This window comes from Kitasatospora sp. NPDC032150 (assembly GCF_055579945.1).
In genome coordinates this window covers 17,766-70,835 of the sequence record NZ_JBVIMH010000038.1, presented here as the reverse complement: position 1 = coordinate 70,835, position 53,070 = coordinate 17,766, and the positions used below count along the sequence as shown (strand labels likewise).

Below are 53,070 nucleotides of genomic sequence, written 5' to 3'. Positions count from 1 at the left end.
ACGCCCGGTTACATTCCGAACCCGGAAGCTAAGCCTCACAGCGCCGATGGTACTGCAGGGGGGACCCTGTGGGAGAGTAGGACGCCGCCGAACAAATTTTGATAGCCGTAGCCCCCAGTCATTCTTTGACTGGGGGCTACGGCTTTTTATTTTCTCTATTTTCGTAACGATGGCTGGGGGTGGTGCTAGGTCCACCCCAAAGTCGGGCCCAGGGGCCAGTGCACCGGCAGGGAGGCCTGGTGAGACTGATACCCGAAGCGCACAGAACGAGCGGAGGGGTCCGGATGGCGAGTCAGAGCATGCCGACGGTCGTCAGGTGGACGGGCGTGGGGCGGGAGCGGGCAGGGGAGGGGCTGCATGCGCAGCTTCGATGTCTGCAACTGGTGTTTCAGGCCGGGGTGGTGTCGTTCGCGCTGCTGATTTGGGCAGTGCTTTCACTTCGCGGGATGTTCGCGGAGTCGGCCGACACGCGGGCCGACCTGCCGATCGCCTTCCTGGCCCTGCTTGCTTGGCCGGTGGGGCTGGTGTGGGTCAGCAGGCTGAACACCCGCTGGTCGCGGTACCGGGCGGAGTCGTGGTTCGGCATGCGAATTCCGCAACGCTATGTGGCGACCCCGAGCCCGACGCAGGACGAGCGGGGCCACTGGTGGACGGGACATTCCTACCACCGGGACAGGAGGACGGCCGAGTTGGCCCTCTCTGTACGAACGGTGGCGACGGATCCGCAGACCTGGCGTGACTTCAAGTGGCTGCCAGCGAATGCGGCGGCGGCCCTGGTCCTGACAGTGCCCTGCCTGGGGTTGCTGTTGGTCGGGGTGATCACGGCTATTGTCCAATTGGCGGCCGCTTACGGCGACTTCAACCCATCAACCGTCTATTCGCTCCAGGCTGTCCTGGGGGACATGGCAGTCGCCGCGGTGGGTCTGGCTGCCGCGGCCGGCGGTCTGCTGGCAGCACCGCATGCGATTCGGCTGTACGGGCCGTGGATGCAGCGGATGCTCGATCCGGAGTCGACGAACGGCTGGGACAAGGCCAGGCTGACCAGGCGGGTGGAGCACCTCACCACCTCGCGGGCCGATGCGGTTGGCAGCCAGGCGGCGGAGCTTCGCAGGATCGAGCGGGATCTGCACGACGGGGCGCAGGCACGACTGGTGGCGATCGGGATGACGCTCGGCACGATCGAGCACCTGATGGAGACGGACCCGGTGGCCGCACGGCAGTTGCTGGCGGATGCCCGCCAGGCCTCGGCCAAGGCCTTGCAGGAGCTACGCGATCTGGTGCGCGGTATCCATCCGCCGGTGCTGGCGGAGCGTGGGCTCGGCGACGCGGTGCGGGCGCTTGCCCTGGACAGCGCGCAGAACACGGAGGTGACGGTGAGTCTGCCGGCCCGGCCGGAGGCGTCGGTCGAAGCCACGGCGTACTTCTGCGTCAGTGAGCTGATGGCCAATGCGGCCAAGCACTCCGGCGCTCAGCAGGTCTGGGTGGACATCCTGTTCCGGGCCGGTCACCTGCGGATCACTGTGACGGATGATGGGTACGGCGGAGTTGATCCGGGGCGTGGAAGCGGGCTGCGCGGAATCGAGAAGCGGTTGGGTACCTTCGACGGAGTCATGTCGCTCAGCAGCCCGCCGGGCGGTCCAACCACGATCACCATGGAGTTGCCGTGCGTGTTGTCCTCGCAGAGGACCTCTACCTCCTCCGAGAAGGCCTGACCCGGCTGCTGGAGGCGCATGGCTTCACGATCGCGGCGGCGGTCGAGACGGGACCGGAGTTGCTGGCGGCTCTGCTCGAACACCGGCCTGACGTCGCGGTGGTGGACGTCAGGCTGCCGCCGACGCTCACTGACGAGGGGCTCCAGGCGGCGCTGACCGCCCGACGGCAGATACCCGGCCTGCCCGTACTGGTCCTCTCGCAGCACGTCCAACAACTCTACGCACGCGAGCTGTTGGCGGACGGCTCCGGTGGGATCGGGTACCTGCTGAAGGACCGGGTGTTCAATGCCGGTCAGTTCATCGATGCTGTCCGGCGGGTGGCGGCCGGGGGTACGGCGATGGACCCGGATGTGATCGCCAAGTTGCTGCAGAGCCGGGCCCGTTCGGAGCCGCTCCAGCGACTTTCGCCGAGGGAGCGGGAGGTGCTGGAGTTGATGGCGGAAGGCTGTTCCAACTCCGCGATTTCGGCCAGGTTGAGCATCAGTGACGGCGCGGTGGCCAAGCACATTGCCAATATCTTCACGAAGTTGGAACTGGCCCCTGCGGATGACGCCAATCGCCGTGTCCTGGCGGTCTTGGCACACCTCAACGGTGCTCCTTCGTAGGCGCTCAAATCCTGGTCCGAGCAGAGGCAGGCCGTGGTCGGAACGCGCTTCCGAGTAGTATCCGGTTGGCCGAGACGGTCGGTCGTGCGGCGATCCCGTACCCGTGCAGTGATCCCGTACCCGATGATGAGTGTGGATCCGGCAGCGACAGTCACGCACGGCAGCAGCCGAGTCCCAGGGGTTGATTAACGAATGGCACGTCCATCCCTTACCCGCGCCCACCGTGCTCTGCTCGGCGTGGTCGCGGCCGGCGCCTGCGTGATCTCGGGCATCGGGTTTGCGGGTTCGTACAACGCGGTGCGCGAGCTGGCGATGGAGAAAGGCTTCGGCGCGTTCGCGTATGCCTTTCCGATCGGCGTGGATGCCGGGATCGTCGTCCTGCTGGCGCTCGATCTGGTGCTGACCTGGCTCCGAATACCCTTCCCGCTCCTACGTCAGACCGCCTGGCTGCTGACCGGTGCCACCATCGCCTTCAACGCGGCGGCCTCCTGGGGTGACGCGCTCGGGATGGCGATGCACGCGGTCATCCCGGTGCTGTTCGTGGTGGTGGTCGAGGCGTCCCGGCACGCCGTCGGTCGGATCGCGGCGATCACTGCGGACCGGCACATGGAGTCGGTCCGGCTGATGCGCTGGGTGCTCTCTCCAGTACCGACCTTCCGCCTCTGGCGGCGGATGAAGCTCTGGGAGCTGCGTTCGTACGACGAGACCGTCCGACTGGAGCAGAACCGACTGGTGTACCGGGCACAGCTTCGGTTCCGTTACGGGCGCGGCTGGCGGCGTTCGGCACCTTTCCAAGCGCTGCTGCCGCTGAAGCTGGCGAAGTACGGTGTCCCGCTCGACCCGAGCATTCTGGACCGGATCGACGGCCCGCTCGGCCCGGCCAAGTCGGCGGCCCAGTCCGGGGCTGCCCCCCAGCCGGTCCAGACCGCGCACGCCGGTGTCGGACAGCTCGAGGCAGGGCACCCGGCCACCGCATACGCCGATCCCGCGGAGGCGCAAGCACAGGCGCAGGCGGCTGCGGTTCAGGCGGCCGTCGCCCGGGCCACGGGTGCGTTCGCAGGTACGGCGGCAGCGGCTGCCCAGGTCGCGGAGGGACAGGAACCCCCGGTGCCAGGCGCAGCGGTGTCGGCGGCGGTTGCGGTGCCCACCCTGGCGAAGCTCGCAGCCGTGCGGTTGCGCGACGCCAATGACCCGGCGGGCGAGGAGGCGGTCCCGGCCCCGGTTCAGTCTGAGCTGAACGTCTGGGCCGCGCGCGTCGTCCCGACGAATGCGAAGCAGGGCGGGGCGGCCAACGGGGCGAGGATGCCCGGGCAGACGTCGCCGTGGTTCAAGCCCCCGCGTGACCCTCGGCCGGCGCCCCAGGAGACGGATCCGGTGGTCGAGGTGCCGCTGGCAGCCGTGGCGGGAGTCGGCTCGGGAGCCGCCGCGGCGGCGGTTCGGCCGACTGCCGCGCAGCCGGCCGGCCCGCAGCACCCGGTTGCCAACGGCCCTGTTGCCCAGGGCACACCGGGGCCGCGGGGGCCGCGACCGGTCCGGCTGGAGCAGCTGGTGCCCGATGCCGTCACCGAGACCGGTCTGCCCGTGACCGTGCCCTCAGACCAGCCGACTTCCCTTCAGGCGCCGATGACTGACGCCCAGTCGGTCGCGCGCGCGACCGGAGCGGCGGCCGAGATGACCAAGGCGGCAGGGGCCGAAGCGATGTCCGACACCGCGCCCGAGACCCCACCCGTGACCGAGCAGGAGGAGCAGGACCGCCGTCCCGCGGCCACGCCGCTCGACCTCGATGTCTGCTTCGAGGCACTGATCGGCTACATCGACCAGTACGGCCACCACCCGCAGCCGAAGCGGTTCGCGCAGTACCTGTCCGACGAGTTCGGGCTGGTCGGCTCGCGCCCGGACGGTTCGGTCAACCAGGCCGAGGTCGACAGGATCTGGCACCAGCTCCAGGACCGGTACGTCGCCTCCGGCCGGGACTGAGGAAGGGCGTCGTGACGGTTGTCGCAGCGGCCGCCACGCAGGCCGGCGCGAGAACCGGAGCAGACGCACCCCGAAGGCCGGGACGAAACCACCGGCGGGGCCCGGGACGAAACCACCGGCGGGGCCGGTCGCGTGACGGCGGCATCACACAGCAGGCCCGCGATCGACGGCGGCCGCGCACCACGCGCGGCCGCCGTCCGGCTTTCCGGCGGCCGTTGACGCCCGCGTGCCCTGCCACTACCTTCACGTCAACAAAATGTTGAACGTCTGCAGGTGGAGGAGCGCCGATGTCGCAGCCCGAGGTGGACGGCAGCAAGTCTGGGGGTGCTTCGTTCTCGACCGCCGCCCGAGCCGCCGTGGAGGCCCTGCTCGCGCCGGTCGACGCCGAGCTGGCCCGCCGCTACCCGGGTGAGCCGAGCACTCGACAGCCGGTCCACACGGTGTACGTGCCGGCCGACGCCTTCGCCGCCGACACCGTGCGGACCTGGGGCCGTGAGGCGCTGCTGGCCTTTGACACCCACGCCGCCACCCCGGCCGAGCTGGCCGCCGCGCTCGGTGTCCCCGCCGACGAGCTGCTCGCCGACGTGCACGGCCGGGTACGCGCCAAGTTGGAGCGCGAGCCGATCGAGGACCTGCGGATCGACTTCGAGGACGGGTACGGCCCGCGTCCCGATGCGGAGGAGGACGCAGCCGCCGTCCGGGCCGCGCGGCTGGTCGCCGCCGTCGTCGCGGACGAGACCGTGCCGCCGTACATCGGGATCCGGGCCAAGTCGATGGAGGCGGCGGTCCGGGACCGGGGCATCCGCACCCTGGAACTCTTCCTCGCCACGCTGCTCGCCGAGGGCGGTCTGCCGAAGGGACTGGTGCTCACCCTGCCCAAGGTGACGTACGCGGAACAGGTCACCGCGCTGGTGCGCCTGCTGGACGACTTCGAGCGGCGGACCGGGCTCCCGGCGAAGCGGATCGGCTTCGAGGTCCAGATCGAGACCACCCAGGCCATCGTGGGCTCGGACGGCCGGGCCACCGTCGCCCGGATGATCGACGCGGCCGAGGGACGGGCCACCGGCCTGCACTACGGCACTTTCGACTACAGCGCCGCATGTGGGGTCGGTGCCGCGTACCAGAGCATGGACCACCCGGTGGCCGACCATGCGAAGGCCGTGATGCAGGTTGCTGCCGCCGGTACTGGGGTGCGTCTGTCGGACGGTTCCACCAATGTGATCCCTGCCGGTTCGACGGAGCAGGTGCACGCGGCCTGGAAGCTGCACCACGACCTGGTCCGGCGCTCGCTGGCCCGCGCCTACTACCAGGGCTGGGACATGCACCCGGCCCACCTGCCGACCCGCTACGCCGCCGTGTACGCCTTCTACCGAGAGGGTCTGGCAGCCGCAGCCGCCCGGATCGCGGCGTACGTCGCGAAGACCGGCGGTGACGTGATGGACGAGCCCGCCACGGCCAGGGCGCTCAGCGGCTACGTGCTGCGCGGCCTGGACTGCGGAGCGGTGGACCTGGCGGAGGTCGCCGAGCTGACGGGCCTCGACCGCGAGCAGTTGGACCGGCTCGCGGGGCGCTGACCTCCGGGGCGGCGCAGGGGGTGGGTCCGTCCGCCCGTCCTGCGGCCGTTCCCGCCCGTTCGCTTCCGCGACTGGCCCGCTCGGTTCCGCGGCCGTCCCGTCCGACGGCACCCCGGACCGGTCCCGCCCGGTAGCGTCCAGGACCGGTCCCGCCCGGTAGCGTCCAGGACCGGTGCCGCCCGGTGGTTAAGCTGGCGGGGTCGACCAGAGAGCCGCCGGCTCTCCGCCCTTTCCAGCCACGGAGATCCACCCCGCCATGTCGGAGCCGAGCCCGAAGCCGTACCTGACCATCCGGCACTCCGGCACCCATGAGATCGAGATCAAGAAGTCCCGGTTCATCTGCCACCTCGCTCGGGTCACCGACGAGGACGAGGCGCAGGCTTTCATCGCCGGTATCCGGAAGCAGTACTGGGACGCCCGGCACAACTGCACGGCATTCGTGGTGGGCGGCGAGCAGCCGCGCGAGCGGTCCAGCGACGACGGCGAGCCAGGCGGTACGGCCGGGGTGCCGATGCTGGAGGTCCTGCGCAGACGTGGGCTGACCGACACGGTCGCCGTGGTGACGCGGTACTTCGGCGGGATCAAACTCGGCGCGGGTGGCCTGGTGCGGGCGTACGGGAGCGCGGTTTCCGAGGCGATCGACTCGGTCGGGCTGCTTGAGCGCCGTCCGGTGCTGCTGCTCGCGGTGGCGGTGGACCACACCCGGGCGGGCCGACTGGAGAACGATCTGCGGGCGGCTGGTTACGTGGTGCGCGACCTTGCTTACGAGGCGGCCGGGGTGCGGATCGAGGTCGGAGTGCCCGAGCCTGAGCTGACGGCGTTTCACGCCTGGCTCGCGGAGGTGACCGGGGGCGTAGCCGAGGCGGTGGAGTCCGGGCGGACATTCGTCGAAGTCCCGGTCTGAGAACGGGGTCCCGGACAGCCGCCCGGGACCGCCATCGAATCCGCCGCCCGGGCAGCGGATTCGAAGCGGGCGCCCTGGTCGGAGGCCGCAGCCCCGGGATCCCGCTCCGGCGTGCGGCTTGGCCTGCTCCTTTGTGCGGCCCGGTGTCGGCCCGCGCCGTCGCCCCCGAACCCGCTTCCCGGTGGGGGGCTTGAGCACGGATGACCCCGGGCGCTCGCACTTTCCGGTCTTGTGACGTGCGCACGAAGACCGCATGACACTCGAACGAATTAACAATGCCAGGAGTTGGAACTTCCGCTACCGGCGATGGCGTTGCCCAGAGCAAGGATCCGCTCCCCGGCGCCGGGCCCGGCGGATTCCGTAGACCGAATCATCGATGGAGGATTTCAGACCCCACCACCGCACCACTGGAGGTACCGCGCATGACTCCGGAGCACACCCCGTCCAAGGGCCAAACGTCCGATCCGCCCGGCCAGTTCGGCCATGCCGTGCCCTATCGGATGACGGTAACCACTCCTCGGCCATACCAGGAGACGGTCGCCCTGGCGGACCAGCAGTTGGCGGCCTGGCTGAAGGAGGAAGGCTGCGAGGAGCCCCCGCCGAGGGCGGAAGCGCCCTGGGTGGTCGACCCGCCGTCGTCCACCGAACGCCTCCGCCTTGGTGAACGGGTCCTGCTGGACCGGGACTTCGGCCCGCTACGGGCTCCCGCGTCCGTCCGGGCCGTCCGGGCCGACCGGGCACTCCTGGCGGATCCGCCACACTCTGCCGTCCTCCCGCCGCACAGGGCGGCGCCGGAGCCACCCGAGCCCCCGGGGGAGAGCCCGACCATCGGCCACTACGCCCGTCGCCGCCTCCGTACCCCTGCTCCGCACGGCACGCACCAACTGACCCTCACCATAGCCACCGCCACTCCGTTCACTGCTGCCACCACATCCGACTCCGAGGACCTGGGTACCCCCCGAACCTGGGTCCGCCTGGAGGCCGAGCACCTGGCCTCCGGCCCCGGGGTGAGGACGGTGGGCCGGGCCCAGATCCCCGAGCTGGCCCGCAGGCTTCTTCCGCTGCTCGATGCGACGGACGGACCGGCCATCGTCGGTCCGTCGGCCCGGCTGATCACCCCGGCCGGCCTCGACGCCCTGATCGACGAGCTGTGCGACCCCGAGCGCCGCCTCCCCACCGTGGTCGCCAGCATCCCCTCCGGCGTCCCGGTCGACGACTGGTTCGTCGGTACGGTCGAGCCACTGATGCGCCAACTGACCGGTCTGGCCGTGTCCTACGTGCTGGATCACGCGGCCCTCCCGCTGTTCAACGTCGCGTTGGAGTACCACAAGGTGTACGGCGGTGCGGTCCGCACCTATCTGCCCGAGGTCGACCCGGCGTCCCGAGGGGACGGTAGCCGCCACCCGGTGTTGGCCCGGCAGCGCATCGAGGAGGACATCCGGCGCGCGGCCGCACTGCTCGCCCGTGAGCCCCGCAGGCTGGCTGCAGAGCTTCCCCCGGTGCCCCTGCTGCGTGTGGTGCCGCCGCTGCAGGTCCCCATCGAGGCGAAGAAGGCCGCCCGCCCGGAGTCTGCCGTGCCGGCTCAGCAGACCCGCGACACTCGGCAGGCACAACAGGCACAACAGGCACAACAGGCACAAATACAGCAGCCACCACAGTCGCAGCAGCTACGACAGCCGCCGCAGCCCCGCCGCTCCGGCCCGGCCGAGTCGCCCGCAGCGGCCGAGGTAGTGGCCCACCACTGCGCCGAGGAGCTGCAACTGCAGCTGTTCGGCCGCAGCCCGCACAGCCACCAGCGGTGGGAGCACTCGAGCGAGGCCGAGGAGCAGTACGGCGCACTCCGGCGGGCGGCGGTGCAGGCGCGGGTGGTGACGCCGGGCGGGAGGCTGTGCGCGGTCACCGCCCCGGACCAGCTCGTCCGGGTGCGGGCTGCGGACCTGGAGGTCGGCCGGTACCTGGACGCGGCACCCGCCACTTTCAGTGAACTCGTGGGACGATTCGGGGAGTTCTCGCTGGTGGAGTTCACCGGGGACCAGAAGGAGGCGCTAGCGTTGGACGGCCAGTCCGACGGGGCCGGTTGGGCGCGACTCGCCTGGTACGGGCTGACGGCCCTTCAGGAGTACGCGGCGGCGGCCGTGCGCGGTGAGGCCCATGGCGACTTCAAACAGTGGTGCGAGCACACGCCGCCCGGCTGCCACCGCTTTCCGCCGCGCAAGGCGGTGCGCGGGGAGTCGCGCACGGTCGAGAGCCACACCAAGTGGAAGCGCGAGCGGATGCTCCCCGTGCCGGAGTGCGTGGACACCTCCAGGCGCGCGTTCATGGGCGCGCATCTGCGGATCGGCGGCGGCCGGACGGCTCCCCGACTGCACTATCTGGACGACTGTTCGGGCAGCGGTCGGATTTACGTCGGCTACATCGGACTCCACCTCACCAACACCAGGACGAACTGAGGCCGCGGCAGCGGCCCGGCGACGCCATGGCTCCGGCCGGATCCGTCCGGCCGGCTCCGGTTGGTGCAACCGGACACCTGTCCAGATAGGAGGCCGGTACCCCACCAACTGAAGAGCTTGGCTGACCCGAGCGCCCGAACGGTGGACAATGCTGCCCAGGGGCCGTCACCACGCGGCCCCCGGCCGGCACCAGCCGACCCGACACAGGAACCGCCGCTGGGCAGGCAGCGCCGACCGGCACGTCCGGGCGGCGGGCAGCGCGGCGGGTCAAGGGGCGTGGGCAGGCCCGGGCGCACGAGCATGGGGGAACGACGGTCGATGCGGAACTCACCCGAGGGCCAGCCGGACGGTAGTGCCACGGTCCTCCAACCCGGCTTCCTGGCCTCGGTCTTCCGCGATCTGGGAGCAGACGTGCCCGAACACGAGGCTTCACCGGAGGAGGAGGCGGTGGCCGCGCACGCCCGCGCAGCCGCCCTGACCCACCACCGGACGCTCACCGTCCAGGCCGAGCACGAGCGCCTCGCCGACCTGCTGCGCCGAGCAGCGCTCCCGGTCTCCGCCATGGACTTCGAGAGCCAGCTGCGCAGTTACGAGCCACGCCCTTTCCAGTCCGGGGAGTTGGACGAGGCCGACGACACCGAGCCGCGCTGGGGGGACTACGTCCCGGCCGAGCCGCCCGCCACCGGCCCGGACGAGCCTCCGTCCCGCCGTCTGCTGGACTCCGGCTATCAGCGTGAACTGGCTCAGGCCCGGCTGCGCCACCAGCGCGATCTGCGCGAGTGGCGCGCCCGTCGGGCCGAGGCCGCCGACTCCGGCGCGTTGGCGGCCAGGGTGGCGCACGAGCAGGCCGAGCAGGCACGAGCGCGGGCCGTCCGCGAGTACAACGAGACGCTGGAGGAGTGCCGTCGGGCCTACCGGCTGGCCGAACCGGCCGCCGTGGAGTCGCTGTTGGAGCGGGCCCTCGCCGCGGCCGAGGGCGCCACCCAGGACCTGCCCGCACCCTGCCGGGCGGTGTTCCGGCCGCTCACCCGGACCGCAGTGCTGGACCTCGACCTGCCTCCGCTGGACCGGGTGCCCTCGCTGTCGGGCTACCGGCTGACCTCGGCCGGCGAGATCGAGCCGGTGCCCCGTCCGTCGGCCGACCGGGCGGCGGACTACCTGCGGCTGGCCGCCCGCCTCGCGCTGCGCGCGCTCCAAGCGGCGGACGCGGTGGACACCGACGAGATACTGGCCGGAGTGGTCCTCAACGGTTGGCTGCGCAAGACGCCCACCGGTGAGCCGCTCTGCCTGCTGAGCGTCGACGCCGACCGCGACGCCCTGGCCCGTACCCGGCTGCTCCCGCCGGACCCGGCCGGTGCGGAGCCGGAGCAGGCGGTGGAGCACGGCTACGGCGCCGGATACGGCGAGGGCGTCTACGCGGATGCCGAGCAGGACGAGGCGCTGGTCCGGCTGCGTGACCTGGCTGCCGCGGTCAGTCCCGCTCCGTATGCGCTCGCCGCGGTCGATCCCATTGGCTGCGCCGGTTCCGCCGTGCCTTCGACGGACGAGCTCTCGCCGAACGAATTCGCCTACCTAGTGCGTGAGTTGTTCACCCGGGGCGGGTTGGCCGACTGGAGCATACGGCTGCGCGGCGCGGGTGGGCTGGTCGCCACCGGGGAGGGTGCACCGGGCAGCGCACTGCCCGGTCGCTGGGTGGTCTGGGCCTCCCGGGGGTCGGAACCGGTGGCGGCGGAGGAGCTCAGGACGCTGGTGGAGGCGGTCCGGGAGGAGGGAGCCGACCGCGGCCTGCGGCTCACCAGCGGCCGCTTCTCCGAGGCGGCGCTCGACCTCGCAGGCACCGCGCCGTACCAGCAGATCCACCTGGTGGACGGCGACGGCGTACGGGAGTTGGCCCAGACGCACCTCGGACTGCCGCTCACGTAAGGCAGGCGGGCCGGTGGCCTCGGGGCGGAGCTCGGCGAGCCGGCCGCGTACCCGGCCGATCGCGGATGGCCCGGGAGCCGTCGGGGGGCGGCCACCGTGCGCAGTCACCCTGACGGGTTCTCCGACGCGCCGGGGTGCGCGGACGACGGCAGGCTTGGCGCAGGGTCCGGCGCGACCGGGCCCGGCCGGGCCGGCTTCGCCCGTGGGCAGCGGTCAGCGCAGCCGCCCGGCCATCACGAACGGCAGCCCGGCCGGGCCACCGCCGGACTGCCCTCGATCCCGGGGAAGTGAACGGGATGATCGCCGTACTCGTCGCTGCCGGCGCCTTCCTGACGACCCTGATCGGCGGCATGGTCGCCCAGCGGACCGGCGACCGACGGCATCTGGTGCTCGGCTTCGCGGCCGGCCTGATGCTCGGGGTGGTGGCCTTCGACCTGCTGCCCGAGGCGCTGAACTCCACGCCCCAGGAGCTCCACGGGGTACCGCAGGCGCTGCTGATGTTCGCTGCCGGCTTCCTGGCGATCCACGTCGTGGAGCGCGCGGTGGCCATCCACCGGGGGCACGAGGGGGAGTACGCGGCCCACACCCATGGGCAGGGCCACGCGCACGGCGCCCGCCAGGGCGTCGGACTCGCGGCCGCCGGTGCGCTGGTCGGGCACAGTCTGCTGGACGGTTTCGCGATCGGTGCCGCGTTCCAGGCCGGCGGCTCGGTGGGTACGGCGGTGGCCGTCGCGGTGGTGGCCCACGACTTCGCGGACGGCTTCAACACCTACACCGTCACCAGGATGTACGGGAACAACCGGGTGCGGGCGGTGGCGCTGCTCGCCGCGGACGCGCTGGCGCCGGTCACCGGGGCCGCCATCACGCTGCTGTTCGCCATCCCGGAGCACACGCTCGGCCTCTACCTGGGTTTCTTCGCCGGGTTCCTGCTCTACCTGGCGACCTCGGACATCCTCCCGGAGGCGCACAGCCCGCACCCCTCGCGCACGACCCTGCTCTGCACGCTGCTGGGCGTGGGCTTCATGTGGCTGGTCGTCGGCTACGCGGACTGACCGCCGTCGGGGCGTCGGTCCGGCCCGGGCGGCCCGCCGTCACCGTGTCGCCCAGTGGTCGCGCATCGCCGCCAGCGCGGCGGTGATCGCCGGCCGCCGGGAGGTCTGGGTCCGCCAGAGGACGAAGACCCGCCGGGCGGGTTCGGGGACGACCGGACGGGCCACCACCTCGGGCGGCAGCGGCCCGCGGCCGAGGCGCGGCACCAGTCCCACCCCCAGCCCGGCCGCGATCAGCGCGATCTGCGTCTCGAACTCGCCGACCTGGTAGCGCACATCGGGTTCGTCGCCCGCCTCGCGCATGGTCCGAACCAGCCAGTCGTGGCAGATGTTCCCGGGCGGCACGCTGATCCAGCGTTGCCCGAGTAGCCGGGAGACCGGCACCACGGCCAGCCCGGCCAGCGCGTGGCCGGTGTGCAGCAGCAGGTCCACCGGGTCGTCGCCGAGGTCCATCCGGGAGAGCCCCTCGTGGACCGGGAGCGGCATCGTCGGCCAGTCCTGGACCAGTGCCAGGTCCACCTCGCCACGGGCCACCAAGTCCGCCGCCGGGTACGGATCGGCCTCCAGAAGGCGTACGTCCAGGTCGGGGCAGCTCGCGCGCAACTCGGCGAGTGCGCCCGGGAGCAGGCCGCGCGCGCCGGTCGCGAAGGCCGCGACCATCAGCCGCCCGAAGGGCCGACCGCGTTGCTCCTCCAGCGTCACCTCAGCCTGTTCGACCAGGGCGAGGACCTGCTCGGCGGTTCCGGCCAGCCGCCGGGCGGCGTCGGTGAGGACCACGCCCCGGCCCTGGCGCTCCAGCAGGGTGGTCCGGGTCTCCCGTTCCAGCTTGGCGATCTGTTGGGAGACCGCCGAGGGTGTGAAGCCGAGTGCGGCGGCCGCGCCGCCCACCGAGCCGTGCACCGCGACCGCGTGCAGGGCTCGGAGCCTTCCTAGATCCAGCATGCGGTGATGTTAGAGCGCGAGGCCCCGGTCGCGGGCCGGCCGTCGAAGCAGACCGGCCGGGGGCGCACCGCCACCGCCGGGCGCCGTCCGACGACCGGTGCGCCGTCGGTGACCGCGGTCAGCGGGCTGAACCCCCAAGCGGCGCCGCCTCATGCGCCGCTTCGGCGGTCCGCAGCGCCTGGAGCAGGGCGTCCTGGTCGCTCGGGCTGATCGGGGCGAAGTACTCCTGGGCGACCTCGTGCCTGACCTGGTGGATCCGTTCCAGGGCCGTGCGGCCGTCGGCGGTGAGCAGCACGCGGACCGCGCGCCGGTCGGTCGGGTCCGGGATGCGCTCGACCAGGCCGGACTCCTCCAGCGCGTCCACCACCGTGGTGGCCGAGCGCGGGGCGATGTGGAGGTGGTCGGCGAGCTCGCTCAGCCGCATCGTCTCGCGGCCCTCGCAACCCGGGGCGTGGGCCAGCACCCGGAGCGCGCGAGCCTGGGCGGGGGTGATGCCGTACGGCTCCAGCCGGGTCATGGTCCGCCGCCGGATCCGCTTCATCGCCCGGGTCAGCGTGTCGGCGAGCTCCGCCGCAGTGTCGACGGGCGAGGTGGTCATGGCGGGCTCCCGGTTCGGGGTGTGCCCCCGGCCCTGGGCCGGGGAGGGTGAGGTCAGGGTATCGGGCCGTACGGGGGATACGGCCCCAATAACATCTTGAGCCAGGCTCAGTATCTGGGTTAGCGTGGCTCCGGGTAAGGGCACCCTCACCTTTACCGTGAAGATCCCCGCGAGGATCCCCGGGCCGTGTGCCCCGGCGGATCCCCCGATCCCTGGAGTGCGCATGTCCCGTTCTGAAGCCCGGGTCGCCACCGACCGTCCGGCACGCTACGGCAAGCAGCTGGCGGCCCACATCGGGCGCAGGGCCGAGGCCGAGTGGTCCGAGGAGACCGGCCGCGGTCGGTTGGTCTTCGCCGCCGGTACCGCCACCCTGGTGGCCGAGCCGGATGCGCTGCTGCTCACCGTCGAGGGCGCGGCCGAGAGCCTGCCCGGCCTGGAGGACGTGGTCGGGCGCCACCTGGTGCGCTTCGGCGCCCGCGACGAGCTTGTGGTGGAGTGGCGCCGCGACAACGGCGAGCCCGGCCTGGTCCACCGCAACGCGGACGCGTCCGGCGAGTAGGCGCCGGGCGGGGGCCCGGTGCGCCCTGGAACGGCTGGTGCCCGGTGCGGAGGGCTCCCGCGGCACCGGGCCCGGGGCCGCGGGTCAGCGGAGTCCGGCCCAGCGGTTCAGGCTCCACAGCACCACGCCGGCCAAGCACCAGCTGGCGGCCACGTCCAGCAGCCAGTGGAAGTCGCTCCACACCAGGCCGGCGCCGACCCCCAGGCAGAGCAGCGCGGTCGCCGTGTGCAGCCACCGCCGGGCCGCCACCGCCACAGTGTGGCCGAGCAGCAGGGCGCCGACCCCGTAGGCGATCGCCGAGGTGGCGGTGTGCCCGGACGGGTACCAGCCCCACTGGTCGGGTGTGAGCGGCAGTCCGAGCGGCCCCGGCCGGGCGAACCAGCTCTTCGCCGGCACGACCAGTGCCGGGATCAGCGCGGCGGCCAGTGCGGCCGTGGGCAGCGGCAGCCACCAGCGCCGTACGCCGGTGCGCCACTCCCGCCAGGCGGCCAGTCCGGCCAGGCCGAGCAGTGCCGGGATGGCCGGCACGGAGTTGCCCAGGTCGGCCAGCAGGACGCCGAAGCGGTCCAGGGCGGGGCTGTGCAGCCGGTGGTGCAGCCCGTGGACGGTCCGCTGGGCGGTGGTGTCCAGGCCGAGCAGTGGGCCGTGGACAGCGACCTGCCAGGAGACCACGGTCAGCGCCAGCATGAGTGTCAGGGGCACGACAGGACGAGAAAGCCGCCCCGGAGCAGGGGGGAGAGCTCCGGGGCGGCTGAGGTGATCGCCGTTCCGTGCGCCCCGGGGGGTGTGGGCCGGACGGTCGGTCGATCGGTCTTTGGGGCCGGCCGCCCCGGGTGGGGCGGCGGGTGGTGTCGCGAAGGGTTGCAGCTCGCTGTCCATCTGTCATGACAGTACGTCAAAGCCGTTGTGCGGCCGAGGAGATCCGCCGGTTCCGCACAGCATCTTCACCAGTCTTGGAGCAACCTCCACGGCTGGACGACTGTCTGCGGCGCCGCGGTCATCCGCGGTCGAACGACGGAACGGGCCCGGTCCACAGGATCGGGCCCGTTCCGTCGAGGAGCCGGCGGGGCCGGATGCCCCGGGATCAGGCGCCGGTGAAGGCACCGCCGATCGAGAACGCGCCCTCGAGGATGTCCAGACCCTCGGTGAGCAGGTGCTCCGGCATCACCAGCGGCGGCAGGAAGCGCAGCACGTTGCCGTAGGTGCCGGCGGTCAGTACGACCAGGCCCTCGGCGTGGCAGGCCTTGGCGATCGCGGCGGTGGCCTCCGGGTTGGCGTCCTTGGTGCCCGGCTTCACCAGCTCGATGGCGATCATCGCGCCGCGGCCGCGGACCTCGCCGATGATGTCGAACTTCTCCTGCATCGCCCGCAGGCGGCCCAGCATGATCTCGCCGATCCGCTGCGCCTTGCCGTTGAGGTCCTGCTCCTTCATGGTCTCGATGGCGCCCAGCGCGGCGGCACAGGCCACCGGGTTGCCGCCGTAGGTGCCGCCCAGGCCGCCCGCGTGCGCGGCGTCCATGATCTCCGCGCGGCCGGTCACGGCGGCCAGCGGCAGACCACCGGCGATGCCCTTGGCGGTGGTGATCAGGTCAGGGACGATGCCCTCGTCCTCGCAGGCGAACCACTGGCCGGTGCGGCAGAAGCCGGTCTGGATCTCGTCGGCGACGAAGACGATGCCGTTCGCCTCGGCGAACTCGACGATCTTCGGCAGGAAGCCCTTGGCCGGCTCGATGAAGCCGCCCTCGCCCTGGATCGGCTCGATGATGATCGCCGCGACGTTCTCTGCGCCGATCTGCTTGTTGATCATGTCGATCGCCTGGGCGGCGGCCTCGGCGGCACAGTTCTCGGCACCGGTCAGCCAGCGGTAGGGGTAGGCGACCGGAACGCGGTAGATCTCCGGGGCGAACGGACCGAAGCCCTGCTTGTACGGCATGTTCTTCGCCGTCAGGCCCATGGTCAGGTTGGTGCGGCCGTGGTAGCCGTGGTCGAAGACCACGACGGCGGTGCGCTTGGTGTACGCGCGGGCGATCTTCACCGCGTTCTCGACGGCCTCGGCGCCGGAGTTGAACAGCGCGGTGCGCTTCTCGTGGTCACCCGGGGTCAGCTCGTTGAGCTGCTCGGCCACGGCGACGTAGCCCTCGTACGGGGTCACCATGAAACAGGTGTGGGTGAAGGCGGCCAGCTGCTCGCTCGCCTTGGCGACGACGGCCTCGGCGCTGTTGCCGACGTTGGTCACGGCGATGCCGGAACCGAAGTCGATCAGCGAGTTGCCGTCTACGTCCTCCAGCACACCGCCACCTGCGCGGGTGACGTACACCGGCAGGGTGGTGCCGACACCGGCGGCCACCGCGCCCAGCTTGCGAGCCTGCAGCTCCTGGGACTTCGGGCCGGGGATAGCGGTGACCAGGCGGCGCTCCTGCGGGAGCGGCGTTGCAGCACTCATGCTGTTCTCCATTTTTCTCAAGGCGCGGTCCTCGCAGGCTAAGGCCGTGTCATGGGCTCAGGCATGCGCCACTCGGTAGCAGTGCGCCTTCCGACTTGTCCTGTGCGGCCAGCGTGCGTGAAGCGGCGGGTGCGAGGCTCCGCTCCACTACATTGAGCGCGGGAGTGTCGCCGGTTCGGCGGCATGGGTATGGCACAGCCGGGTGGGCACAGGGAGCGGGGCCGGGGACATGGGACTGGACGGCACTCAGGGGAAGCGGACGGCACCGGCGGACCGGGCCCCGGTCGCCCTCCCGCAGCAGCGCAGCCAGCCCTTCGACCTGACCGCCTGGGTCAGCGAACCCAGGCCCGAGGCGGCACCCGGCGTCTACCGCCACGGCTACCGCCCCGTCGACCCGGACCGGGCCAGGGACGCCCAGGTCCCCGCCGGACCGCTGCTGCTGCGCGCCGTGCTCAACCTGCTGGTCGCCTGGTTCGCTTATGTCTACGGCGTCGAGCTCGTCCTCCGTCTCGCCGGACTGCTCGGCCTGCTGAACGGGCTCGACCAGACCACCGCCCTGGTCGCCCTGGTCGCGGTGAACGCCGCCGTGGTCGCGGCCGTGGTCAGGCTCTTCGGCCGGATGGGCCGCTGGCCCGAGGTCTGGCGCCGCTACGTCGCCCCGCTGCTCGCCCGCACCGTTACCCACGAGCAGCCCGATCCGGCCGAGGCCGCGCAGCCCACCGGACCGACCGATCCCTGGCAACGGCTGCGCCACCGCGCCCCGGTGGCGGCCCGTCGGCTCGACGCCGAGGCGGTCGGCGACGTCGACTACGTCCGGATCCAGCGTGCCTGGGAGGCCGTCCTCGGCGACGACGAGCTGCTCTCCGCCTTCGCCGAGGAGGTCGCCGCCCGCGGCGGCGCCGCCTGCGCACACCCCTCCGAGGCCCGTGACCTGCTCGGGCGCGGCGCCGTACACGACCTGCTCACCCGTCAGCTGCGGCTCGGTACCGCCCAGGACGTGATCAAGAACCCGGTGGCCCACCGCAGCGCCGGACTCGCCCTCGACCCGGCCGTCCTCGGCACCTCGCTGCTCGCCGTCGGACCGGCCGGCACCGGCAAGACCGCCAGACTGGCCCGCCCGGTCGCCGAGGCGCTCTGCCTCCAGGCCCTGGCCGGGACGGCCTGCGCGGTGGTGGTCGGCGCGGCCGACGCCGACCTGGGGCCCGACGAGTGGTACGACGTGGTGATCGCCCCCGGCGACCCCGGTGCGGCGTACGGTCTCGACCTGTTCGGTGCCGCTGGCGAGGTGGAGGAGGCCGCCGCCCGGCTGGCCGACGCGCTGCTCCCCGACGAGCTGTCGGCCCGTGCCGAGAACGCCAGGACCGCCTTGCAGCAGATCGTCGGCCCCTTCCACGCCGCTTACCGCCGCTACCCGGGCGTGCGGGAACTGCGCGCCCTGCTCGGTGGTGACCCCGACTGCTTCGCGGCGCTGGAGAAGGCGCTGCGCGAGGCCGGGCAGCTCGACCGGCACCAGTCCGACCTGCAGCACCGGATGCGCCAGCACGGCCGGGCCGACGACCCGGGCACGCTGCTCGCCGACCGGCTGGCGCTGCTCGACCGGCCGGCTTTCGCGGAGTGCTTCCCCGGGCCCCGGCCCGGCAAGCCGGCCTTCGCCATGCGGGTCCTGGACCACCCGCTGCGGGTCCGGGTCAAGCTGCCCGAGCGCAGCCACCCCGAGGCGGCGCGGATGCTCTCCCGGCTGGTGGTGGCGCAGTTCGTCCAGGCCGCCGGGGTACGGCGGGAGCAGGCGCTGTTCGCGGGCCTGGTGGTGGACGACGCCTCCGCGGCGCTGGACGCCCACACCGTGCGCGGCCTGCAGCGGATGCGCACTGCCAACGCGGGGGCGGTGCTTCTGCTGCGCACCCTGGTCGACCTGCCCGAGGCGCTGCGCACGCCGCTGTTCGGGGCGGTCGGCTGCCGGATGGCCTTCCCCGGGATCGCACCCTGGGACGGGAAGCTCTTCTCCGAGGCCTGGGGCACGCACCTGGTCGCCGAGACCTCGGTGACCCACACCCCGGACACCTCCGGCGGGCTGCTCCGCCGCTCCGGCCGGTTCATCCGCAAGGCGCTCTCCGGGACGGCCGCCCAAACCCAGAGCGTCACCACCCGCGACGTGGAGCGCCACCGCTGGTCCCCGTCCGAGCTCGCTCACGCGCTGCCCACCGGTCATGCGGTGATCTCGCTGACCACGGTGGCGGGCGAGCAGGTGCCGCCGCTGCTGGTGGACCTGCGCGGCTGAGCCGCTACGGCCGCGCCGGGCCAGGGGGTTGACGGTCCGATGGTCCGGGTGGACTCCGCTGCGGTGGATTCGGCCTTGCGGCTTGTCCGAGGCGTACATAATGGAGGCAGATCCTCCCTCGCCTGATCGCAATGACGCGCCCGGGTCGAAACCACCGAAGGTTGGCATGCCCCCCACACTCGCCTCCGTCGTCCGCAACACCTCGCTCCACCTGACCGTCCTGGCCGGCGCGGACCACCTGGAACGGCAGGTCCGCTGGGTGCACACCAGCGAGCTGGACGACCCCACACCGTTCCTCGAGGGTGGCGAGCTGCTGCTCACCACCGGCATCAAGCTCGGCAAGGCCGCCGCACAACTGCAGGCGTACGTGCACCGGCTGGCCGACGCGGGCGTAGTGGGACTGGGCCTGGGGGTGGGCCTCTCGCACACCGAGGTGCCGCAGGCGCTGGTGGACGCGGCGGCGCAGCGCGGCCTGCCGCTGCTGCGGGTCCCGGAGGCGACCCCGTTCATCGCGATCAGCAAGACCGTCTCGGCCGCGCTGGCCGCCGAGCAGTACGAGGCGGTGACCACCAGCTTCGAGGCCCAGGAGGAGCTGACCCGGGCCGCGCTGGGCAAGGACGGCGCCACCGCCGTGGTGCGCCGGCTGGCGGCCCGGTTGGGCGGCTGGGCGGCGCTGTACGACGGCTCGGGCGCGCTGTCCGCGGTGGCACCGGACTGGGCTGCCCGCCGGGCCGGCCGGCTCGCCGCCGAGGTGGACCGGCTGCGCCGTAGACCGGCCCCGTCCAGTGCCGCGCTGCAGGGCCGCGCCCCGGGGATCGACACCGCCGACGAGGACTACGTGGTGGTCCAGTCGCTGGGAGCGGACCGCCGGCCCCGCGGCTTCCTGGCGGTCGGCACCGAGGATCGGATCACCCCGACCGAGCGGTACGTCCTCAACGCCGCCGTCGCCCTGCTCACCCTCACCCTGGAGCGCTCGCGCGAGCTGCGGCAGGCCGAGGAGCGGATGGGTGCGGCGCTGTTGGGCATGGTGTTGGCGGGTGAGGTCGACACGGCGCGGCAGGTCGCGACGGGCCTGTTCGGCGGGCTGCCGGAGGGCACCGTCAGGGTGCTGGTGGCCGGTACGTCGACGGGGGCCGGGCCGGAGGCCGCCGAGACGCTGGGCGAGCTGGGCGAGCGAGCCGAACAGGCCGGCGGCCGGGTCGGGGAGCGGCTGCTGGTCTCCCGGGAGAACGGGGCGCACGGCCCGCGGCTGACGGTGCTGGCGCTGGACAACGGCGCGGCGCACCGCGCCTGCCTGGGCGCGGTGGAGGAGCACGACGGCCTGGCGTTGGGAGTGTCGGCGCCGTCCGGTCTGGAGGAGGCCGGGACGGCCTTCGCCCAGGCGGAGCGGGCGCTGGCGGTGGCGCTGCGCGGCGGCCGACGCTCGGTGGACCACGAGGAGGTCGGCGCGGGTTCGCTGCTGCCGCTGCTGGGTGAGCAGGCCGTGACGGCCTTCGCCGAGGGCCTGCTCCGTCCGCTGCGGGAGCACGACCGTACGGCACGGGGCGATCTGGTCGCCTCGCTGCGGGCCTGGCTCTCCCGGCACGGGCAGTGGGACGCGGCGGCCGCCGACCTCGGGGTGCACCGGCACACGCTGCGTTACCGCATGCGCCGGGTCGAGGAGCTGCTGGGCCGTTCGCTGGACGACACAGATGTCCGTATGGAGCTCTGGCTGGCCCTGCGGGCGGGCGAGGAGTAGGCGGGAGCGGTCGAGGGGCCCGCGCACCGGAGGTTCGCCGTCATGTACTGGCGTTCGGACTGACTGGGACGATGTGTCCAATCCGGTTTGCCGTTCGGGACCCATACCCTCGGTTCTGGCTCCATGGCCGTGGGGCACAGAGGTTGACGAGGGAGAGGGCCGGTACGACTGTGACCACCACCCATGAGTTCTGGCTGGCCGGCCGCCGGGCGTCCGGCGACGGGGACTTCGAGGTCCGGCATTCGTTTGACGGCAGCCTGGTCGGCAAGGTCAGCGTCCCCACCGACGCGCAGGTCGAGGAGGCCGTGGCCGCCGCCACCGCCGCCCTGCCGGTCTTCGCCGCGACCCCGGCGCACGTCCGTGCCGCCGCGTTGGACCACGTGTCCAAGCGCCTGGCCGAGCGCACCGAGGAGATCGCCCAGCTGATCACCGCCGAGAACGGCAAGCCGATCAAGTGGGCCCGTGGCGAGGTCGGCCGTGCCGTCTCGGTGTTCCGCTGGGCCGCCGAGGAGGCCCGCCGGACCAACGGCGAGACCATGCGGCTGGACACCGACCCGGGTGGTGCGGGCCGTTTCGCACTGATCCGCCGCTTCCCGCGCGGTGTGGTGCTGGGTATCGCCCCGTTCAACTTCCCGCTGAACCTGGTCGCCCACAAGGTCGCCCCGGCGATCGCCGTCGGCGCCCCGATCGTCCTCAAGCCGGCCCCGGCCACTCCGCTGTCCGCGCTGCTGCTGGGCGAGATCCTGGCCGAGACCGACCTGCCGGCAGGCTCCTGGAGCGTGCTGCCGGTGCCGAACGAGAAGATGCCCGCCCTGGTCCAGGACGAGCGGCTGCCGGTCATCTCGTTCACCGGCTCCGACAAGGTCGGCTACCAGATCATGGACTCGGTGCCGCGCAAGCACGTCACCCTGGAGCTCGGCGGCAACGCGGCCGCGGTCGTGCTGGCGGACTACTCCTCCGAGGCCGACCTGGACTGGGCGGCCACCCGGATCGCGATGTTCTCCAACTACCAGGGCGGCCAGTCCTGCATCTCGGTGCAGCGCGTGATCGCCGACGCCTCGGTCTACGACGCGCTGGTGGAGAAGGTCGTGGCGAAGGTCCAGGCCCAGGTGACCGGTGACCCGAAGGACGACGCCGTGGACGTCGGTCCGCTGGTGGACGAGAACGCCGCCAAGCGGGTCGAGTCCTGGGTCGAGGACGCCGTCGCCAAGGGCGCCAAGGTGCTCACCGGCGGCACGCGCGACGGAGCGACCTACGCCCCGACCGTGCTGGCCGACCTGCCCACCGACGCGATCCTGGCCCGCGCCGAGGCCTTCGGCCCCGTGCTCTCGCTGCACAAGGTGGACGGCGTGGACGAGGCCTTCGCCGCCGTCAACGACTCCGCGTTCGGCCTGCAGGCGGGGGTCTTCACCCACGACCTGCAGACCGCCTTCCGGGCCCAGCGCGAGCTGGAGGTGGGCGGCGTGATCATCGGCGACGCCCCGTCCTTCCGTGCCGACCAGATGCCGTACGGCGGGGTCAAGGACTCCGGTGTCGGCCGCGAGGGCATCAAGTACGCCATGGACGACTTCACCTACGAGAAGGTCATGGTCCTCACCGGCCTGGACCTCTGAGAAGCCCTGCGGACAGCCCGCCACCGCGGTGCGGCGGCGGGCTGTCCCTCTGTCCGGGCGGCCCGTCGGCCGGGCGCCCGCGGGACAGGACACAATGGACCGCATGAACTCGCTCGCTCACCCGCAGCTGCACTTCACCCCGGTCGTGAAGGACCCCTCCGGACCCCGGGAGCTGGTGATCCTCGGCTCCACCGGCTCGATCGGCACCCAGGCCATCGACGTGGTGCTGCGCAACCCCGACCGGTTCAGGGTGGTCGCCCTCTTGGCAGCCGGCGGACGGGTGGAGCTGCTCGCCGAGCAGGCGATCCGGCTCGGCGTGCACACCGTGGCCGTCGCCCGCGAGGACGCCGTGCCCGCGCTGCGCGAGGCGCTGGCCGCCAAGGCCCAGGGCCGCCCGCTGCCGGAGATCCTGGCCGGACCGGACGCGGCCACCGAGCTGGCGGCCGTCGAGTGCCACTCGGTGCTGAACGGGATCACCGGGTCGATCGGGCTGCGCCCCACCCTGGCCGCGCTACGGGCCGGGCGGGTGCTGGTGCTGGCCAACAAGGAGTCGCTGATCGTCGGCGGGCCGCTGGTGAAGGCGCTGGCCAAGCCGGGCCAGATCGTGCCGGTGGACTCCGAGCACACCGCGATCTTCCAGGCGCTGGCCGGCGGCAGCCGGGCTGAGGTCCGCAAGCTGGTGGTCACCGCCAGCGGCGGCCCGTTCCGCGGCCGGACCCGGGAGCAGCTGGCCGCCGTCACCCCGAAGGACGCGCTGGCCCACCCGACCTGGGCGATGGGCCCAGTGATCACCATCAACTCGGCCACCCTGGTGAACAAGGGCCTTGAGGTGATCGAGGCGCACCTGCTGTACGACGTCCCGTTCGACCGGATCGAGGTCGTGGTCCATCCGCAGTCCATCGTGCACTCGATGGTGGAGTTCACGGACGGCTCAACGCTGGCCCAGGCCAGCCCGCCGGACATGCGGATGCCGATCTCGCTCGGCCTCGGTTGGCCGGACCGGGTGCCGGACGCCGCCCCCGGGTGCGACTGGACCAAGGCCGCCAGCTGGGAGTTCTTCCCGCTCGACAACGAGGCGTTCCCGGCGGTGGAGCTCGCCCGTGAGGTGGGTACGCTCGGCGGGACGGCTCCGGCCGTCTTCAACGCCGCCAACGAGGAGTGCGTCGAGGCCTTCCTGAACGGTCGCCTCGCCTTCACCGGGATCGTGGACACGGTGGCCAAGGTGGTCGCCGAGCACGGCACCCCGGCGCCGGGAACTTCCCTCACGGTCGAGGACGTCCTCCACGCGGAGGACTGGGCCCGCGCCCGGGCCACCGAACTGGCGGCAGGCTGAACACCACGGACGGCGGGCGGAGCGGCATGACGGAGGACGGGCAGTGACAACAGCGGCGATGTGGGTGCTCGGCATTCTGCTCTTCCTGGTCGGGCTGCTCTTCTCGATCGCCTGGCACGAGCTGGGCCACCTCTCCACGGCCAAGCTCTTCGGCATCCGGGTGCCGCAGTACATGGTCGGCTTCGGGCGGACCGTCTGGTCGCGCCGCAAGGGTGAGACCGAGTACGGCATCAAGGCGATCCCGCTCGGCGGGTACATCCGGATGATCGGGATGTTCCCGCCGGGGCCGGACGGCCGGATAACCCAACGGAGCAGCTCTCCCTGGCGCTCGATGATCGAGGACGCCCGGGAGGCGTCCTACGAGGAGCTCCAGCCCGGCGACGAGGACCGGCTGTTCTACACCCGCAAGCCCTGGCAGCGGGTGATCGTGATGTTCGCCGGCCCGTTCATGAACCTGATCCTCTCGGTGGCGCTCTACCTGGCCCTGTTCATGGGCATCGGGATGCAGACGGCGGTGCCGACCATCAGCACCGTCAGCGAGTGCGTGGTCCCGGCCGGGGTGGCCACCGACACCTGCCCGAAGGACGCCCCGAAATCCCCGGCCAACGCCGCCGGGCTCAGGCCGGGCGACACTGTGCTCGCCTTCGACGGCGACCGGATCAGCACCTACAAGCAGCTCCAGGCGGACATCCGCAAGTCGCCGGGCAAGACCGTGACCATCCTGGTCGAGCGCAAGGGCGAGCAGGTCCCGCTCACGGCCACCCTCACCAGCAACACGGTCAACCCGGTCGACAAGGACGGCCTCCCGGTCAAGGGCGCGCCCGTCGAGGCCGGTTTCCTGGGCTTCTCGCCGGCCACCGGCGTGGTGCACCTGAGCCTGGGCCAGAGCGTCGACCAGATGACCACCATGGCCAGGCACGGCATCTCCTCACTGGCCGAACTGCCCGGCAAGATCCCCGGCCTGTGGCACGCCATCGTCGGCCACGACCCGCGCCCGGCGGACTCCCCGATGGGCATGGTCGGCGCGGCGCGGCTCGGCGGCGATGTCTTCGCGATGAAGATCCCGGCCACCCAGCAGCTCGCCTTCATGGTCCAGCTGCTCGCCGGGATCAACCTCTCGCTCTTCCTGTTCAACATGCTGCCGCTGCTGCCGCTGGACGGCGGCCACATCGCCGGTGCCCTGTGGGAGTCGCTGCGCCGCAAGGTCGCCGGGCTGTTCCGCCGGCCCGACCCGGGCCCGTTCGACGTGGCCAAGCTGATGCCGGTCGCGTACGTGGTGGCGGGAATCTTCATCTGCTTCACGGCGCTGGTGGCGGTGGCCGACGTCGTCAACCCCGTCAAGCTCAACTAGCCCCTGGCTGACCGGGCGAATGTGCCCGGGGCACGGGCCGTGGCGTACCTTGGTGGCCGGGTGTGCGGTTGTCGGCACACCCGGCCCGGCCGTTCGTGCGGTCGGCCGACCACATCTGACCCCTTGGGAACCCTGCGCACATGACCGCGATCTCGCTCGGTATTCCGTCCCTGCCGCTCAAGCCGCTCGCCAAGCGCCGGTACTCCCGGCAGATCATGGTCGGCAACGTCCCGGTCGGCGGCGACGCCCCGGTCTCGGTGCAGTCGATGACCACCACCGTCACCTCCGACATCAACGCGACGCTGCAGCAGATCGCGCAGCTGACCGCCTCGGGCTGCCAGATCGTCCGGGTCGCGGTGCCCTCGCAGGATGACGCCGACGCGCTGCCGATCATCGCCAAGAAGTCGCAGATCCCGGTGATCGCCGACATCCACTTCCAGCCGAAGTACGTCTTCGCGGCGATCGACGCCGGCTGTGCCGCGGTACGCGTCAACCCGGGCAACATCAAGGCCTTCGACGACAAGGTCGGCGAGATCGCCAAGGCCGCCAAGGACGCCGGGATCCCGATCCGGATCGGTGTCAACGCCGGTTCGCTGGACAAGCGCCTGCTGGAGAAGTACGGCCGGGCCACCCCCGAGGCGCTGGTCGAGTCCGCGCTCTGGGAGTGCTCGCTGTTCGAGGAGCACGACTTCCGCGACATCAAGATCTCGGTCAAGCACAACGACCCGGTCGTGATGATCAACGCCTACCGCCAGCTCGCCGCAGCCTGCGACTACCCGCTGCACCTCGGCGTCACCGAGGCGGGCCCGGCCTTCCAGGGCACCATCAAGTCGGCCGTCGCCTTCGGCGCGCTGCTGGCCGAGGGCATCGGCGACACCATCCGGGTCTCGCTCTCCGCCCCGCCCGCCGAGGAGATCAAGGTCGGCATCCAGATCCTGGAGTCGCTCGGCCTGCGCGAGCGCGGCCTGGAGATCGTCTCCTGCCCGTCCTGCGGCCGCGCCCAGGTGGACGTCTACAAGCTGGCCGAGGAGGTCACGGCCGGCCTGGAGGGCATGGAGGTGCCGCTGCGCGTCGCCGTCATGGGCTGCGTCGTCAACGGGCCGGGCGAGGCCCGCGAGGCTGACCTGGGCGTCGCCTCCGGCAACGGCAAGGGCCAGATCTTCGTCAAGGGCCAGGTCATCAAGACCGTCCCCGAGTCGAAGATCGTCGAGACGCTGATCGAGGAGGCCATGAAGCTGGCCGAGCAGATGCAGGCGGAGGGTGCCGAGAGCGGTACGCCCGTCGTGGTCGCCGGTGAGTGATCCGTTCTGACCGCCGCGGGGCCGTCCGTCCACGGACGGCCCCGCGGCACGCCCGTTCGGACCGGCCGGGCAGGGGGGCCGGGATCGGGCGCCCCGGGCCGTGCCCGTGCGACCGGACCGGCCGGAACGGGGCCGGGCGAGTTCGATTGGTGAGGTGCCTGTGCTCGATCGTGGTGTGATGCTCCCCGGGCCGTTCCAGGTCGCCCGCGCCCTTGCCGCCACCCGGATCCTGGACACCGCGGATCGCGACGCCGCCGTGGAGATCCTTCACCGCGACCCGGTGGCCAACGCGTTCGTCGCCACCCGGGTCGAGGCCGTCGGGCTCGACCCCTGGCGGCTCGGCGGCGAGATGTGGGGCTGGTACGACCAGGACGGTCGGCTGGAGTCGCTCTGCTACGCCGGGGCCAACCTGGTGCTGGTGAACGCGGGGCCGGAGGCCGTCCGGGCCTTCGCCGAGCGTGCCCGCCGTCAGGGCCGCCGCTGCTCCTCGATCGTCGGACCGGCCGAACCCACCGCCGCCCTCTGGGCGCTGCTGGAGCGCAGCTGGGGGACACCCCGCGAGGTCCGCGCCCACCAGCCGTTGCTCGCCACCACCGAGCCCGCCACCGAGGTGGCCCCCGATCCGCTGGTCCGCCGGGTCAGGAAGAACGAGATCGAGACCCTGATGCCCGCCTGCGTGGCGATGTTCACCGAAGAGGTGGGCATCTCCCCGCTGGCCGGCGACGGCGGTCTGCTCTACCAGGCCCGGGTCGCCGAACTGGTCGCCGCCGGGCGGTCGTTCGCCCGTTTCTCGGAGGACGGCGAGGTGGTCTTCAAAGCCGAGATCGGTGCCGTGACGGCCGGGGCCTGCCAGATCCAGGGGGTCTGGGTGGCGCCCGAGCACCGCGGGCGGCGGCTCTCCGAGACCGGTATGGCCGCCGTGCTGGACTTCGCGCTGCGCGAGGTCGCGCCGGTGGTCTCGCTGTACGTCAACGACTTCAACGTCCGGGCACGGGCGGCCTACCACCGGGTCGGCTTCCGCGAGGTCGGCGCCTTCATGAGCGTCCTGTTCTGAGCGAGTGCCGCTCGGGCCCCGGGTTTTCGGATCAACAGGCCCGAGCAGGCCACTAGGTGGGGACGGTAGTAGTAACGTCCCGGTCGTGACTCCTCCCCGCCGGTCGAAGCCGCGGGGCCTCAAGCAAGCCTGGCGGCCGGCCCGGGACAGTGCTGCCCACTGTCGAAAGGCGGGGCCTGAGCGTTCGGGCCGACCGCCTCGCTCCGCGGCGCCTCGCCAGGGATTCGATTCCCCCGCCGGCCGAAGCCGGTGGTCCCCTCGAAGGAAGGTCCGATGGAACAGCTCACCGAGGTGACGATCGAGGCCATCGACCTGGCCACCTGGGCGCCGTGCGCGCTGGACGTGCAGGCGGTCGCCTTCGGGCTGCGGCCCGAGGAGGTGGCGGTCCGGCTGCAGATCGTGGCGCGGCACGCCCAGCAGCCCGGGGTGATCGCGCTCGGCGCGCTCAGCGAGGGCCGGCTGGTCGGCTTCGGTTACGGCATGCCCAACCGGCGCGAGCACTGGTGGAGCACGGTGATCGAGCCCTACCTGGCCGCGAGCGGGCACGACGACTGGCTGGACGGCGTGTTCGCCGTGACCGAGCTGCACGTGCTGCCCGGGTTCCAGGGCCGCGGCATCGGCAGTTCGCTGATCCGCACCCTGTGCGAGCGCTCCGGGCTGCCGCGCAGCATCCTCTCGGCGATCGACGCGGAGACCCCCGCCCGGCAGCTCTACCGCTCGCTCGGCTACCGGGACCTGGCCCGGCAGGTGCTGTTCCCGAACACCGCCCGTCCGTACGCGGTGATGGGCGCGCCGCTGCCGCTGCTGCCCCCCGGTCAGAGCCAGGAGGCGAACTCCAGGTAGAGCTCGGCGCTCGCGGTGTCGCCGTACTCCAGGCTGCGCAGCCCGGCCCCGACGGTGCGGAACAGGGCCCAGCCGCGCAACCGCTCGTGGTCCACCTCGACCGCGTCGGCGAGCTGGTGGAGGCGGCGGCGGGCGGCGGCGCGCGGACCGGGGGAGCCGACCAGGGTGTCCATCCGGTCCTGGGCCAGCCAGGCGAGGTCCCAGGCGCGTTCGCCCACCAGTGGTTCGGGATTGACGGCCAGCCAGGGGGCCCGGTCGGCCGCCAGCACGTTGCCGTGGTGGAAGTCGCCGTGCAGCAGCAGGTTTTCGGATTCGTCGGCCAGCAGTCCGGCGGCCGTCTCCAGGGCCTCGTCGACCAGCGGCCGGGTGTCGGCGGCCGCGAGTTCCCGGCGGCGGCGCAGCTCCGCGGTCTGCTCGCCGGCCCGCTCGGCGACCGAGGAGAACGGGTTCCCCTCGGCCGGCGGCACCCACAGCCGCTGGAGCAGGCTGGTGGCCTCCAGCATCGCCTTGGCCTCCGCGAGCGAGCGGAGCGGGATGTCGCCGTGCAGCCGTTCCAGCAGCAGCACCCCGGCGGCCGGGTCGGCGTCCAGCAACAGGACGGCGCTGCGGCCGGCCCAGTGGCGCAGGGCCGCGTGCTCGTACGCCGTGGCGGGGGTGACCGGCTGGGCCTTGAGGACGGCGAGCGAGTCGTCCGGGCGGCGGACGTAGGCGATCAGGCTGAGGCGTCCGCCGGGGTCGGCGATCCGCTCCAGGGTGAGGTTCCAGCGGGCGGTGTGCTCGCGGACGGTCTCCGGGAGGGCGGACAGCCAGGCTTCGCCCGCGGCGCCGGCGGTGGCCAGGGCGGTCGCCGCCAGACGTTCGGGGATGGTGAACTGCCCTGGTACTGGCGACATGCTGGGCCTCTCGCTCCGGTACTTCCCCATGTGGTGACTGCCAGCCCATTGTCGGCCATCGGGTCGAAACAGCTGGTCAGGCGCAGCCGTCAAGGGAGGCCGGGTAGCTCCTCGGAGGCATCTGCCGCGGCGCTCCGGCGGCGCGAGAGCCGCCCGCCGCGCCCCGGCGGTTGCCCTGGTAGCCGCTAGCCGGGCAGGCCCGGGAGGGCGGAGAGGTCGGCGCCCCAGTGGGTGGCGCGCAGGGCGGTGCCGCGCAGGGCGGCGGCGGCACGGTCGCGCAGCGGTCCGGTGGTGGCGCCGACGAGGTCGGCGTAGACGCCGGTGAGCTGGGTCTCGACGTGGGCGGCGAGCCGTCCGGCGGTGGCGGCGTCGGTCACCTGGAAGGGCAGGCGGTAGCCGGGGGCGGCGGCGGTCGGGGTCGCGCCGCCGGCGCCGAGCAGCCGCTGCCAGCCGTCGCGCTCGGCCTCGTGGACGGCGTACGTGGTGTAGGCGTCCTGGCGCTGCTCCCCGGCGGGCAGCCAGGCACCGACCACGCCGTACCCGTAGACGGCGGCGTGCTCGGCGGCCAGCGCGTTCTGCAGCGCGGCGGCGGAGGCGCCCGGCAGCGGCGCGGGGCCTGTGGAGGCGGACGGGCCGGGCGCGGCGGCCCGGGTCGAGGACGAGGGGGCGGGTGCCGGGCCGGTGATCGGGCCGGTATCGCCGAGCGCGGCCGCGTGCAGCGCGTCCGAGGCCGACACGGCGGCCAGCAGTTTGGCGAGGGCGGGTGAGGCGGCGTCCAGGTCCGCGAGCCGGGCGCCCGCGGCCTGCCGTTCGGCGGTGGCCAGGGCGGCCACCGAGTTCACCGCACTGCCGGTCGGCCGGGTGCTGGGCGGGACGGCCGCGCCGGCGGGAGAGCCACTGCCGGAGGGGGTGCTGGCGGGGGAGCCACTGCCGGAGGGGGTGCCGGAAGGGGAGGGGAGTCCGGAGGCCAGGGCGGTGCGGTGGGCGGCCAGGTCGGCGCGGAAGGTCCGCAGCCGGTCCGCCTGGGCGGCACCGGGGCCGGCCAGCACCGCGTCGTAGTCGGCGAGCAGGGTGTCGGTGGCGGCCACCGCCCGGGCCCGCAGCGGCAGGTCGGGGTCGGGCCGGGCCTCACGGGTGCCGGCGGTGCCGTCGGTGCCGCCTCCTCCCGTGCAGCCGCAGAGGACCAGGGCGCCGGCGAGTACGCCGAGGACCAGCAGGGTCCGCCGGTTGGAGGACGGCATCGTCGTGCTCCCGCGGGGTCAGGGGGTGTGGTGGCATGGGAGGCGGCGCTCCCCACGTTCCGAATCGTTACCGCGTGAATCATTACAGAATCGATACGGCCGCTGGTCGTGATCACCGCCGTGACGTCAATGTGATGTTGCTCGCAACCCGGTCGTGCAGCTGCCCGGCAACAGGGTGCACCTGGGGGTCGCGCTGCTCGGCGGAATCGGCGGTTTCGGGGTTGACCGGCTAGGCTTCGCGTTGACTTAAAGCACCTACCGACAACAGCAGACGCGGCCGAGGAGTCACCCGGATGAGCACCACCCCCACTGACCGGCTGCGCGCGTTGCTGGAGCCACTGGCCGCCGAGGGCGGACTCGACCTCGAGGAAGTCAAGGTCACCCAGGCGGGCAGCCGTCGCCAGGTGCAGATCGATGTGGACGCCGACGGCGGTGTCGATCTCGACGCGATCGCCGAGTTCAGCCGGCTGGTGGGCCAGGCGCTGGACGACTCCGATGTGATGGGCGACGCCCCGTACCTGCTGGAGGTCGGCTCGCCGGGCGTCGAGCGCCCGCTCACCCTGCCGCGCCACTGGAGCCGGGCCGAGGGCCGGCTGGTCAAGGCCAAGCTGGCGGACGGCGGCGAGATCGTCGCCCGGGTGCTGTCGGCGGACGAGGACGGCGCACTGGTTGAGGTGCAGCCGGTCAAGGGCCGCGGCAAGGCCAAGGAGCGCCGGTTGGAGTACACCGAGGTCGCCAAGGCCCGGGTCCAGGTCGAGTTCAACCGCAAGGACGACGAGAAGCTCCTGGACGAGGCCGAGGACCTCGCGGCGGACGACGCCGACGACGCCTCCGACGACTGACGCGCAGGCTGAACCATGTACGTGATGAAAGAAGAGGAGGCGTAGCCGTGGACATCGACATGAGCGCCCTGCGTGGGCTGGTTACCGAGAAGGGCGTTCCGTTCGACCTGCTGGTCGAGTCGATCGAGTCGGCCCTTCTCATCGCCTACCACCGCACCGAGGGCTCCCGCCGCCGGGCCCGGGTCGAGCTGAACCGCAAGACCGGCCACGTCACCGTGTGGGCCCTGGAGGACCCGTCGGAGCTGGAGGAGGGCGTCGAGCCCAAGGAGTTCGACGACACCCCGAGCGGCTTCGGCCGGATCGCCGCCTCCACCGCCAAGCAGGTCATCCTGCAGCGGCTGCGCGACGCCGCGGACGACCAGACCTTCGGTGAGTACGCGGGCAAGGAGGGCGACATCGTCACCGGTGTCGTCCAGCAGGGTAACGATCCGAAGAACATCCTGGTCGACATCGGCAAGCTGGAGGCCATCCTCCCGCCGCAGGAGCAGGTCCCGGGCGAGGACTACAAGCACGGCACCCGGCTGAAGTGCTACGTGGTGGCGGTCCGCCGCGGTGTCCGCGGTGCCTCGGTGACGCTTTCGCGCACCCACCCCAACCTGGTGAAGAAGCTCTTCGCCCTGGAGGTCCCGGAGATCGCCGACGGCAGCGTCGAGATCGCCGCGATCGCCCGCGAGGCCGGCCACCGCACCAAGATCGCGGTCTGGTCCCGCAAGCCGGGTCTGAACGCCAAGGGCGCCTGCATCGGCCCGATGGGCGGCCGGGTGCGCAACGTGATGTCCGAGCTGCACGGCGAGAAGATCGACATCGTCGACTGGTCGGAGGACCCGGCCGAGATGGTCGCCGCCGCGCTGTCCCCCGCCCGGGTGACGAAGGTGGAGATCGTCGACTACAACCAGCGCTCCGCCCGGGTGATCGTTCCCGACTACCAGCTGTCGCTGGCCATCGGCAAGGAAGGCCAGAACGCCCGCCTCGCGGCCCGTCTCACCGGCTGGCGGATCGACATCCGGCCGGACACCGAGGCTCCCGCCGGGGAATCTTCTGCCGAGTAGTGAACGTTATAGCTGCCCTGCTGTGATCGATGGGGCGGCGCCAGGTCCCTTCGGAGGGGTAGACTTGAGCGCGTCTGGCCGGACGCATGTCCGTGCATGCCCTGAGCGCACCTGCGTGGGCTGCCGCAAGCGAGCGGCCAAACACGAGCTGTTGCGTGTCGTGGCGATCGAGGGCGTGTGTGTCCCCGATCCGCGCGGCGCACTGCCGGGGCGGGGTGCGCATCTGCACCCCGACCTGGCCTGCCTCGACCTCGCGGTACGTCGACGGGCGTTCCCCAGGGCCTTCCGGCTCCAGGGCGTGCTCGACACCGACGCTCTGCGCGCGTACGTCGGCGAGCGGGCAGGCGAGACCTCGGCGCCCTGAGTTCTCAGGCGCGGCGAAGCACCACAGCAATGCGTAGTGCACGTAAGCAATCGTGCGCCGCGCGACACGTCAGGTACCTCGCGAGATGGAAGTAGGTCGAGATTGCGATGAGCACTCGATGAGTACGCGATGAGTACGCCCATGAAGTAGCGACAGTCCGGCGGACGATCACCCCGGACACGTAGACAGGAGCGAAGTGGCTAAGGTCCGGGTATACGAACTCGCCAAGGAGCTTGGCTTGGAGAGCAAGGCCGTCATGGCCAAGCTCACCGAGCTCGGTGAGTTCGTCCGTTCGGCGTCCTCGACGATCGAGGCGCCGGTCGTTCGTAAGTTGACTGACGCTTTGGGAGCGACGCCGCCTGCTGGCGGTTCCGCCGCAAAGCCTGGCCCGCGCAAGCCCGCGGCGCCCCAGCCCGCCGGTGCCACCGGCGCGGCCGCACCCAAGCCGGGTGCCCCCACCCCCGGCCCGCGCCCCACGGCGACCCCGGGCCCCCGTCCGACTCCGGCCGCCGCGGCTCCCGCCGCCCCGGCCGTCCCCGCCGCGCCGCGTCCGGCCGCGCCGACCCCGGGCCCGCGCCCGGCCGCGCGTCCCGCCGCGCCGGCTCCGGCCGCCCCGGCGGCCGAGTTCTCCTCCCCGGCCCCGGCCGGTGAGGCTCCGGCTCGTCCGGCCGCCCCGGGCCCGCGCCCGACCTCGGCGACCCCGGCCCGTCCGGGCCCGCGTCCGGCCGGTCCGCGTCCGGGCAACAACCCCTTCACTTCGGGCGGCGCCACCGGTATGGCCCGTCCCGGCGACCGCCGTCCCGGCGCCGGCCAGGGTGAGCGTCCGCGTCCGGGCGCCGGTGCTCCCGGCCAGGGTGAGCGTCCGCGTCCGGGTGGCGACCGTCCGCGTCCCGCCGCTGGTCCCGGTGGCGCGCCCCGTCCGGGTGGTGACCGTCCGCGTCCCGCCGCCGGTCCCGGTGGCGCGCCCCGTCCGGGTGGTGACCGTCCGCGTCCCGCCGCCGGTCCCGGTGGCGCGCCCCGTCCGGGTGCCCCGGGTGCCGGTGCGCCCCGTCCCGACGGCATGCCCCGTCCGGCCGGTCCGCGTCCGTCCCCGTCCGGCATGCCGCGCCCGAACCCGGGCATGATGCCGCAGCGTCCGGCCGGTCCCGGCCCGCGTCCGGGCCCGGGTGGCCGTGGCCCCGGTGGCCCCGGTGGCCGTCCGGGTGGTCCCGGTGGCGGCGGCGCCCGTCCGGGCTTCGCCGGCCGTCCGGCCGGTCCGGGCTCGCGTCCGGCCGGTGGCGGCTTCGGTGGCCCCCGTCCCGGCGGCGGTGCCCCGGGTGCCGGTGGCGGCGGCTTCGGCCCGCGTCCGGGTGGCTTCGGCGGCCGTCCGGGTGGTCCGGGTGCCCGTGGTGGCACGCAGGGTGCCTTCGGCCGCGGTCCCGGTGGCCGTCCGGCCCGTGGTCGCAAGTCGAAGCGGGCGAAGCGCCAGGAGTACGAGGCCATGCAGGCCCCGTCCGTCGGCGGTGTGATGCTGCCTCGCGGCAACGGCCAGACGGTCCGGCTGTCGCGCGGTGCCTCGCTGATGGACTTCGCGGAGAAGATCAACGCCAACCCGGCCGCGCTCGTCTCGGTGATGTTCAACCTCGGTGAGATGGTCACCGCCACCCAGTCGGTCTCCGACGCGACCCTCGAGCTGCTGGCCGGCGAGATGGGCTTCGTGCTGGAGATCGTCAGCCGGGACGACGAGGACCGCGAGCTGCTGGAGTCGTTCGACATCGACTTTGGTGCCGACGAGGGCGGCGAGGCCGCGCTGGCTCCGCGTCCGCCGGTCGTGACCGTCATGGGTCACGTCGACCACGGTAAGACCCGCCTGCTGGACGCCATCCGCAAGTCCAACGTGGTGGCCGGCGAGGCCGGTGGCATCACCCAGCACATCGGTGCCTACCAGGTCACCACCTCGGTGAACGGCGAAGACCGTCCGATCACCTTCCTGGACACCCCGGGTCACGAGGCGTTCTCCGCCATGCGTGCCCGTGGTGCCAAGTCCACCGACATCGCGATCCTGGTGGTCGCGGCCAACGACGGTGTCATGCCGCAGACGGTCGAGGCGCTGAACCACGCCAAGGCCGCCGGTGTGCCGATCGTCGTCGCCGTCAACAAGATCGACGTCGAGGGTGCCGACCCGACCAAGGTCCGCGGCCAGCTGACCGAGTTCGGCCTGGTGGCCGAGGAGTACGGCGGCGACACCATGTTCGTCGACATCTCCGCGCGCCAGGGGCTGCACATCGACGAGCTGCTGGAGGCCGTCGTCCTGACCGCGGACGCCTCGCTCGACCTGCGGGCCAACCCCGAGCAGGACGCGCAGGGTATCGCCATCGAGGCCCACCTGGACAAGGGCCGCGGCGCCATGGCGACCGTCCTGGTCCAGCGCGGTACCCTCCGCGTCGGTGACTCGATCGTGGTCGGCGACGCCTACGGCCGTGTCCGCGCCATGCTGGACGAGAACGGCAACAACGTCGAGGAGGCGGGTCCGTCCCGCCCGGTGCTGCTGCTCGGTCTGACCTCGGTGCCCCGCGCCGGCGACAGCTTCATCGTCGTCGAGGAGGACCGCACCGCTCGCCAGATCGCCGAGAAGCGTGCCGCCCGCGACCGCAACGCCGCCTTCGCGCAGCGTCGGGTCCGGATCTCGCTGGAGGACCTGGACAAGGCCATCGCGGCCGGCTCCATCGAGCAGCTCAACCTCATCATCAAGGGTGACGTCTCCGGTTCGGTCGAGGCCCTTGAGGACGCCCTGGTCAAGCTGGACGTGGGCGAGGAGGTCGAGCTCCGGGTGCTGCACCGCGGAGTCGGTGCCATCACCGAGTCCGACGTGGACCTGGCGATGGGCTCGGACGCCATCATCATCGGCTTCAACGTGCGGGCCGAGGGCCGTGCGCGTACCGCGGCCGAGCGCGAGGGCGTCGACGTCCGGTACTACTCGGTCATCTACCAGGCGATCGAGGAGATCGAGGCAGCGCTCAAGGGTCTGCTCAAGCCGGAGTACGAGGAGGTCCGCCTCGGCTCCGCGGAGATCCGCGAGGTGTTCCGTTCCTCCAAGTTCGGCAACATCGCCGGTGTGCTGGTCCGCGAGGGCCTGCTGCGCCGCAACGCCAAGGCCCGCCTCATCCGCGACGGCAAGGTCGTGGCGGAGAACCTCTCCATCGAGGGTCTGCGCCGCTTCAAGGACGACGCGACCGAGGTCCGCGAGGGCTTCGAGGCCGGTGTGACCCTGGGGTCGTTCAACGACATCAAGGTCGACGACATCATCGAGACCTACGAGATGCGCGAGAAGCCGCGCTCGTAAGTGCCGGTTGCCGGGGCCGGTCGGCGGGATGATTATCCCGTCGACCGGCCCCGGTCTCGCTGTGTAGGGTCCTCGTACGCCCCTGTTCAAGGGGGTCCTACGAGGCCTTCAGGTCGGCGAGACCTGCCTTACATGTTCGTGGGAACACTCACCTTCGACCTGCTCCTCGGCGACGTCCACTCGCTCAAGGAGAAGCGTTCGATCGTGCGGCCCATCGTGGCCGAGCTGCAGCGCAAGTACAGCGTGTGCGCAGCGGAAACCGGGAACCAGAATCTGCACCGCCGGGCCGAGATCGGCCTCGCGGTGGTGTCCGGCGACGCCGGGTACGTCACCGAGATACTGGACAGCTGTGAGCGGTTCGTCGCCGGCCGCCCCGAGGTGCAGTTGCTCTCCGCCAGGAGGCGCTACCACCACGACGACGATGAGTGAGAAGCCGGGTACGGCGGTGCTGAAGTCGCCACCGTCACACCGGCGAGGACCGACAGCGCCCACAAGGCTGGGCGCGGGCAGGTACGTTGGGGCGTGGGCCCCGCCGGGTGGAGCACTGACCCGGGTACCGAGCCCACCGTACGAGGAGGCAACGTGACCGACACCGCAAGGGCGCGCAAGCTCGCCGACCGCATTCAGGTGGTGGTGGCCGAGACCCTGCAACGACGGATCAAGGACCCGCGCCTTGGCTACGTGACCATCACGGACACCCGGGTCACCGGAGACCTGCGCGAGGCCACCGTCTTCTACACGGTCTACGGCGACGAGACCGAGCGCGAGGCGACCGCGGCGGCTCTGGAGAGTGCCAAGGGCGTGCTCCGCTCCGAGGTCGGCAAGCAGACCGGGGTGCGCTTCACGCCGTCGCTGACCTTCGTCGCGGACGCCCTGCCGGACACCGCCCGGACCATCGACGACCTGCTGGACAAGGCGCGGATCTCCGACGCCGCCGTCCGCACGGCCGCCGCCGGGGCGAAGTACGCCGGAGACGCGGATCCCTACCGGGCGCCGGGCTCCAAGCGCGACGACGAGGACGAGTAGCCGTGACCGCCGAGCCGGTTCCGGCCGGCCAGGGGGCATCTTCCACCAACACGGTGGAGGGTGCCCTCGCGGTGCTTCCGGGGCCTCGCACTGAGTCACCGGGCGGATCCGCCCGGTCCGTGGCGGGGGCCGCGCCGGTGGCGGGCCTGGCCGAGTCGGAGTGGCAGCGGGTGGTCGAGGCCATCCGGCGGGCCGGGACGATCGACCTGATCTGCCACATCAGCCCCGACGGGGACGCGCTCGGCTCCGCACTGGCCGCCGGTATCGCATTGCGCCGGCTCGGCCACCGGGTGCGGGTCTCCTTCGGCGACGACCCCCAGGTGGTCCCCGAGTCGCTGGCCTTCCTGCCCGGCCAGGAGCTGATCGTCCCGGCCACCGAGGTGCCGGACGTCCCGGAACTGGTGGTCTGCCTGGACGTCGCGGCCGAGAGCCGGCTCGGCCTGCTGCACGGCAAGGCCTTCGCGGCCCCCGTCCTGATCGTTCTCGACCACCACGCCTCCAACCCCGGCTTCGGCACCCACCGCCTGATCGACCCGAAGGCCCCGGCCACCGCCGTCCTGGTCGACGAACTGCTGCGCCGCCTGGACGTGCCGCTCGACCAGGAGCTCGCCACCTGCCTCTACACCGGGATCGCCACCGACACCGGGTCCTTCCGGTACCGGGCGACCACCCCGGCGACCCACGAACTCGCCGGGCGGCTGCTGGCCACCGGTATCCGGCACGACCTGATCTCCCGCACCCTGTGGGACACCTCCTCCTTCGGCTATCTCAAGGTGCTCGCCGCCGCCCTCGACCGGGCCGTGTACGAGCCCGAGGCGGCGGGCGGACTCGGGCTGGTGTGGACCTGGGTGCCCTACCAGGACCTCGTGCTGTTCGGGGTGACCGTCGAGGAGATCGAGGGCCTGATCGATGTACTGCGCCGCCCCGCCGAGGCGGAGGTCGCCCTGGTGCTCAAGCAGGACCCGGACGGCACGCTGCGGGGTTCCTGCCGGGCCAAGGGTGCGATCGACGTATCCGCCGTCTGTGCCCGACTCGGCGGCGGCGGGCACCAGTTCGCGGCCGGGTTCGCGGCCCGCGACGAAGTACCGGCGGCCATCGCCCGGTTCCGGGCCGCGCTCGGCCCGGGCTGATCCCTGATTTCCGAACCTCCTACCGAGATCCGCACAGAGAAGAACTGATGAAGCGTAAGGGAACCGGCCCCGACGGCCTGGTCATTGTCGACAAGCCGGAGGGCCTCACCTCGCACGGGGTGGTCGCCAGGATGCGCCGGCTGGCCGGGACCAGGAAGGTCGGGCACGCGGGCACACTGGACCCGATGGCCACCGGCGTCCTGGTGATCGGAGTGGAGCGGTCCACCCGGCTGCTCGGGCATCTGATGCTCACCGCCAAGACCTACGAGGCGACCATCCGGCTCGGGCAGAACACCATCACCGACGACCGGGAGGGCGAGGTCACCTCCTCCGCCGACGCTTCGGGGATCGGGCGGGAGCGGATCGAGGCCGGGATCGCCAAGCTGACCGGCGAGATCATGCAGGTGCCGTCCAAGGTCAGCGCCATCAAGATCGACGGCAAGCGCTCCTACCACCGGGTGCGGGAGGGCGAGGACTTCGAGATCCCCGCCCGGGCGACGACGGTGCACTCCTTCACGGTGCACGACCAGCGGGCCGCGGTCGCGGAGGACGGCACGCCCGTGATCGACCTCGACGTCACCGTCGAGTGCTCCTCCGGCACCTACATCCGGGCCCTGGCCCGCGACCTCGGCGCTGACCTCGGGGTGGGCGGCCACCTCACCGCGCTGCGCCGCACCAAGGTCGGCCCGTACGGGCTCGAGTCCGCGCACACCCTGGAGCAGCTGGAGGAGAAGCTCGAGGTGCTGCCGATCGCCGATGCGGCGGCCGCGACCTTCCCGCGCTGGGACGTCGACGGCGAGCAGGCCAGGCTGCTCTCCAACGGCATGAAGCTGAAGGCCCCGGGGCTGGGTGTGGAAGGGCCGATCGCCGTCTTCGACCCGGAGGGCCGCTTCCTCGCGCTGGTGGAGGAACGGGGCGGCAGCGCCCGCCCGGTGGCCGTCTTCGTCGGCTGACGACCGGCCGGAGCGGAACCCCGGGGGCGGTGGGCGACCGCGCGGCCGTGCTGCCGTGGTCATGCCCTGGGCGTGCCGGGGTCTGTCCTCCCCTGTGCCGCCTGAGGCAGCCGTCGCGTCCGTTGCGTCCCCGCGCTGACGGGAAACCCAGGACCGGGGGAGCTCACCCGGACGGGCGGGCGCGCGAGGTGAAAGCTCGGCGTGCAGGGTGTGGCTGCGGTGCTCCGCCCGCCCCCGGGGGCAGGCTCCCGGCGGTGCGTACGGCGGCTGCGGCGGGCCTCCCCGCAGAGCGGGACCCGTTCGCGGCCCTGCGGGGAGGGCGGGCTGATGGCCGCTGGTCGGTGGTCTGTTACGGCTGACGGATGGTCCTGGGCGGCAGCCGACCCGGGACAGGCGCTGCTGCGGATCTGCGGTCCGGACGGCCGGATGCGGGGTCTGGGCTTCGCTGCGGACCTGGACGGCACCGTGGTCACCGCGCACGAGACGGTGGCCGGGTTGGACCGGCTGGTCCTGCACACCGGGGGCGGGCAGGCGCGGGTGCTCGGCGCAGACCGCATCGAACCGCTCGCACGGCACGGCCTCGCGTTGGTGCGGACGGAGGCGGTCGGCGGCCTGCCGGTGCCGCCGCTGCCGATCGGCGGCCCGGGCAGGGGCGGGGAGCCGGTCGCTGTGCCGTACTCCGGCACCGGCGGCACGGCGGCGTCGGCGCAGGGGGGAGTGCTCGGGACGGGCACCGCGATGTACCCCTGGCAGGACGAGTTCCATCTGATCGCCGGTGCGCTGTGGCTGGACCTGACGGCGGCGGTGCCGGCCGGTGCGCCGGTGGTGGACGCCGGGACCGGGGCCGTGCTCGGGGTCGTCGTCCCGTCGCTGCCGGCCGGGCAGACGGGCGGGGTGGTGGCCGTACCGCTGGTGACCGGCGGGGACGCCGCTGCGGCCGGTGCGCTGACCGAGCTGGTGGCGCGGAACGCGGTCAGCGTCCCCGCGCACGGGCGGGCGCTCAATCCGGCCGGGGTCCTGCAACTGGCCTCCGCCCAGCTGGGGTCGGCCGTCGCGGGGCCCGGACGGATCGCCGACCTGGCCGCGGACCGGGTGGACCGGCCGGACGGTCTCACCGGCGAGGAGCCGCAGGGCCCGTTCACCGTGCTGGTCGGCGCCCCCGGCAGCGGGCGTACCACCGAGCTGGCCGCGCTGGCGGTCCGCCGGGCCGGCGGGCGCCACCCGCTGCCCACGCTATGGCTGCGCGGTGCCGAACTGCGCGCCGGGGACGGGTCGTTGGCGGATCCGGTGGGCCGGGCCCTGGCACGTTCGGCCGGGCTGCTCGGAGTCGACGCCCCCGAGCCCGGGCAGGCCGCGCGGCTCTGCGTCGAGGCCGGGAGACCCCTGCTCGTCGTGCTGGACGCGCCGGAGGAGGCGCCCGCGGCAGCCGGTGCGGCCTGGCTGCGGGCGACCTCGCAGTGGCTGCGCGCGGCGTCCGCGAGCCTGCTGACCGCCTGCCGCCCGGAAAAGTGGGCCGAGTGGGAGCGTACGGACGGTACGGGGGTCGAAGCGGCCCTGGTGCACGGGATCGGCCCGCTGCCGCAGGAGGCCGCCGAGCGGGCCGCGCGCCGGTACGGGCTGGCGCTCCGGCTGCCGGGGCCGCCCAAGGCCGCGGACGGCGGTCAAGCCGGGGTTCAAGTCGCGGGAAACGAACGCCTGTTGGCGGCAGCAGAGGCGATGCACCCGCTGGCCCTGCGGATCGCCGGAGAGCTGCGGGCGGCGGGCGTGCGCTGGCACGGCGCACCGCCCCGGCGCGGCGAACTCTTCGAGGGCTACCTCGACTTGCTCTGCCTGCGGATCGCCGACCGGCTGGCCGACGGCGCTCAGGCGCGGCGGCCCGGCTCGCACCGCAGGGGCGGGCCGCGGTCGCCAGCCGCCGAACCCGGCCGGGTTCGGCGGCTGGCCGCCGTGGTCGCCGGGCGGGTGCACGAGGCGGCCCGGCAGATGCTCGGCTCGGGCCACGGCGGGCTGTCGGCGGACGCGTTCGAGCTGCTGTTCCCGACCACCGGGGGCTGGGCCTCGGCGGTGCTCGGCGAGCGGCTCTTCGTTGCGGTCGGGGACGGATACCGGCCCGCGTACGAGGAGTTCGGCGAGTGGCTGCAGGGGCAGCACCTGGACCTGGACGGCGCGCTGCGGCTGCTGCTGGCGGAGGGCGGCAGCGATGGGCCCGAGCAGCCGCCGGCCGACGGAGAACCGGAACGCGGCCGGGCCTCCGTCGCCCGCGCGGCGGGAGCGCCGGGAGGAACAGCGCACCGGGTGCCGAGACACCGTGCCGGGCCCGTGGTGGTCGCGCTGGCCCGGATCGGCACCACCTGGGGGGCCGAGGCGCTGGACCGCTGGCTGTACCGGCTGTGGCGGGCGCTGGAGCTCGCACCGGCCGGCAGCGAGCCCGCTTGGTGGGCCGGGCACCTGCTCTCCGCCGCCCTGCGGTCCGGCACCGACCTCGCGGTTCACCGGCCGCTGCTGGCGCAGCTCGCCGAACGCGGTGAGCGGACCGGTGCGTTCGGGCCGGCCTTCTGGGCCGCCTTGCCGCTGGCTCCCGCGGACCGACTGGACCTGCTCCGCGTTCTGGTCCGGGCCGATGACGCCACCCCGGCCTTCCGGGCCGCGACGGCCGAGCTGCTGGCCGCCGAACCGCACACGGCGATCGGGCTGCTGTGCCGCTGGTTCGAGGACGACCGCCGTCTCACGTCGCGCTCCGGGAGCACCGTCGCCGACCTCGCCCACGACCTGCTGTACGCCCACCGGAAGCTCGCGCTGGACGATCTCACCGAGTGCCTGGTGGAGACCGCCCACCCCCGCGCCGACGCCCTGCTCTCACTGCTCGCCGCGGACGAACCCTCCGCGCTCTGCCGTGCCGTCGACCGCTGGAGCCACGACCCCCGTCCCGAGCGGCACGTGGCCGCCGCGGTGCACGCGCTGCGCACCGCGCCGTACGCGACCGGATCCGGACTGGAACTGCTGCGCTTCACCGCGACCGCGCTGCTCGCCCGGGAGGACGAACCCGCGCTGCACGGTGCGGCGTTGGCGCTGCTGGTGCGCGACGGGCAGAGCCGGGGGCGGTATCTGGCGGCGGCGATCGCGCGGTACCTGGCGGACGACCCGTTCGTCACGGCCCGGGCGCTGGCCCCCGCGCTGGCCCAGTGGCCGGAGCAGGTACTGGCGGCGTTCCGGCAGCGCCTGGCGGCGCCCGGCGCGGCGATGGCCGAAGCGCTGCGGGTGCTCGCCGAGGTGCCCGATCCGGCGGTGGCCCGCCGAGGTCTCGGTCTGGCCGCCGAGCTGCTGCGCGAGCACCCCGAGCGGGTCGGGCAGATCGCCGACTACCTGGACCGGCTGCTCGCAGGGCCCCCGGAACCCCCGAGCGGGGAGACGCCCCGGACCCCGGGGCCGGCCGTGACCCGCCGGCCCAGTGCCGAGCCGCTGGAGGTGCTGCGGGCGCTGGGGCTCACCGCACGGCCGGCACCGGTGCGGCGGGTCCTGGCGGTACGACTGGCGGCGCCGGGCCTGCCCGCACGCGGGCCGGTGCTGGACGAGCTGCTGGCGGGCGAGGGCGACGAGGGCGTCCTGACGGCGGTGCTGGAGTCGCTGGCCGAGCGTTGCGCGGAGCACGAGCCCGAGCGGGTGCGGGAGTTGGTCCGCACGATCGCGGCGCGGACGACCCGGGCCGATGCCGGGCTGGTCCGCTGCGCCGGCCGCTCGGCGTCCTTCGCGCGGCTGCTGGCCGAGTGGCCGGCCGCCGGGAGGCCGCCGGCCGGCGGGCCGCTGCTGGCCCGGATGCGGGGTCTGGTGGCGGCCGGGAGGGACCCGCAGTACGCCGCCACGGAGGCCGAACGCGGTGTCCCGCGCCCACCGTCGCGCGCAGGAGGCCTTCCGGTGCCGAAGCCGACTCGGGCGCATGGCACGCTATAGGGGTTCAGGTTGGAACATGGGAGCGTACAGAGCGTGCGCCAGGAACGAGGAGCGGTCAGGGTGCAGCGCTGGCGTGGCCTGGAGGAGGTCCCCGGGGACTGGGGGCGCAGCGTCGTCACCATCGGATCCTTCGACGGTGTGCACCGGGGTCATCAACTGATCATCGGCCGCGCGGTCGAGCGTGCCGGTGAGCTGGGCGTACGGACCGTCGTGGTGACCTTCGACCCGCACCCGAGCGAGGTGGTCCGGCCGGGCAGCCACCCGCCGCTGCTGGCGCCGCAGCCGCGCCGGGCGGAGCTGATGGCCGAGCTGGGGGTGGACGCGGTGCTGGTGCTGCCGTTCACGCCGGAGTTCTCCAAGGAGTCGCCGGAGGCCTTCGTCCAGCAGGTGCTGGTGGACGCGCTGCGGGCGCGGCTGGTCATCGAGGGACCGAACTTCAGGTTCGGGCACAAGGCGGCCGGGAGCGTCGAGCTGCTCGCGGAGCTCGGCCGCAAGGCCGACTTCGAGGTCGAGGTGGTGGACCTCAAGGTGCGTGGAGCGGCCGGGGACGGCGAGCCCTTCTCGTCGACCCTGGTCCGCAGACTGATCTCGGAGGGGGACATGACGGGGGCGGCAGAGGTGCTGGGACGGCCGCACCGGGTCGAGGGCGTGGTGGTGCGCGGCGCGCAGCGCGGACGGGAGCTCGGCTTCCCGACGGCGAACGTGGAGACGGTGCCGCACAGCGCGATTCCGGCCGACGGGGTGTACGCGGGCTGGCTGACCGCCGGTGGCGAGCGGATGCCCGCCGCCATCTCGGTGGGGACCAACCCAACCTTCGACGGCACCCTGCGCACGGTGGAGGCGTACGCGATCGACCGGATCGGTCTCGACCTGTACGGCCTGCACGTGGCGGTGGACTTCCTGGCGTATCTGCGCGGGATGGAGAAGTTCGACTCGATCGAGGCGCTGCTGGAACGGATGGCCGACGACGTCAAGCGGGCGCGTGAACTGACCGACGGCTCCTGAGAGTCGGCCGCGAACAGCGGCGTGAAGCAGCGGACCCCGCCGACCGTGCTGGTCGGCGGGGTCCGCTGCGTTGCGCGTCGCTCACTGCTGCGGGGGCGGCGGGTAGCCGTAACCCTGCGGGGGCTGCTGGCCCTCGGGCGGCGGCGGGTAGCCGTAGCCGGGGCGCTCGCCGGCCTGCTGGGTCCACTCCGGCGGTAGTGGCGTGCCGCCCTGCGGCGGCGGGGCGGGGTACCCGGGCGGCGGGGTCTGGCCCGGCTGCGGCGCCCAGGGGGCGCCGGGCGCGGGCTGGCCGGGGTAGCCGCCGGGCGGGGGCGGCGGCTGGTAGCCGCCCTGCTGCGGGTACGGCTGCTGCGGGTAGCCGCCGGCCTGCCCCTGCTGCGGGTACTGCTGCTGCGGGGCCCAGCCGCCCTGGGCCTGAGCCGCCTGCTGGGCGCGGGCGATGTCCTCGCCGACCAGGGTGGCCAGCTCGAAGTACGCGTCCCGGACCTTGGGCCGCATCATCGCCAGGTTGACCTCGGCACCGGCCGCCAGGCTCTCGTCGAAGGGCACCACGACGACGCCGCGGCAGCGGGTCTGGAAGTGCGCGACGATGTCCTCGACCTTGATCATCTTGCTGGTCTCGCGGACCCCGGAGACCACCGTGATCGACCGCTGCACCAGGTCGGCGTAGCCGTGCGCGGAGAGCCAGTCCAGGGTGGTGGAGGCACTGCTGGCACCGTCCACGCTGGGGGTGGAGACGATGATCAGCTGGTCGGCCAGGTCCAGCACCCCGCGCATCGCGCTGTAGAGCAGACCGGTGCCGGAGTCGGTCAGGATGATCGGGTAGTGCTGGCCGAGCACCTGGATGACCTGGCGGTAGTCCGAGTCGTTGAAGGTGGTCGAGACGGCCGGGTCGACGTCGTTCGCCAGGATCTCCAGACCGGAGTTGAGGTCCTGCGAGGTGAACTGGCGGACGTCCATGTAGCTGCGCAGGTGCGGGATCGCGGTCACCAGGTCGCGGATGGTCGCACCGGTCTGACGCTTGATCCGGCGGCCGAGCGTACCGGCGTCCGGGTTGGCGTCGATCGCGATCACCTTGTCCTGGCGCTCGCTGGCCAGGGTGGCCCCGAGCGAGGTGGTGGTCGTGGTCTTGCCGACACCGCCCTTGAGGCTGATCACCGCGATCCGGTAGCAGCTCATCACCGGCGTACGGATGATCTCCAGCCGGCGCGCCTTGTCGGCCTGGGCCGCTTTGCCGCCGAACTGGAAGCGGGGCTGCTGCCGCTGCGCCTTGGGCTGGCCGCGCAGCAGGCGGTCGGAGGACAGTTCCACCGCGGCCGTGTAACCGAGCGCGGCGCCGTGGGCCATCGGCTGCTGGCCGCCCTGCTGGTACGCCGCGGTCGCCTGCGGTACGGCCTGCTGAGGGTAGCTCTGTTGTTGCTGCTGCGGGTAGCTGCCGGCCTGCGGCCAGCCGCCTTGCCGCGGGTCCACCGGAGGGGCGGGCGTGGCGGGGGCGGTGGCCGGTGTCGGTGCCGGAGGCTGCTGCGGCCACGGCGCCTGCGGGTTCTGGGGAGCCTGTGGCGGCTGGGGTGCCTGCTGGGGATTCTGCGGAGGCTGGGGCGTCTGGGGCGCCTGCGGCGGAAGGGCCGCCTCCTGCGGGTACGGAGGTTGTGCCGGCACCGGCGCGGGACCGGCCTGCGGCGCACCGTCGGCAGGCGGCCAGGCCTGCGGCGGAACCGGCTGCTCGGGGGCGGCCGGAGCCGGAGCCGGGGCCGGGGCCGGAGCCGGAGCAGGCACCGGAGCGGGGGCCGCCGCGGTCTCGACGGGTGCGGACACGGGCTGCGCCGCCGACTCCACCGGCGCGGGCGGCGGAGTGGGGGCGGTGACCGGAGCCGGAGCCGGGGCAGGCGGCACCGGCTCCGCGGCGGGCGCCTCGGAGTGCGGTGCGAACTGGGGCTGCTCACCGCCGGCGTACGGGTTGTTCGGAACGGCGGACGGGCCCGGCGCCGGCGGTACGGGCGGCGCCGGAGCCGGAGCCGCTTCAGCGACCGGCACGGGCGGCGGAGCCGGGGTAGGCGCCGGGGCGGGCGCGGGCGCCGGCACCGGGGTGGGTGCGGGCGCGGTCGTCGGCGCGGGCGCGCCCGCCTGGGGCTCCGCGCTCTGGGTGTACCAGGACGGCGGCGAGTAGTCAGGAACGTCCGACCAGTCGTCGTCGTCTTCTGCCGCGTTGTCGCCGACGTAGACGCCGTCCCGATCGCTGCTCACTTGGGCTCCCTCGTTTTCGCCGCCGCTGATTCGCGGTGCCGTCGGGCATCAAGACTAGGACGTGACTCGCGGTCACCTGAAGGCGGTGCCGGAACTCACGCCAGGGTTCACGTGCCTTCACCAGGGCTTCGAGGGGCGTTGACAACCGCCTTTGGAGTGAATCTCACCGGCTGTTCACCTCCTCCCCCTGGAGGCACTTCGGTTGACTGGCGGGCCGTGGGGGCGCGGGGAGCCGCGTGTGGCGGAAGGCTTCCGCGTCGGGCGGCCCCGTGCGGCCGGCCCGGTCGCACCCCGACGGCCCCCGTGGGCACTGCGACCTGCCGACCGCGCTCGGTGCGGCCCGGATTCCTCCGCCTCGCGCGGTTCCCCGCGCCCCCACGGCGCTCCGCTCAGTCCATTCGTCGCGGGCCGCCCAGCAGCTGGCCCTCCGACTCGACCGGGTTGGTCATCACGAACTGCTGCCGCATCCTGGTCGCCCAGAGCGTGATGTTGTCGGGCAGCGTCGGCAGCGACGCCACGTCCTGCTCGCCGAGCGAGAGGACCCGCGCGACGACCTCGGCCTCCTGCGGCGAGAGCCGCTGGATGCCGACCAGGTCGGCGGCGTTGAGCACCCGGGCTGCGTTCGGTCCCAGGTAGGGCAGCAGGGTGAGCGTGGTCTGCCACGGGGTGGCGGACAGCCGGCTGCGCGGCGGCCGGGCACCGAGGTCGCGGACCACCAGCACCGGCGAGGTGACCGAGGCACCCTGGGCACCGAGGCGCCCGACGTGATGCACCGTCACGCAGGGCTGGCCGCCGCCGGCAGCCTGAGCCAGCGGCCCCCAGGCCTGCGGGCGTCCGGTCTCCACGGCGACCCGGGCACCGGTGGCGGCGGCCCGCAGCGCGATGATCTGCGCCGTCCACATGCCGCCGACCAGCACCACCTCGTACGGGGTCGGCCGGAACAGTCCCAGCACGGCGGGCTGCTGCTGCGCGTCGACGCCGATGACCACACCGTCGTCGCCGACCGGGAAGGAGAGCGCGGAGAGGTCCTCGGGGGCGAGGACGTGCTGCTCGCGGCGCGGGCCGCGCAGGCCGAAGCCCGGCCGGATCCGCAGCGCGCTGCGGGCGCGGTCGGCCTCCGAATCGGCCGGCTGGGCGGGGTAGGTCTGATAGGCCATCAGGAAGTCCCTCCCAGGGGCAGCGTGGCGAGCAGACCGGGCGCCTGCTCCTGGTCGAGCCGGGTCAGGCCGACACCGGCACTCTGTGCGCGGGTCTCGACGAGCCGCCCGATCTGGGCGACTTCGCTCTCGCTGCGCCCGGTCACCCGGACGTGCCCGCTGATGCCGACCGAACCGCCGGTGCCCCGCCTCGCGGTGAGGCTGAAGGTGCTCGCCAGCGCGGGGGTGCCGGTGACCAGGTTGACCAGGTCGGGGGCGGCGATCCGGCCGGGGGCGCCACCGGGGCGGCTGAGCTGCGGCCACTTGGAGATCCAGTACGTGCTGTGCCAGCGGTCGTCGATCCGCCAGAACTTGCGGCTCTCCTGGGTCCGGCGGCTGCTTCCGCCACCGCCGCCGGTGCCCTGACGACCCGCCACGGCGATCGGGTTGGCGCAGATCGAGATGGCCAGTGCGGCGATCAGCTCGCGCTCGTCCAGCACGGTGGCGGTGAAACCGGCGCCGTTGAGCCGTCCGGCCAGCTGGTCGGTCACCCGCTGGAGCGCCTTGCGGGCGCCCTCCTCGCCGCCGCCGCGGGCCAGTACGGCGGTGGCCGCCGCCTCGGGGTCGAGCTTCAGGGCGACCCAGGTGAGCCGCAGCCCCGGGGTGCTGAGGCCGTCCTGCAGCTGGTGGTAGGCGCGGGCGGCGAGCGACTGCTCGGGCAGGTGCGGGGCGGGCGCGGGCTGGGTGTGCTGGACCAGCTGGACCGACTCCAGGGCGATGTCGTCCACCTGGAGCGCCGAGCAGATCACGTCCAGCGGCAGCGGCAGGGTGGTGCGGGCGGGCCGCAGCGGCTGGTCCTTGGACTGCACCAGCAGGATGGAGGTCAGGAAGGTGCCGTCGCCGACCATGCCGGTCTCGCGCCGCAGCGGGCGGCCGCCGCCGAGGTCGGCCTCGGTGGCGTGGGTGTAGGTGCGCAGCGCCGGCTCGACCTCGAGCGCGGGCGCCAGCGCCGGGTCGGTGCCCGGCGGCGGCACGTTGCGCTGGGCCTGCTTGCGGCGGGCGCTGTACCCCATCCGCACCTGCAGGCCCTCGGGCAGGGTGCGGCCGCCCAGCGGCAGCAGTGCGACGACCACCAGCAGCACGGCGGGCACCGCGAACACCCCGGCCATCGCCTTGCTGATGGTCCAGCCGACCGCGACCAGCGCGGCGGCGACCTCGATGAGAACGAGCTGCTGCAGGCGCAGACGGGTTCCGAGCAGGCCGGGACGCGGGTGGACCTTCACCGCGATCGGGGCGGTGTCGCCCCCGGACCGCACCGGTGTCGAGCGGCGCGTCCCCCTGCCCCCGTTCCGTTGGCCGCCGTTGCTCCTGCCGTGCGATGTGCTGCGTCGCTCTGGAGCGGTCTGGCTTGGCATCCCCCGCGTGAACCTCTCTGATCAGATATCACGGCCCGGTTGGCTGGTCGGCAGACCGGACCCGTACCGTACTCACCGTCTGCTGCCGCATCGTAGAGGCTTTGCATCGTAGAGGGTTCGCTGCACCTCGTGCCCGCCGGGTGGCAGACTCGCGCATGGACCAATCGTGCTGACGTACGCACAGGTGCCGGGCCGGGGCTGTCGGGCCAGTCCGGCTATCGGTCGAACAGGGGAGACGACAAGATGGCATCACGCCGCGACGAACTCAACGCCTACACCTTCGCGCGCAAGCGCATGGTGGGCGCCTTCCTGCAGCCGGGGGGTGGCGGCAGCGACGAGGACGCCCCGCGTCCGGTGCGCGCCGTGCTGCCGAGCATCGTGGTGGCGGCCGTCGTGGTGGCCGGCTTCGGAATGTGGGGCGTCATCAAGCCCACCGCGCCCAAGGGTTGGGACGACGGCAAGAGCATCATCCAGGGCAAGGACTCCACCACCCGCTACGTGGTGCTGGTCGACCCCAAGACCAACGAGAAGTACCTGCACCAGGTGCTGAACATGGCCTCGGCCAGGCTGGTGCTGCCGGCCGGGGCCAAGGTCGTTCCGGTGGTGGACTCGGCGCTGGACGCGTACAAGAACCACGGTGCGACCATCGGCATCCCGTACGCCCCGGACCGGCTGCCCAAGCCGGACGACGCGGCGCAGGCGAAGCTCTGGTCGGTGTGCGACCGGCCGGGGGTGGGCGGGCAGCAGGCGACCATCAACCAGTCGGTGTTCGTCGCGGCCGACAGCGAGAAGAAGATGCTGCAGCGGTCGGACCTGGTGCTGGGCAGCGGTCAGTGGCTGTTCGTGCAGGGCCCGCAGGACGGTGCGCAGGACGTCAACAACAAGGACCTGCCGGCCAGCGAGTACTTGATCGACCAGGCGGGCATGAAGCACGCGCTCGGTGACAACAGCACCGATCCGATCGACCGCCACGGGATGGAGGCGGCGCTGTTCGGCAGTGACGCCCAGAAAGAGCAGGTCTCCAAGGAGTGGCTGGCCACCCTGGGGGACGGGGCGCCCATCAAGTTCCCCACCATGCCCTCCGGCAACAACATCGGTGGGCGTTCCACTGTGAACATCACGCAGCAGGGCGAGCGGACGGTCGGACGACTGCTGTCGTTCCAGGACAAGACCTACTACGTGGTGGGCGCACAGAAGCTCTACCAGATCTCCGCCTTCCAGGCCGAACTGATGCGCAACAGCCGGGCGTTGAAGGACGCCTACCCCTCGGGCACGACGCCGAGGTTCGCCGAGCTCTCGCCGAACGACTACGCGAGCCTCAAGGACAGCGTCGACCCCACCATGATGGACGGCGACCCCAAGGACATGCCGAAGGAGAAGCCCGCCGAGCACGCGGTCAACGACGGCAAGGGAGCCCGTACGGTGCTCTGCAGCACCTTCGAGGGCTGGGACGGCGACAAGAACATCAAGCGCTCGGTCTGGGCCTACACCGACTACCCGGCCCAGGTCAGCAGCGGCTCCGCCAGTGCGCACGTCTCGCCCGGCCACGGCCTGCTGTTCCGCGCGGTGGACGGCAAGGGCAGCGGTGACAGCTCGGGCAGCAACTTCCTGATCACCGAGACCGGTCTGCGCTACTCGGTGCCGAGCAACAACGACGGCCCCAACGCCAAGGGGGCGCCGCCGGCGACGAGCGCGCCCGCCGACCCGCAGGGCGCCGCCGCGCAGCAGGGCAACGAGGCGCAGGCCCGGCTGGGCTACGACAAGGTGCAGCCCACCCTGGTCCCGCGTGCCTGGTCCGACCTGGTCCCGGCCGGGCCGGTGCTCAACACCAATGCCGCGCTCCAGGCGCAGAACGCCTGATGCACAGGTGTGACACTGCGTCAGTTGATAACTGTTGCAGTGTCATCATCTGGTAACTGCCGTACTCCCGGTGTTGGGTGACTTGCGGATGGCGACTACAGTGCTTCAGGACATCACACCGTGATGTTTGACGGATGGTCCGTTGTCAGGGCCGTCGGTCAGGATGTCTGTTCTCATGGGGGACGGTGGACCATGTCTGGTCAGTTCACGACGACCGCTGAAGAAATGACTGCTTTCGCCAACCGGATCGGTGAGGTGAGCAGCCAGATTCAGGGGGAGATCGGCCGACTCAACACGCTCGTCGACGAGATCAAGAGCGGCTGGCAGGGTCAGGCTGCTCAGGCCTACCAGCAGCTGCAGACGCGTTTCAACGACGACGCGAGGGATCTGAACAAGGTGCTTGAGGACATCAGGCACGCGATCGAGGCCACGACCAAGGCGTACTCGCAGACCGAGCAGGAGCAGCAGTCGTCGATGAGGGGCTCGTTCTGAGCCACGGCGCCGAAGCGCCCGTAACTCATCGGCTGCCGTGAAAGCCGCCGCGATTCCATCCAGAAGGAGACACCGTGTCCGAGTCGCACATTCTCGTTAATTTCTCCACCATCCAGAACGCCAGCCAGGAGGTCCGCCAGACCGCCGCGCGTATCCAGTCGCAGCTGGACGAGCTGAAGGCCGGCGTCACCCGGATCGCCAGCAGCTGGCAGGGCTCGGCGCAGGAGGGCTACCAGGCCCGCCAGCGCGAGTGGGACACCAAGGCCGCTGACCTGCAGCAGGCCCTGGGCCAGATCGCCACCTCGCTGGACAACGCCGCGCAGAGCTACCAGTCGACCGAGCAGCGCAACGCCGGCATCTGGGGCGCCTGAGCCCGCAGCCCCGTCACCGGGGCGCGAAGAGTGGTGCAGATAGGGCGGGCGTCCGGACGGGCGCCCGCCCTGGGCCTGTTCCAGGCCCTGGCGCGCGGGCGCCCGCGCGCACGACATCGGGTGGATCAGAGGGGAAGACAGGTGTCGTTGGGTACCTACCGCAGGGCTGCCGCGGGACTGGTCGCACTGGGGGTGATCGGAACCCTGGCGAGCGTGCCCGCGTACGCGGCGCAGCCGTCGCCGGATCCGAGCGACTCGGCGGCCCTGCGCTGGTCGCCGCTGGGGATAGCGGCGTCCGCCGAGTGCGGCAACCCGGCCGCGGACGTCCAGGGCGTGCCGTGGGCGCTCCAGCGGGTGCTGCTCGACCAGCTCTGGGACGGGGGCACGAAGCGGGGTCTCAAGCCCGACAAGACCCCTGTCAAGGTCGCGGTGATCGACACCGGGGTGGACAACAGGAACCCGCAGCTGGACGGCCAGGTGGACGCCGGCACGTCGCTCCTGAAGGACAAGGACGGCAAGCAGGTCGACGGCAAGAGCACCGATGACACGGTCGGCCACGGCACCAAGGTGGCGGGGATCATCGCGGCCAAGCCGTACTCGGCGACGGGTTTCGTCGGACTGGCTCCGGACGCCAAGATCTACGCGATCCGGCAGAACGACAGCCAGGGCAGCGGTGACGTCGCGACTCTGATTGACGCGATCAAGGAAGCGATCAGGGTCAAAGCCGACGTCATCAACATCTCGCAGGACGTCCGGGCGACCGACGACAGCGGCAACTTCCCACAGAAGGCCGAGCTTCAGCAGGTCATCAAGGATGCCGACGACGACCGCATCGTCGTGGTCGCCTCCTCCGGGAACGACGGACGGGAGGGCCCCACCTACCCGGCGGCCTTCGACACCGTCCTGGCGGTCGGTGCCTCGGACCGCAACAACGAGCGTGCCTCGTTCTCGCAGTACGGGGACTTCGTGAAGGTCGCGGCGCCGGGCGTGGAGATGCTCTCCACCGTTCCCGGGCACGGCCAGTGCGTGGACAACGGCACCAGCTTCTCCGCCCCCTACGTGGCAGGGGTGGCCGCGCTGCTGAAGGCGAAGTACCCGGACTGGACGGCCAAGCAGATCCGGGCCCGGATCGAGCAGACCGCGCAGCGCACCGAGCCCGGTGCCAACCGGTTCATCGGATGGGGCGTGGTCGACCCGGTGAAGGCCGTCAGCAGTGACGCCCCGCCCGAGGACGCCCCGGTTCCGGACAAGCCGGTGCAGCTGGACACCACGAAGATCGTCGCGCAGCCGCTCGGCCTCGGGGAGACCCAGGCCCAGAAGGACAGCCGGACCGGCACCTATGCGGTGGGCGCGGGCGCGCTGCTGGTCGCGGGTCTGGCGGGCGGCTCGATCGTGGTCCGGGACCGCAAGCGCCGCAACGAGGGCTGACAGCCAACAGGACGGCCGCGGGGGGGGGGGGGGCGGGGGGGGGGGGGGGGGGGGGGAGGGGGGTGGGGGGGGGGGGGGTGGGGGGTTGGGGGGGGTGACCAGTA

The 53,070-nt window shown here is 72.7% G+C and carries 40 protein-coding genes and 1 rRNA gene; 32 read left to right on the top strand and 9 right to left on the bottom strand.

The genetic code is table 11. The features are described from left to right. The 9 genes from rrf to ACZ5ON_RS30795 form a co-directional block, all read left to right on the top strand. A 5S ribosomal RNA gene (gene rrf / locus ACZ5ON_RS30835) occupies positions 1-93 on the top strand; the annotation flags it as partial. 191 nt (positions 94-284) lie between these two features. After that, on the top strand, positions 285-1,712 hold the full coding sequence (locus ACZ5ON_RS30830) for a sensor histidine kinase (RefSeq protein WP_465599583.1): 1,428 nt from the start codon (positions 285-287) through the stop codon (positions 1,710-1,712). Further along, positions 1,664-2,317, top strand: a complete 654-nt coding sequence (locus tag ACZ5ON_RS30825; RefSeq protein WP_465599581.1) for a response regulator transcription factor — start codon at positions 1,664-1,666, stop codon at positions 2,315-2,317. The genes ACZ5ON_RS30830 and ACZ5ON_RS30825 overlap by 49 nt, the downstream gene beginning before the upstream one ends. 192 nt (positions 2,318-2,509) lie before the next feature. After that, a complete protein-coding gene (locus ACZ5ON_RS30820) occupies positions 2,510-4,294 on the top strand; it encodes a DUF2637 domain-containing protein (protein ID WP_465599579.1) in 1,785 nt (594 codons plus the stop codon). Between the two features lie 287 nt (positions 4,295-4,581). Next, positions 4,582-5,868: a DUF6986 family protein gene (locus tag ACZ5ON_RS30815; RefSeq protein WP_465599577.1), complete on the top strand. Its 1,287-nt coding sequence runs from the start codon at positions 4,582-4,584 to the stop codon at positions 5,866-5,868. 256 nt (positions 5,869-6,124) lie between these two features. Further along, positions 6,125-6,772 (top strand): YigZ family protein, encoded by a 648-nt coding sequence (locus tag ACZ5ON_RS30810; RefSeq protein ID WP_465599575.1) that lies wholly within the window; start codon positions 6,125-6,127, stop codon positions 6,770-6,772. Positions 6,773-7,194: 422 nt separating this feature from the next. Further along, on the top strand, positions 7,195-9,222 hold the full coding sequence (locus ACZ5ON_RS30805) for a hypothetical protein (protein ID WP_465599573.1): 2,028 nt from the start codon (positions 7,195-7,197) through the stop codon (positions 9,220-9,222). A 318-nt stretch (positions 9,223-9,540) separates the two neighbouring features. Beyond that, on the top strand, positions 9,541-11,145 hold the full coding sequence (locus tag ACZ5ON_RS30800) for a restriction endonuclease (protein ID WP_465599571.1): 1,605 nt from the start codon (positions 9,541-9,543) through the stop codon (positions 11,143-11,145). A gap of 299 nt (positions 11,146-11,444) precedes the next feature. Further along, complete coding sequence (locus tag ACZ5ON_RS30795; protein WP_465599589.1) at positions 11,445-12,197, top strand: ZIP family metal transporter; 753 nt, start codon at positions 11,445-11,447, stop codon at positions 12,195-12,197. A gap of 39 nt (positions 12,198-12,236) precedes the next feature. On the opposite strand, the gene ACZ5ON_RS30790 is transcribed toward ACZ5ON_RS30795, so the two are convergent. Both ACZ5ON_RS30790 and ACZ5ON_RS30785 read right to left on the bottom strand, forming a co-directional pair. Then, positions 12,237-13,136: a LysR family transcriptional regulator gene (locus tag ACZ5ON_RS30790; RefSeq protein WP_465599569.1), complete on the bottom strand. Its 900-nt coding sequence runs from the start codon at positions 13,134-13,136 to the stop codon at positions 12,237-12,239. A gap of 118 nt (positions 13,137-13,254) precedes the next feature. Continuing rightward, positions 13,255-13,734: a MarR family winged helix-turn-helix transcriptional regulator gene (locus ACZ5ON_RS30785; protein ID WP_465599567.1), complete on the bottom strand. Its 480-nt coding sequence runs from the start codon at positions 13,732-13,734 to the stop codon at positions 13,255-13,257. A gap of 223 nt (positions 13,735-13,957) precedes the next feature. On the opposite strand from ACZ5ON_RS30785, the gene ACZ5ON_RS30780 reads away from it, so the two are divergent. Then, a complete protein-coding gene (locus ACZ5ON_RS30780) occupies positions 13,958-14,293 on the top strand; it encodes a DUF2218 domain-containing protein (protein WP_465599565.1) in 336 nt (111 codons plus the stop codon). Positions 14,294-14,377: 84 nt separating this feature from the next. On the opposite strand, the gene ACZ5ON_RS30775 is transcribed toward ACZ5ON_RS30780, so the two are convergent. Together ACZ5ON_RS30775 and gabT are read right to left on the bottom strand one after the other, a co-directional pair. Beyond that, entirely contained in the window at positions 14,378-14,995 is a 618-nt protein-coding gene (locus ACZ5ON_RS30775; RefSeq protein ID WP_465599563.1) for a phosphatase PAP2 family protein, read from the bottom strand. Positions 14,996-15,377: 382 nt separating this feature from the next. Then, on the bottom strand, positions 15,378-16,736 hold the full coding sequence (gene gabT / locus ACZ5ON_RS30770) for a 4-aminobutyrate--2-oxoglutarate transaminase (RefSeq protein ID WP_465599561.1): 1,359 nt from the start codon (positions 16,734-16,736) through the stop codon (positions 15,378-15,380). A 229-nt stretch (positions 16,737-16,965) separates the two neighbouring features. Between gabT and ACZ5ON_RS30765 the strand changes: the two genes are divergently transcribed. From ACZ5ON_RS30765 to ACZ5ON_RS30730, 8 genes are all read left to right on the top strand, one after another. Beyond that, entirely contained in the window at positions 16,966-19,014 is a 2,049-nt protein-coding gene (locus tag ACZ5ON_RS30765; protein WP_465599559.1) for an ATP-binding protein, read from the top strand. A 166-nt stretch (positions 19,015-19,180) separates the two neighbouring features. Beyond that, positions 19,181-20,752, top strand: coding sequence for a PucR family transcriptional regulator (locus tag ACZ5ON_RS30760; RefSeq protein WP_465599557.1), 1,572 nt, complete (start codon positions 19,181-19,183; stop codon positions 20,750-20,752). Between the two features lie 170 nt (positions 20,753-20,922). Continuing rightward, positions 20,923-22,365, top strand: a complete 1,443-nt coding sequence (locus tag ACZ5ON_RS30755) for an aldehyde dehydrogenase family protein (RefSeq protein WP_465599555.1) — start codon at positions 20,923-20,925, stop codon at positions 22,363-22,365. A 103-nt stretch (positions 22,366-22,468) separates the two neighbouring features. Further along, positions 22,469-23,698, top strand: coding sequence for a 1-deoxy-D-xylulose-5-phosphate reductoisomerase (dxr, locus tag ACZ5ON_RS30750; protein ID WP_465599553.1), 1,230 nt, complete (start codon positions 22,469-22,471; stop codon positions 23,696-23,698). 58 nt (positions 23,699-23,756) lie between these two features. After that, positions 23,757-25,049, top strand: a complete 1,293-nt coding sequence (locus tag ACZ5ON_RS30745; RefSeq protein WP_465599587.1) for a M50 family metallopeptidase — start codon at positions 23,757-23,759, stop codon at positions 25,047-25,049. 140 nt (positions 25,050-25,189) lie between these two features. Continuing rightward, on the top strand, positions 25,190-26,350 hold the full coding sequence (gene ispG / locus ACZ5ON_RS30740) for a flavodoxin-dependent (E)-4-hydroxy-3-methylbut-2-enyl-diphosphate synthase (RefSeq protein WP_465599551.1): 1,161 nt from the start codon (positions 25,190-25,192) through the stop codon (positions 26,348-26,350). A 178-nt stretch (positions 26,351-26,528) separates the two neighbouring features. Further along, positions 26,529-27,404 (top strand): GNAT family N-acetyltransferase, encoded by an 876-nt coding sequence (locus tag ACZ5ON_RS30735; RefSeq protein WP_465599585.1) that lies wholly within the window; start codon positions 26,529-26,531, stop codon positions 27,402-27,404. Between the two features lie 273 nt (positions 27,405-27,677). Beyond that, on the top strand, positions 27,678-28,247 hold the full coding sequence (locus ACZ5ON_RS30730; protein WP_465599549.1) for a GNAT family N-acetyltransferase: 570 nt from the start codon (positions 27,678-27,680) through the stop codon (positions 28,245-28,247). Here the strand turns inward: ACZ5ON_RS30730 and ACZ5ON_RS30725 are convergent. Together ACZ5ON_RS30725 and ACZ5ON_RS30720 are read right to left on the bottom strand one after the other, a co-directional pair. After that, positions 28,220-29,140 carry an aminoglycoside phosphotransferase family protein gene (locus tag ACZ5ON_RS30725; RefSeq protein ID WP_465599547.1) on the bottom strand — a complete coding sequence of 307 codons (921 nt, stop codon included), beginning with the start codon at positions 29,138-29,140 and terminating at the stop codon, positions 28,220-28,222. The two genes, ACZ5ON_RS30730 and ACZ5ON_RS30725, sit on opposite strands and share 28 nt — an antisense overlap. Positions 29,141-29,325: 185 nt before the next feature. Further along, positions 29,326-30,381 (bottom strand): ferritin-like domain-containing protein, encoded by a 1,056-nt coding sequence (locus ACZ5ON_RS30720; protein ID WP_465599545.1) that lies wholly within the window; start codon positions 30,379-30,381, stop codon positions 29,326-29,328. 293 nt (positions 30,382-30,674) lie between these two features. Here ACZ5ON_RS30720 and rimP point away from each other — a divergent pair, with 293 nt between their 5' ends. The 10 genes from rimP (at position 30,675) to ACZ5ON_RS30670 (ending at position 44,020) form a co-directional block, all read left to right on the top strand. Then, positions 30,675-31,223, top strand: coding sequence for a ribosome maturation factor RimP (rimP, locus tag ACZ5ON_RS30715; protein ID WP_465599543.1), 549 nt, complete (start codon positions 30,675-30,677; stop codon positions 31,221-31,223). A 47-nt stretch (positions 31,224-31,270) separates the two neighbouring features. Continuing rightward, positions 31,271-32,272, top strand: a complete 1,002-nt coding sequence (gene nusA / locus ACZ5ON_RS30710; RefSeq protein WP_344640487.1) for a transcription termination factor NusA — start codon at positions 31,271-31,273, stop codon at positions 32,270-32,272. A 64-nt stretch (positions 32,273-32,336) separates the two neighbouring features. Then, positions 32,337-32,636: a YlxR family protein gene (locus tag ACZ5ON_RS30705; protein WP_344640486.1), complete on the top strand. Its 300-nt coding sequence runs from the start codon at positions 32,337-32,339 to the stop codon at positions 32,634-32,636. A 196-nt stretch (positions 32,637-32,832) separates the two neighbouring features. Next, positions 32,833-35,958: a translation initiation factor IF-2 gene (gene infB / locus ACZ5ON_RS30700; RefSeq protein ID WP_465599540.1), complete on the top strand. Its 3,126-nt coding sequence runs from the start codon at positions 32,833-32,835 to the stop codon at positions 35,956-35,958. 132 nt (positions 35,959-36,090) lie between these two features. Next, complete coding sequence (locus ACZ5ON_RS30695; RefSeq protein WP_344640484.1) at positions 36,091-36,387, top strand: DUF503 domain-containing protein; 297 nt, start codon at positions 36,091-36,093, stop codon at positions 36,385-36,387. Positions 36,388-36,540: 153 nt separating this feature from the next. Beyond that, positions 36,541-36,984 (top strand): 30S ribosome-binding factor RbfA, encoded by a 444-nt coding sequence (rbfA, locus tag ACZ5ON_RS30690; RefSeq protein WP_465599538.1) that lies wholly within the window; start codon positions 36,541-36,543, stop codon positions 36,982-36,984. A gap of 119 nt (positions 36,985-37,103) precedes the next feature. Further along, positions 37,104-38,114, top strand: a complete 1,011-nt coding sequence (locus tag ACZ5ON_RS30685; RefSeq protein WP_465599536.1) for a DHH family phosphoesterase — start codon at positions 37,104-37,106, stop codon at positions 38,112-38,114. Positions 38,115-38,161: 47 nt separating this feature from the next. Beyond that, complete coding sequence (gene truB, locus ACZ5ON_RS30680) at positions 38,162-39,067, top strand: tRNA pseudouridine(55) synthase TruB (RefSeq protein WP_465599535.1); 906 nt, start codon at positions 38,162-38,164, stop codon at positions 39,065-39,067. Between the two features lie 327 nt (positions 39,068-39,394). Beyond that, positions 39,395-43,015 (top strand): serine protease, encoded by a 3,621-nt coding sequence (locus tag ACZ5ON_RS30675; protein ID WP_465599533.1) that lies wholly within the window; start codon positions 39,395-39,397, stop codon positions 43,013-43,015. 60 nt (positions 43,016-43,075) lie between these two features. Further along, entirely contained in the window at positions 43,076-44,020 is a 945-nt protein-coding gene (locus tag ACZ5ON_RS30670; protein WP_465599531.1) for a bifunctional riboflavin kinase/FAD synthetase, read from the top strand. A gap of 81 nt (positions 44,021-44,101) precedes the next feature. On the opposite strand, the gene ACZ5ON_RS30665 is transcribed toward ACZ5ON_RS30670, so the two are convergent. The 3 genes from ACZ5ON_RS30665 to eccE form a co-directional block, all read right to left on the bottom strand. Further along, the gene (locus ACZ5ON_RS30665; RefSeq protein ID WP_465599529.1) at positions 44,102-46,264 is read right to left on the bottom strand and encodes a nucleotide-binding protein; all 2,163 of its coding nucleotides are present in this window, start codon (positions 46,262-46,264) and stop codon (positions 44,102-44,104) included. 389 nt (positions 46,265-46,653) lie between these two features. Then, complete coding sequence (locus tag ACZ5ON_RS30660; protein WP_465599527.1) at positions 46,654-47,421, bottom strand: hypothetical protein; 768 nt, start codon at positions 47,419-47,421, stop codon at positions 46,654-46,656. Then, entirely contained in the window at positions 47,421-48,716 is a 1,296-nt protein-coding gene (eccE, locus tag ACZ5ON_RS30655; protein ID WP_465599525.1) for a type VII secretion protein EccE, read from the bottom strand. The genes ACZ5ON_RS30660 and eccE overlap by 1 nt, the downstream gene beginning before the upstream one ends. Positions 48,717-49,058: 342 nt before the next feature. On the opposite strand from eccE, the gene eccB reads away from it, so the two are divergent. From eccB to mycP, 4 genes are all read left to right on the top strand, one after another. Continuing rightward, a complete protein-coding gene (eccB, locus tag ACZ5ON_RS30650) occupies positions 49,059-50,675 on the top strand; it encodes a type VII secretion protein EccB (RefSeq protein WP_465599523.1) in 1,617 nt (538 codons plus the stop codon). Positions 50,676-50,867: 192 nt separating this feature from the next. Beyond that, positions 50,868-51,167, top strand: coding sequence for a WXG100 family type VII secretion target (locus tag ACZ5ON_RS30645; protein ID WP_465599521.1), 300 nt, complete (start codon positions 50,868-50,870; stop codon positions 51,165-51,167). Positions 51,168-51,241: 74 nt separating this feature from the next. Further along, entirely contained in the window at positions 51,242-51,538 is a 297-nt protein-coding gene (locus tag ACZ5ON_RS30640) for a WXG100 family type VII secretion target (protein ID WP_465599519.1), read from the top strand. 141 nt (positions 51,539-51,679) lie between these two features. Further along, on the top strand, positions 51,680-52,966 hold the full coding sequence (gene mycP, locus ACZ5ON_RS30635) for a type VII secretion-associated serine protease mycosin (RefSeq protein ID WP_465599517.1): 1,287 nt from the start codon (positions 51,680-51,682) through the stop codon (positions 52,964-52,966). Positions 52,967-53,070: the final 104 nt, after the last annotated feature.

Bases quoted from the DNA above. Each gene is read 5' to 3' on its own strand.
- ACZ5ON_RS30830 (WP_465599583.1), top strand. From the start codon at position 285: ATGGCGAGTCAGAGCATGCCGACGGTCGTCAGGTGGACGGGCGTGGGG.
- ACZ5ON_RS30820 (WP_465599579.1), top strand. From the start codon at position 2,510: ATGGCACGTCCATCCCTTACCCGCGCCCACCGTGCTCTGCTCGGCGTG.
- ACZ5ON_RS30815 (WP_465599577.1), top strand. From the start codon at position 4,582: ATGTCGCAGCCCGAGGTGGACGGCAGCAAGTCTGGGGGTGCTTCGTTC.
- ACZ5ON_RS30810 (WP_465599575.1), top strand. From the start codon at position 6,125: ATGTCGGAGCCGAGCCCGAAGCCGTACCTGACCATCCGGCACTCCGGC.
- ACZ5ON_RS30805 (WP_465599573.1), top strand. From the start codon at position 7,195: ATGACTCCGGAGCACACCCCGTCCAAGGGCCAAACGTCCGATCCGCCC.
- ACZ5ON_RS30800 (WP_465599571.1), top strand. From the start codon at position 9,541: ATGCGGAACTCACCCGAGGGCCAGCCGGACGGTAGTGCCACGGTCCTC.
- ACZ5ON_RS30790 (WP_465599569.1), bottom strand. From the start codon at position 13,136: ATGCTGGATCTAGGAAGGCTCCGAGCCCTGCACGCGGTCGCGGTGCAC.
- ACZ5ON_RS30785 (WP_465599567.1), bottom strand. From the start codon at position 13,734: ATGACCACCTCGCCCGTCGACACTGCGGCGGAGCTCGCCGACACGCTG.
- ACZ5ON_RS30780 (WP_465599565.1), top strand. From the start codon at position 13,958: ATGTCCCGTTCTGAAGCCCGGGTCGCCACCGACCGTCCGGCACGCTAC.
- gabT (WP_465599561.1), bottom strand. From the start codon at position 16,736: ATGAGTGCTGCAACGCCGCTCCCGCAGGAGCGCCGCCTGGTCACCGCT.
- ACZ5ON_RS30765 (WP_465599559.1), top strand. From the start codon at position 16,966: ATGGGACTGGACGGCACTCAGGGGAAGCGGACGGCACCGGCGGACCGG.
- ACZ5ON_RS30760 (WP_465599557.1), top strand. From the start codon at position 19,181: ATGCCCCCCACACTCGCCTCCGTCGTCCGCAACACCTCGCTCCACCTG.
- dxr (WP_465599553.1), top strand. From the start codon at position 22,469: ATGAACTCGCTCGCTCACCCGCAGCTGCACTTCACCCCGGTCGTGAAG.
- ACZ5ON_RS30745 (WP_465599587.1), top strand. From the start codon at position 23,757: ATGTGGGTGCTCGGCATTCTGCTCTTCCTGGTCGGGCTGCTCTTCTCG.
- ispG (WP_465599551.1), top strand. From the start codon at position 25,190: ATGACCGCGATCTCGCTCGGTATTCCGTCCCTGCCGCTCAAGCCGCTC.
- ACZ5ON_RS30735 (WP_465599585.1), top strand. From the start codon at position 26,529: ATGCTCCCCGGGCCGTTCCAGGTCGCCCGCGCCCTTGCCGCCACCCGG.
- ACZ5ON_RS30730 (WP_465599549.1), top strand. From the start codon at position 27,678: ATGGAACAGCTCACCGAGGTGACGATCGAGGCCATCGACCTGGCCACC.
- ACZ5ON_RS30725 (WP_465599547.1), bottom strand. From the start codon at position 29,140: ATGTCGCCAGTACCAGGGCAGTTCACCATCCCCGAACGTCTGGCGGCG.
- ACZ5ON_RS30720 (WP_465599545.1), bottom strand. From the start codon at position 30,381: ATGCCGTCCTCCAACCGGCGGACCCTGCTGGTCCTCGGCGTACTCGCC.
- rimP (WP_465599543.1), top strand. From the start codon at position 30,675: ATGAGCACCACCCCCACTGACCGGCTGCGCGCGTTGCTGGAGCCACTG.
- ACZ5ON_RS30695 (WP_344640484.1), top strand. From the start codon at position 36,091: ATGTTCGTGGGAACACTCACCTTCGACCTGCTCCTCGGCGACGTCCAC.
- truB (WP_465599535.1), top strand. From the start codon at position 38,162: ATGAAGCGTAAGGGAACCGGCCCCGACGGCCTGGTCATTGTCGACAAG.
- ACZ5ON_RS30675 (WP_465599533.1), top strand. From the start codon at position 39,395: ATGGCCGCTGGTCGGTGGTCTGTTACGGCTGACGGATGGTCCTGGGCG.
- ACZ5ON_RS30660 (WP_465599527.1), bottom strand. From the start codon at position 47,421: ATGGCCTATCAGACCTACCCCGCCCAGCCGGCCGATTCGGAGGCCGAC.
- eccB (WP_465599523.1), top strand. From the start codon at position 49,059: ATGGCATCACGCCGCGACGAACTCAACGCCTACACCTTCGCGCGCAAG.
- ACZ5ON_RS30645 (WP_465599521.1), top strand. From the start codon at position 50,868: ATGTCTGGTCAGTTCACGACGACCGCTGAAGAAATGACTGCTTTCGCC.